Here is a 55,593-nt window from a genome sequence, read left to right on the forward strand (position 1 = left end):
TTCCTGGTCGCCGATTCTGTGTCTGATTTCGGAGGCGCCGATTTCGCGTCTTCTGGCTCGCCGTCCAACGTCTTTGCGGCGGCCTTCCTGGAAGCGGCCTTCTTCGGGGTGGCTTTCTTAGGGGCCGCCTTTTTTGCGGCGGTCTTCTTGGGGGCCGTCTTCCCGCGGGTACTCGATTTGCTGGTCGGCTTCGCCGTGGACCGCTCCGGCGCGGCATCCGGTTCGGCGCGAACGTCTCCTGACGCCGCGGTGTCCGCTGCGCGGTCTTCGTCCGGTTGCGTGTCGCCCGGATGCCTGTCCAGTGTTTCGGAAGCCATGGCCTCGTCTTAGCGGATTCTTGGAACGGGGTGCTATGTCCCGACCGAACGAGGCCTAACTATGACAAAATATTTAATTATTTGGCTTACCGCACCAGTTCCCGCATGGCCTCGTCGAGCCCTTCGAGGGTCAGCGGGTACATGCGGTCGGAGAACAGCTGCTTCATCATCGCGATCGAGGGCGTGTAGTCCCAGTGCTGCTCGGGCACCGGATTGAGCCAGACCGCGTGCTCGTAGATGCCGAGCAGGCGCTGCATCCAGACGGCGCCGGCCTCCTCGTTGAAATGCTCGACCGAGCCGCCCGGCTGCGCGATCTCGTAGGGGCTCATCGAGGCGTCGCCGACGAAGATCACCTTGTAGTCGGCAGGGAACTTGTGGAGCACGTCCCAGGTGGGCGTGCGCTCCTGCCAGCGCCGGCGGTTGTCCTTCCACACCGATTCATAGAGGCAGTTGTGGAAGTAGAAATACTCCATGACCTTGAACTCGGTGCGGGCCGCCGAGAACAGCTCCTGCGAGGTCTTGATGTGCCAGTCCATGGAGCCGCCGATATCGAAAAAGGCGAGCACCTTCACCGCGTTGCGGCGTTCGGGACGGAACTTCAGGTCGAGCCAGCCCTTGTCGGCGGTCTGGCGGATGGTGCCGCCGAGATCGAGCTCGTCGGCCGCGCCCGTGCGGGCGAACTTGCGCAGGCGGCGCAGCGCCACCTTGATGTTGCGGGTGCCGAGCTCGACGGAATCGTCGAGGTCCTTGAACTCTCGCTTGTCCCACACCTTCACCGCGCGGCGGTGGCGGCTCTCGTCCTGGCCGATGCGGATGCCTTCGGGATTGTAGCCGTAGGCGCCGAACGGCGAGGTGCCGGCTGTGCCGATCCACTTGTTGCCGCCCTGGTGGCGGCCCTGCTGTTCCCTGAGGCGCTCCTTCAGCGTCTCCATCAGCTTGTCCCAGCCGCCGAGCGCCTCGATCTCGGCCTTCTCCTCCTCGGTGAGGTACTTCTCGGCGAGTTTCCGGAGCCATTCCTCCGGGATCTCGGCCTCGATGCCGTCCGACATCAGCTCCAGGCCCTTGAAGACGTGGCCGAAGACCTGGTCGAACTTGTCGAGGTTGCGCTCGTCCTTCACCAGGCAGGCGCGGGACAGGTAGTAGAAGTCCTCGACCCGCTTTTGGGCGAGGTCGCGTTCCAGCGCTTCCATCAGGGTCAGATACTCGCGCAGGGTCACGGGCACGCCGGCCTGCTTGAGCTCGTGGAAGAAGGTAACGAACATGGCGCTCCGTCGGTGCGAAAACGATCGGTGCGGACCATAAGCCCGATCGCGCCGTCGTCCAAGCGCCCGCCGCCATGCTGCAAGACGTGCGGCAAGAAATGCCGGAGCGGCGGTGCCGCCCCGGCCGGTTGACCGGCTCAGGCGCCGCCGATCAGGGCTCGACGACGTCGAAGACGACGCGCAGCACGGCGCCGTCGCGGTGGCGCTTGCGCTTGGGCTCGAGGATCATCATGACGTCGAACTGTCCGGGCCCGAAATCCGTGGCCATGTAGGACTGCTGACCGCGGGTGCGCGGATCGGCGTCGATGTACTCCTCGTAGAACGCCAGGTTCTGCGAGTTCTGGCTGACCTGCGAGGTTCCCTCGTCATCGCTGATCTCGACCGTGGACTTGGTCACCCAGCCATAGCCGTTCCTCTGGCCCGTCGGGCTGTTGGTGAGTTTCTTCAGCTGCAGCCAGAGATACCGGGTCTTTTCTGACGGATCGGTGTCGATCAGCAGCCAGCCCCGATAGTCCTCGAGGTCCGGGTTGCCGCCGTTCAGCGCCGCATCGTAGGAATAGGCGAAATTCCAGCGCGCCCGTCCGGTGTGGGTCGAGGGGACGCCATTGGCGGGATCGGCGACCTGATGGCCGGCGGGAACCACGATGTGCACGATGCCCTTGCCGTCCACGTATGTCGGCGGGATGTCGTAGCCCTGACGGTAGTGCGCCTTGATCGCCAGCTCGATCCCGGCCCTGTCGAACCGGCGGATGACGAAGTTCGTGGCCGGGATGCCGGTGCCGGCGTACATGGTGCCGACGGCGCCCGGATCCTGGGCGGTGATGTCCAGGTCCTCGGTCAGATACGTGTCGACCGCCTTCGAGTATTGCGCGTAATAAGGATGGGATTTACGCCGACCGGCCTCGGACTCGGCTGTAATCAATACAAAAGACGCAGCGATTCCGAGGGACAACGCGAGCTTGAGCGCAGTCTTCATCTATTGCCTCCTCAAACGTTTGCCGGGAGACAATGGCATGATTCCCTTGCGTCAGGCCACCTGGGGTGGCAGGGCGCGCGATACTCTAGTTAGTCGCGAGGAAGGTCAGGTCGGCGGAGACGAAGTCGTCGCTGCCGGCTTCGGGCATGGTGCGGCCGACGATGCGGAAGCGGGCGTCCTCCGGATCGATGACGAGGGTGGACACCGCGCGGCCGTTGGTCTCGAAATCGTTGTGGCGCACCTTGAAGACCAGCCGCCTGCCATTGCGCAGTCCGGTCAGCGGCGGGCTCTTCGAGCCGAGCGAGTCCTGCCACACCGCCGAGTAGTAGCCCTTCGTGGTGTTGTAGGTCAGCGCGATCTTGAAGGTGCCGGTGAAGCGGTCGCCGCCGCAGCGTCCGCTCAACTCCAGCTGGTCGCTGCCGCGCAGCGTGCCGTCGACGCGGCAGACGAGCTTTTCCTGCGGTGCGTCGCCGGCGGTGCGGACCGCTCCGGTGCCGCGCCATTGCCCGGTGAAGCCCTTGAGAAAGCCGTTCTCTCCGGCATGCGCGCCGGGGGCGGCGAGCGCAAAGAGGACTGCGGCGGCGGCCGTAAGGCGTGACATGGAGCGGATCATACGAATCTTCTCATCCAAACTCGCGGCGCTTTTGTGACGGCGGCGAATCGATAGGCGGCGAAATGCGCGCGCCAAGTCCCTAAATGACCCATCGGCGGGGGAATCGTCAATCGGCCTTCGCGGCGGCCTTGCCCTTGTCTCCGGTGCCGGCCACCAGCGTCGACATGACGTCGGAGATGCCGGGCGGGCTATTGGCAAGCCAGGGCAGGGGGCGGCAGACGTCGAGCGCGGCCAGGCCGACCCGGGCCGTCATCATGCCGTTGACGACACCTTCGCCGAGACGGGCCGACAGGCGCGCGGCCACGCCGTGGCCGACGAGCTGCTGGATCAGGCTGTCGGTCATGGCGATGCCCCCGGTGACCGCGAGATGGGCGATCGACAGCTTCAGCAGCCGGTAGAGGGCAAGCCCCGACGGACGCCCGCCATAGAGCACGCCGATGCGGCGCACGAGGCGGACCGTCTCGATCAGCACATAGGCGATGTCGACGAGCGCGCGCGGACTGATCGCCGTCACCACCGACACCCGGCCGGCCGCGCCGGTGATCAGCGCCCGGGCCTCCGCGTCCATGCGGGTCATCAGCTCCTTCTCGGCCAGGCGCAGGAGGTCGCGTCCGTCGATGATATCGTCGGCATGCTCGCTGACGGCGGCCCGCGCCCGCGCCGTCTCCGGCCGGCGGGCATAAAGCGCGACCGTCTCGCGGACGATGCGCCGTGCGGCGTCGCGGTCGTCGTCGGCGGCGGCCGCGTCGGCATCGGCCCGCAGATGGGTGACGCGGGACAGGCGCATCAGGCCGGCGATCTCGCGGCCCACCACCACCAGCAGGGCGAGGGCGGTGAGGCCGGCGAGGCCGAGCGCGATCCAGCCCAGCACGTCGTTGCGGGCGAACAGGCCGGCGACGAAATCGGTGATCCAGATGCCGACGGCGAACGAGAGGAAGGCGCCGAACGCACCGAAGAACAGCTTGCCCCAGGCGAAGCCGCGCCGCGGCGCGGGCGGCACTTCGACAAGCGCGCCGCCGGACTCCGCCGCGAAGGCGTCCTCGGCGTCCGGCGTGAGGACGGCCTTGGGCTTCGACTTCGCCCGCGCGCGTGCCGCCGTGCCGGGGGGCTCGTGCGGGCCGCCGGGGTCCTCGACCAGGACGGCGGCGTCGGACAGCCGGAACGCGGCGGGGCGGCGGATCTTCTTGTCGTTCATTCGAGCCGGTCTCCGATCAGGAACTGCAGCGTCCGGTCGAGCCGGATGTGGGGCAGCGACAGCGACAGGCCTTCGGCGGTGCGCTGCAGCGCCGGCGGGCGGAAGCGCACGAAGCGATAGGCCTCGGCTTCGTCCTCGGAAACCGATTCAGGAACTTCGAAGATTGATTCAGGGTGTTCGAAAACCGATTCCGGATCGGCGGGCAAGTCCCCGGGAAATATAGCGATTTCCTCCTTGCCGTCGAACGTCTCGCCGTCGACGCGCTGGCCCTTCTCGGGCGTGCCGACGATGCAGTCGAGGCTCTCGCGCCCGCGCCTGACGGTCGCCTCGCGGGTCGCGCGGACGGAGGCCAGGGCGACCACGTCGACCTCGGCGCCGGCGAAGGCGGCACGCACGGCGGCGGTCTGGACGAGGCGCGACAGGATCGCCTCGAGCCGGTCGTGGCTGCGGTGGTGCAGGTGGTCGGCCTTGGTGGCGGCGAAGACGATCCGGTCGATGCGGCGGGTGAGGATGCGCGACAGCCAGCTCGCGCGTCCGGGCCGGAAGCAGGCGAGGATCTCCGACAGGGCGGTTTCCAGGTCGGCGATCGCCGAGGGGCCGGCATTCAGGGCCTGCAGCGCGTCGACCAGCACGATCTGCCGGTCCAGGCGGGCGAAATGGTCGCGGAAGAACGGCTTCACCACCACCGACTTGTAGGCCTCGTAGCGGCGCTCCATCATCGCGGCGAGCGTGTGCCGGCCGGCCCGGGCGCCCGGGCCCATGTCGAGGGGCGCGAAGGTGAACGCCGGCGAGCCCTCGAGGTCACCGGGCATCAGGAACCGGCCGGGCGGCAGGGCGGAGAGCGAGAAGCGCTCGTCGCGGCAGGCGCGCAGATAGGTGGTTAAGAGCTCGGCGGCCATGCGGGCGGCGGTCTCGTCCTCGGGACCGTCGGGATCGAGCGTCTGAAGATGGGCGTGCCAGTCGGCCGCCAGCCGCGATCGCGGCGCCACGCGCGACTGCGCGATCGTGCGGGCCGACCAGTCGGCGTAGCTCTGGTTCAGGAGCGGCAGGTCGAGCAGCCACTCGCCGGGGTAGTCGACGATATCCAGATGCAGCTTGCCGGGACCGATCCGGCTGCCCCAGAAGGTGGCCGACTCGTATTCGATCGTGACCCTGAGCTCGCTGACCCGGCGCGTCGACTCCGGCCAGTGGCGATCCTTTCCGGTGAGCGCCTCGACATGGGCCTCGTAGTCGAAGCGCGGCACGTCGTCGTCTGGCTGCGGATCGAGATGGGCGCGGGAGAGGCGCCCCTCGGCCATGGCGTCGAACACCGGCAGGCGGCCGCCATGGACGAGATTGTGGACGAGGGCGGTGATGAACACCGTCTTGCCGGAGCGCGACAGGCCCGTGACCCCGAGCCTGAGCGAGGGGGCGACGAGGCCGCCTGCGAAATCGATGAGATTGCCGACCGCGAGCCGGGCCTCGTCGGCGATGGACGTTCTGGTCACGCTGCGCTCACTGCCGGTCATTCCCGTCAGCAATGTAGGAGCGATGGCCCGCTTTCGGAATAGCGGACCGGAAAACGCTTCTATCTCAATCTTCTAGATCGAGCATCTTGGGCGTGCAGAAGGCGGTCAGGCGGCCGGCGCCGGGGCCGATCTCGTCCCAGCGCGGGCCGTCGAAATCGATGATGGCGAGTGCGCCGGTCGGGTATTTCTCGCGCATCAGCGTCAGCGCCCGGGCGTCGCCGGCCGGCGCCAGCACCATCGCCACCTCTTCCATCGCGGGGTTGTGGCCGACCAGCATCAGCGTGTTGGCGGTGCCGCCGGCCATCCGTGCGGCCGTCAGATAGCCCTCGGCATCGGCCTCGTAGAGGCGGCGGGTAAACGCCACTTCCATGTCGGAGGCCATATGCGGCAGCATCAGCGCCAGGGTCTCGCGGGCCCGCTGGGCGGTGGAGCAGACGATGCGCTGCGGCAACAGGCCCTGCTGCACCATGAACTTCGCGATCGCGGGTGCCGCGGACCGCCCGCGGCTGTTGAGTGGACGGTCGAAATCGGCGCGGCCGGGATCGGACCAGGACGACTTGGCGTGGCGGAGCAAAAGCAGGCGGGGCATGGGATCGGGCTCCGGGTTCAGGCGATCTTGGAGAAATCGGGCTTGCGCTTTTCCATGAAGGCGGTGAACGCCTCGCGCGCCTCGGGCGAGGACAGCTGTGCGGTGAAGATGCGCACTTCCTCCAGAATTCGCGCCTCCAGGGCGGCAACGTCGCCCTTCAGGAGCCGCTTGGACTCGCGCATGGCCGAGGGCGGCTGCGCGGCGATGCGGGCGGCGACGTCCATGACGTCGGCCTCCAGCGCCTCCGGTGCAACGACATGGTTGGCGATGCCGAGCTCGACGGCGCGGGCCCCGTCGAAGGGATCGCCCAGCATGATCAGCTCGGCGGCGCGCACGTGGCCCAGCACCCGCGGCAGCAGCAGCGTCGAGCCGGCTTCCGGCACCAGACCGAGATTGACGAAGGGCAGGCGCAGCTTCGCCCGTGCCGTCACGAACACCAAGTCGCAGTGCAGCAGGGTGGTGGTGCCGATGCCGACCGCATCGCCGTCGACGCCCGCGACGAGCGGAACCGTCGAGCGGGCGAGCGCCCGCAGGTAGCGCACCACCGGTGCGTCTTCGTCGTGCGGGGGACGCGACAGGAAGTCGCCGATGTCGTTGCCGGCGCAGAAGGAGCCCTCGCTGCCGAGCAGGACGATGGCGCGCACATCGCGGTCCGCCTCGGCGCCGGCGATCGCGTCGGCCAGCGCGGCGTACATGTCGACGGTCAGCGCGTTCTTCTTGTCCGGCCGCGCGATACGGATGACGAGGACATGGCCTTCGCGGCGGCTCTGGATGTGGTCGCTCATTTCGATTTCCCGGTTGTATCGTTCCGGCGGCTTGCCGACGGGCGCTGCATACCATAACCAGCCGTCCCAGTGACGTCAGCCAGCGTAGCCGCGCGAGACCGCAGATGACCGATCCAGCCCACATAGACAGCTTTTATGCCGCGACCATGACGGAGGCGCCCGCCCGGCCGCCGCTGGAGGGAAAGGCGGAGGCCGAGGTCTGCGTCATCGGCGGGGGGCTCGCCGGGCTCACCACCGCGCGGGAGCTCGCCGCCGCCGGGCGCTCGGTTGTGCTGGTGGAAGGCGCGCGCGTCGGCTGGGCGGCGTCGGGCCGCAACGGCGGTTTCGTCTCGCCGGGCTATGCCGAAGGCATCGACGCGATCGAGGACAAGCTCGGCTACGAGCATGCAAGGGCGCTTTGGGACCTGTCCGTCGAGGGCGTGGACTATGTGCGCGGGGCGATCGACGAACTGAAGCCGGCGGGCGTGGACCCGGTGCCGGGCTGGCTGAAGGTGATCCGCTACGACGATGCGGATGGGCTGAAGCGCCGCGCGGAGACCATGGCGACCCGCTACGGGCATCCGCGGGACTTCTGGCCGACCGAACATGTGCGCGAGACGCTGAGGACGAACACCTACTTCCAGGGGCTGCACGACACGACGGCGTTCCATATCCATCCACTCAACTACGCGCTGGCGCTGGCCGCCGACGCCGAGGCGAAGGGCGCGCGGATCTGCGAGGGGACGCCGGCGCAGCGGCTCGATCGCGGGCGTGCCGGCTGGATCGTCGAGACGCCGCAAGGCACCGTGTCGGCGCGCGACGTGGTGCTTTCGGGCAGCGCCTATCCGCCGAATTTGTGGCGGCAGATCGACCGGGCGGTGCTGCCGATCGCGACCTACGTGATCGTCACCGAGCCGATGGCCGACCGGCTGGCCGAGTCGATCCGGTTCGGCGGCTGCATCGGCGATACCCGCCGCGCCTCCGACTACTACCGGATCGTCGAAGACGGCCGGCTGCTGTGGGGCGGGCGCATCACCACGCGCCGCTCCGAACCGGCGCATCTGGCGCAGATGCTGAAGCGCGACATCCTGGCGATCTATCCGCAGCTCGGCGATTTCCGGGTCGAATTCGCGTGGGGCGGCCTGATGGGCTACGCGGTGCACAAGATGCCGCTAATCGGGCGCATTGGCGAGGGGCTGTGGGCCTGCACGGCGTTCGGTGGGCACGGGCTCAACACCACGGCGATCGGCGGCAGCCTGATCGCGCGGGCTATTGCCGGCGGCGACGATACCTGGAAACGGTTCAGGCCGTATCGCCCGCTCTGGGGCGGCGGATCGCTGGGCCGTGCGGCAACCCAGCTCATATACTGGAAGTTGCAATTCCTCGACGCTCTGGAAGAGCGCAGGGCGCGTCGCGGCGACGATTCCGCGTGAGTTCGGCCCGGGGGCGGGGGGGCGTCAGGATCTCGTCGTTTTGCCGTCTAAAATGCGCAATCGATACAATTCTAGTTTTATCAACACGAACTTTTTCAGTTTCTGACGCTACGTAGCTGACTCCGGGGCGAGGACCACCAGACGATCGGCACGGGAGCAATATAAACGTGGCGTCACTTGGATCTGCGGCGGGACAACCGGAAATCGAAATTTACTTTGATGGAATTGAAAGGCGAACCGTCTTCGCCGAGGTTCGGGACCTGCTCGACGACTGGCGTCATGCCGCCCGCGAGGACGGGGGGCTGCCGCGTCGGGACCGGTTTGCCAGGCACATCGCCGGGCCCGGTGGCGTCAACCTGATGCTGCTGAACGCCGAGAACGGCGACTTCCGTTTCGACGTCGTCGGCGATCAGGTTTCCGCGCTCTTCGGCCACGACCCCACAGGCCGCCTGCTCGGCGATATGCCCTATCCCTCAGCGCACGCCTACATGCCGCGCTACAAGTACTGCATCGAGACGGGCGCGCCGACGTTCACCGTCCAGCGCAAGGTGAGTTTCGGCGTTCCCGGCGCCAGCGAACGGCTGCTGTTGCCGCTGCGCCAGGAAAACGGCAACGCCGGGATGCTCGTCTACGTGCGGTCGCGGGCCGACAACTACGACCTGATCCGCGCGGTCTTCAACGCCAGCCAGCACGGCATCCTGGTGGTTTCGGCGATGCGCGACCGCCTGGGCGCGGTCGCCGATTTCGAGATCACGGCGGTCAACAGTTCGGCAGCGGCGCTGTTCGGCGGCGACCCGGGCGATCTGGTTGGCAAAGGGCTGAAGTCGCTGTTGCCGCTCGCGGATCTCGAGCGCGTGTGGCCGGATCTTCACGCGAGCCTGGAGACCGGCGTCACCCGCGTCTACGAAGCGCTGGAGGCATCGGGCGCGCGGGGTGGCGTCTACCGGATCAGCAGCGCCAGGGTCGGCGACGGGCTGGCGATCACCATCTCGGACCTGACGCAGCTGCAGAAGACGATGCAGACGCTGGAGACCCAGCACGCGAGCCTGGTCAAGGTGAACGCCGAGCTGCGCTCGGAAGTGGCCCGGCGCCGGCGTCTGGAGGCCGAGCTCAAGCAACTCGCGGAAACCGATCCTCTGACGGGGATCGCCAACCGCCGCCGCTTCATCCAATCCATGACCGATTGCCTGGACGGGGCCGACGAAACGGCGGCGCAATCGGCGCTGATCCTGTTCGATATCGACGACTTCAAGGCGGTGAACGATCGCTACGGCCACCCGGCGGGTGACAGCGTTTTGCGTGAAATCGCCCGGATCGTCTCCGGGCATTTCGGCGACGATGCCGTGTTCGGTCGCCTCGGCGGCGAGGAGTTCGGCGTATTCCTGCCCGAGGCGCCCGGCGAACACGGGTGCCGGATCGCGGAAACGCTTCGCCGGATCATCGCCGGGACGGTGCACGGCGATCCCGGTCGACCAATCAAGGTAACGGCGAGTTTCGGGGTGACGACGATACAGCCGCCCTGCGAGGTCGAGACCCTGGTGGCCTTAGCCGACGAGGCGCTCTACGCCGCCAAATGGCAAGGTCGCAATCGGGTCGAATACAACTGCGCCGTCGCGCATGCGCACGGCACGGAAGCCGGCTGATCGGTAACATAAAAACGCCGGGCCCTGAGGCCCGGCGTCCGGTCTCGCCGGCCTACTGGCAGAACCGCTTCTGGCCGCTGTAGGTCGTGTAGTAGCCCGTATTCGGGTCGAACGAGCGAAACTTTGACGAACAGTACTGGTACCAGGCCGGCGTCCAGGGCTGCAGGCCGCCGGCGGGCTGGGCCGCGCGCTGGTTCATGCAGTTGTAGTAGGCCGTGTCATAGGCATTCTGGTAGCGCTGGGCGTGGGTCGCCGCGCCGCCCACGGCGCCGGTGCCGCCGCCGATCAGCGCGCCCGTGCCGGCGCCCCTGCTGCCGCCGATGATGCCGCCGATGATCGCGCCGCCCACCGCGCCCACGGCCGCGCCGCCAAGCACCTCGGTGCCGGAGGAGACGCGCTTCGCGTAGTCGCGCGCATAGGCGTCGCAGCTCGCGTGCGACTGGGCGGCGGCATTGCCCGCCATGCCCAGCGAAACGAGTGCGGCGCATGCAATCGTTGCAAGTCTGGTTTTCATCTGCTGGTTCCTGTCGTTCTTCCGCCAATGCGATCGAAAGGGCTTCCGCCAAAGCGATCCAACGGGCTCGCGTTTTTCGCCAAGGCGTCGCGTTTCCATGCGCGCCGCCCTGACCGGGACGCGTTTTCTGGTCCCGGCGAGACCGTGGCTATCGTACCGGAAGACAGGTGTCTATCCAAACGATTCGGCGCCGATACGGGCGTCCTGTGCAGCCGGCCCATGCCCGATGTTGCGCCGAAAACGGAAAGGGCCGCGGTCGAACCGACCGCGGCCCCGCTTCGGCCGGTTGGCCGACAAATCAGGGAAGCAGAACCGTATCGATGACGTGGATGACGCCGTTGGACTGATCGACGTCGGCGACGGTGACGGTTGCCGTGTTGCCCTTGGCGTCCGTGATCTTGACGGCGTCGCCGTCGAGCATGGCGGTCAGGGTGGCGCCCTGCACGGTCGTCAGTTCCGCCTTGCCGCCCATGGCCGAGATCTTTTCGACGAGGGCCGATGCGGTCACGTCACCGGAAACCACGTGGTAGGTGAGAACGGCAACGAGTTGATCCTTGTTTTCGGGCTTGAGCAGCGTTTCCACGGTGCCGGCGGGCAACTTCTGGAAAGCGGCGTCGACCGGAGCGAAGACGGTGAAGGGGCCCTTGCCCTGGAGCGTCTCGACCAGGCCGGCGGCCTGGACGGCGGCGACAAGGGTCTTGTGGTCCTGGGAGGCTGAGGCGTTCTCGACGATGTTTTTCGACGCATGCATCTCGGCGCCACCGACCATCTTGGCGATCGAGGGCGTCGATACGGCGGCGAGCGCCAGGCCGGCAATTCCGAAGACAGCATACTTGAACGGTTTCATGTCGTTCTCCCGTAACGAAGGTTGACCTCTCTTGGAGGATTGGCGGGAGCTACGCAGTCGATCGGCCGGCGGCCTTGCCGCCGCCGTTCAAGTTCGTGTGAGGCGGACGTGATTCAGGGGCTTCCCCGGCCGGATGGCCGCCGTCCGACGTGGCAAGGGGGCTAGTTGCCGCCGCGCCGCGTCATGAAGGCGAGGCGCTCGAACAGATGGACGTCCTGCTCGTTCTTGAGCAGCGCGCCATGCAGCGGCGGGATCAGCTTCTTGGGATCGCGCTCGCGCAGCGCGGTCTCGTCGATGTCCTCGGACAGCAGGAGCTTGATCCAGTCGAGCAGTTCGGAGGTAGACGGCTTCTTCTTGAGGCCCGGCACGTCGCGGATGTCGTAGAAGACCGACAGCGCTTCCTGGAGAAGCCGCTTCTTGAGGCCGGGGAAGTGGACGTCGACGATCGCGGACATGGTGTCGGGATCGGGGAAGCGGATGTAGTGGAAGAAGCACCGGCGCAGGAAGGCGTCGGGCAGCTCCTTCTCGTTGTTGGAGGTGATGACGACGATCGGGCGGACGCGCGCATGGACCATCTCGCCGGTCTCGTAGACGTAGAACTCCATGCGGTCGAGTTCCTGCAGCAGGTCGTTGGGGAACTCGATATCGGCCTTGTCGATCTCGTCGATGAGAAGGACCGGGCGCTGCTCCGCGGTGAAGGCGTCCCAGAGCCGGCCGCGGCGGATGTAGTTGCGGATGTCGTGGACCCGCTCGTCGCCGAGCTGGCTGTCGCGCAGGCGGCTGACGGCGTCGTACTCGTACAGGCCCTGCTGCGCCTTGGTAGTCGACTTGATGTGCCATTCCAGCAGCGGCACGCCGAGGCTGTTGGCCATCTCGTGGGCCAGGACCGTCTTGCCCGTCCCGGGCTCGCCCTTGACCAGCAGCGGGCGCTCCAGCGTGATCGCGGCATTGACGGCGATCCGCAGATCCTCGGTGGCGACGTAGCTTCCAGTACCCTCGAAACGCATTCCGGCGGCTCCCAAATCCATTGCGCGGCAACTGGTAGCGCAGTTCCGACAAAGGGGCTACCGGCGCGCGGCATTTTTTGCCGCGACGGGGAATTTCTTCCGCGTCGGATACGGGTTCGCTGACCGGGGTTCTCGATAAGTCTTTGAATTTATTGATGTCGTCATGCTGGCACGGCGATTGCTGCCCGTGCCTACGAATGGGTGCGGCCGGTTGGGCCGAACTCCGCGTATTCCATCGGAGGGATGAGCTATGGGTATCTATGGGGCGCTGGCGACGGCGGTGTCGGGGCTGAAGGCGCAGTCGTTCGCGCTCGAGCACGTGTCCGGCAACATCGCCAATTCTCAGACGGTCGGCTTCAAGCGGACGGAGACGACGTTCGCCGACCTGGTGCCGGATTCCCCGTACTACAAGCAGCTCGCCGGCGGCGTTCAGGTGTTCACCCGGGCGACCAACAACGTGCAGGGCGATATCCGTGCCGCCGAAGTGCCGACCTTCATGGGGATCAACGGCGACGGCTTCTTCATCGTTGAGCAGCGTGCCGACATGGCCGACGGCAACCCGGTGTTCGGCGGCGTCGACTACTACACGCGCCGGGGCGACTTCGAGTTCGACCGCAGCGGCTACCTGGTCAACGGCGCGGGCAACTACCTGAAGGCAATCCGCGTCGACCCGCAGACCGGCAACCTCGTCGGCAGCCTGCCGGAACCGGTGCGCATCACCAACGACTTCCTGCCGGCTCAGGCCACGTCGCAGATCGACCTGCGCGCCAACCTCTCGTCCTATCCGATGACGACCGCCGCGGATCCGGACATCCCGGACAGCGAGCTGCTGAATCCGGCCGACTACAACAACAACCCGACCGCGGGCGCCGACGGGCTCATCCAGGGCCAGGACGTCTCGACCTTCCTGGACCAGTCGATCTCGGGCAGCGCGATCACCGTCTACGACTCCGCCGGCGCGCCGGTGAACATCCAGATGCGCTGGGCGAAGACCGACAATACCAACGGCGGCGGCTCGGATACCTGGAACCTGTTCTATCAGGTGGATTCCAACGCGACCGGCACCGACACCGCCTGGCTCAATGTCGGGCAGGACTACGTCTTCAACTCCTCCGGCCAGCTCACGCCCGATATCGCGCAGGTGAACCTGACCGGCGTGACGGTGAACGGCGTGAACGTGGGCGACATCACCCTCAAGCACGGCGTCAACGGCATCACCCAGTTTGCCGACTCCAACGGCAACGCGCAGGTTACGGAGCTCAGGCAGAACGGCTATGCCGCCGGCGAGCTGGTCGGCGTGTCGATCTCGGAAGCCGGGCGTATCGTGGCGAGCTACACCAACGGCCGCACCGTCGATCTCTACGAAGTGCGGCTGGCGTCCTTCAATGCCGAGAACCGGCTGCAGAAGATGGACGGCGGCACCTATGCGGTGACCCAGGACTCGGGCCCGGCGATCCTCGGGGCGCAGGGCTCCATCATCGGCGCCTCGGTGGAAAGCTCGAATACCGACATCGCCGACGAATTCACCAAGCTGATCGTCACGCAGCAGGCCTACGCCGCCGGCACCCGCATCGTCACGACCAGCAACGAGATGCTCCAGGAAGTGCTCAACATGATCCGCTGACGCGGATCGTCAGTGCGGGCCCGGCACCGGCCGGGTCCGACCGTTCCCCCCGATCGCTCCCCAGGAGGCGGCAGGCACAATGGGACTCTACGGCGTACTCGGATCGGCGCTTTCGGGCCTGCGGGTGACGCAGGCCGGGCTCGACGTCGTCTCGCGCAACGTCTCCAACGCCGATACCCCCGGCTATACCCGCAAGACGCTCGAACGCTCGACGATGGTCGTCGGCAGCAACGTCACGGGCATCCGCATCGGCGACATCGTGCGCGACGTGGATTCGCTGGTGCAGCGGCAGCTGCGGCTGGAGAACAGCGGCGCCGGGTATGTCCGCATCCTCAAACAGTACTACGACCAGCTCGACCTGATGCTGGGCGAACCCGGCTCGGCGAACGGGGTCGACACGCTGTTCAACACCTTCCGTTCGTCGATGGAGGCGCTGGCGACCAGTCCGGACTCCTTCATCGCGCGCGAGCAGGCGCTGCGCGACGCGCAGGTTCTCGCCGGCAACCTGAACCAGCTGTCGTCCGACATCCAGGCGATGCGGCTGGAGGCCGAGCGCGGCATCGGCGACGCGGTGCAGCGGGCCAACGAGCTGCTGGGCAAGATCGCCAAGATCAACATGGACATCGGCAGCCGCGACCAGCTCGAGTCGCCGCCGGCAGACCTGCTCGACATCCGCGACGGCTATATCTCCGAGCTCAGCGAACTGATGGACATCCAGGTGATGGAGCGCGAGCGCGGCACCGTCAGCATCATGACGAAGTCGGGGACGATGCTGCTCGACCTGTTGCCGGTGGAGCTGCAATTCGATCAGCGCGGCTCCATGACGCCGCAGTCGCTCTACTCCGACGACCCGGCCGAGCGCGGCGTCGGCACGATCCGGATCGTGTCGCAGAACGGCGCGGTGCTCGATCTCATCGAGAACAATCAGATCCGCTCAGGCAAGATCTCGGCCCTGCTGGAGCTGCGCGACGAGTTCCTGGTCGACGCCCAGGCCCAGCTCGACGTCCTGGCCGAAGCGCTGGCGCGCTCTCTGTCGGGACGCACCGTCGACGGCACCGCGACCACGGTCGGCACCCAGGACGGCTTCGATGTCGACCTGACCGGGATCCAGTCCGGCGACCGGGTCAACCTGACGCTGGCGACGCAGCCCGGCGGGGCCGAGCAGACCTACACGATCATCCGGGTCGACGACCCGGCGAGCCTGCCGCTCGACAACAGCGTCACGGCCGATCCCAACGACATCGTCATCGGCGTCGACTTCTCGGGCGGCTACGCGTCCGTCGCGGCGCAGCTCAACGCCGCGCTGGGCCCGCAGGTCGACGTCTCGGCGCCGGGCGGCAACGTGCTGCGGTTCCTGGACGACGGCGACGCGACCGCGAACTCGACCGGCTCGCTCTACGGCGCCGACGGCTCGACGCTGAACCTGGCCGGCCTCAACGGCGAAGCCCTGACGATCAACGTCAACGGCGTCGACAACGTCTTCAACTTCGGCCCGGCGACGACGGGGCAGGACCTGCAGTCGTGGCTGGACGGTCTGCCCGGCATCGGCGCGACGATCGCCGCGGGCGATCTCGTCATCACCGGAGATACGCCGGCCGACGGCTTCTCCATCACCTTCTCCAATCCGTCCGTCGGGACGGCGACGGGGTTGTCCGAGGGGTCGTTCAACACCTCCGCGATCACGTCCGTGGACGCGTCGATCACCAACACGGCACTGGACGGCAACGGGCTCGCGATCCCGCTCTTCGTCGATGGCGGCAGCCCCTATACCGGGCGCCTGGAGGGTATGCCCCAGCGCATCGGCTTCGCCGGCCGCATCTCCGTCAACGCGGCGCTGCTGGCCGACAACACGAAGCTGGTCCAGTACGGCGCCGGGATCGAGATCGGCGATCCCGCGCGTCCCCTCGACATGCTGCGGCGCCTCACGCAGATGCAGATCACCTTCCCGGCGGAGACCAAGGTGGCGGGGTCGACGCCGTATACCGGCACGGTCTCCGGCTTCGTCCAGCGCATCATCTCCTATCAGGGGGCGATCGCGCAGGACGTGAGCCAGGCGACCGAAGCCCAGGAGACGGTGGTCGCCCAGCTCGAGGAGCGGTTCACGTCGCGGTCGGGCGTCAATATCGACCAGGAAATGGCCCACCTGATCGAGCTGCAGACGGCGTATCAGGCCAACACCCGTCTGATCACGGCGTTCCGTGAGATGATGGACCTACTGATGAGGATGTAGACGGCATGAGCGTTCCTCCCCTGTCGAAGTCTCTCGGCTGGACGCGCGGCATCATCGAGTCGCGCGAGAAACTGTTCGATCTGCAGCGCCAGCTCGCCACCGGAAAGAAGGCGGCGACCTACGGCACGCTCGGGCCGGATCGGACGCTCAGCATCGCGATGCGGTCAAGGACCTCCATCACCGACGCCTACAAGTCGACGATCCAGACGATCTCCCTGCGCATGAACGTGATGACCCAGGCGATCGACCGCTTCAGCAATATCGGCCGTGAGATCCGTACCGACGCGATGGTGCCGGACTATGTCCTGACGGACGGCAACCGCTCGTCGACCCAGCTGCGGGCCGAGGCGGCGCTGGACGAGGCGCTGTCGCTGCTGCGTTCCGAGGTCGGCGGCCGCTACCTGTTCGCGGGGCGCAGGACCGATGCGGAACCGGTCGAGCCGACGCCGGCGATCATGGACGGCGCCGGCGCGCGCGCCGGCTTCAAGCAGCATCTGTCGGAGCGGATGCAGGCCGATATGGGCGCCGACGGGCTCGGCCGTCTCGTCGTGCCGGTTCCGGCGGCCGCGGACGTCGCCATTTCCGAGGACGTCGACGGCAGTCCGTTCGGCTTCAAGATCGTTCAGCTCGCCACGACCCTGACCGGGACGACGGCGACGGGGCCGGCCGGCGTGCCGCCGCAGGCGACGCTGTCCTTCTCCGCGACGCTGCCCGAAGCCGGCGAGACCGTGCGCCTGACGCTGTCCATGCCGGATGGCACGGAGACGGTCGTCGAGCTTACCGCCGTCGCGGCGGGCGAGGGCGGGGACCCCGGCACGTTCGAAATCGGCGCCGACGAGACCACCACGGCCGCGAACTTCCAGGCCGCGCTCGTTACCAGCCTGGAGACGGAGGCGGCCACGGAGCTGCGGGCCGCGTCCGGCTACGCGGCGGCCGACGATTTCTTCAACATGGACGATGCCAACCCGCCGCAGCGCGTCGACGGCCCGCCGTTCGACACCGCCACGGCCCTGCGCGACGGGACGCCCGCCGACACCGTGTTCTGGTATCTGGGCGACGGCGACCTGACGACCGACTCGCGCTCGACGGCGATCGCGCGGATCGACGAATCCATCTCGGTCGCCTACGGCGCGCGCGGCAACGAGGAGGCGTTCCGCTGGACGATCCAGAATCTCGCGGTCCTCGCGGCGCAAACCTTCGATCCGAACAATCCCGACGTCGAGCGGGAGCGCTACTCGGCGATGACCAGCCGGGTGGTGAGCAACCTGTCGTTCCCGGACAAGCGACAGACAGTCGAAGCCATCTATGCCGAGATCACGACGGCGCAGTACGTCTCCGGACAGGCCGATGAGCGCCATACGGCGACCAAGGCCACGGCCGTGCAGCTGTTGTCGGAGGTGGAGGTCGCCGACCGCGACGAGGTGGCGGTGAAGATCCTGCAGCTACAGACGCGGCTGGAGGCGAGCTACCAGACGACCGCGGTGCTGTCGCAGCTCAGCCTCGTCAACTTCCTCTGACGCCCGGGTCTCAGCGGCGGGTCCTGCCGCGTTTGCAGCGCTGACGTCGTCTGCCTTCTGAAACGAAAAAGGCGGCCACCAGGGCCGCCTTGCGATAGATCTTCGGAGAAGGAAAGCGTCGATTTTCCCGACTTCGGCGCATTCTGCAGCTCCCCTATGGCTGGGACCGTATCAGCTCGTGGCGCGCAGTCCGGCGGCCAGCTCGCGGTTGATCGAGATCAGCGAGGGCACCTTTTCCGGGCGTGGGTTGGTCTGAAGATCGATGGTCTGATTGAAGATGAACAGCGACAGATTGGCGATGTTCTGCTTGACCTGATGCGGAAGCGGGTTTTCCGGCTTCGTGGCGGAGGTGGCGAAGATCGTCCAGAGGCGGCGGTTGAACGTCAGTGCCTCGTCCAGCTCGGGCTTCCGGTTCGGCCAATCGTCGCAAACACGCTGGAGCTTTGCCGCGGCTTTTATGAGCAGGTCTGCCTCGAGATCACGCGGGCTGCTCGTTTTCTGGGCTGTGCTGGCGTACAGCTGCGCCGCCGAATTTTGCATGTTCCAGTAGTTCCTCTTCGTACTCGATTAGCGCCTTGGCTTCGCGAAGAGCTTTGTAAAGAAATCCAGTTAAGATCTGATTATTGATCCGGTCCACGTAGGGCAGCGTGCTTGGTGCCGCCCGGACGACATCGTTCACCAGTTCAAAGTAGATGTCGTGGCGTGACTGGGTCTCGCCGTCCAGATACATGACCTGAACGGCAAGGTAGATCCGCTTGGCCGGCGTGTCGGCCGTCTCCGGAGTCAGGATGTCCTTTTCCCGCAGGATGGGAATGTCGCCCTCGATATACAGCCGGGAGCGTTGGCCGCCATTGGTGATCACGGCGGTGCCGAGAATAAACCGTTCGCCGGGCTTCAGCTCGACCTTGAGCGCCATCGTCGTGCCTCGCGCTTTGTTTCGGGTGCGAAGAATCGCTTTTGCAGATTACCCGAAAAGAAAACGGCGGGACCGAGGCCCCGCCGCCGCAACCGTGAAAAGCCGGGCCGGCGTCAGAACAGGCGGAGCACCGCCTGGTCGGCCTCGGAGGCCAGGGACAGCGCGACCGAGGAGAGCTGCTGGCGGGTCTGCAGGGCCAGCATGTTGGCGCCTTCCTCGTTGGTGTCGGCGAGCACCAGGTTGTCGGCGCCGGTCTCCAGCGTGTTCTTCATCGCCTTTGTGAAGTCCTGGCGGTTCTCGACCATCGAAAGGTTGGAACCAAGCGCGGACGACTGCGAGCGGATCGCATCGAGCGCCGCGCCGACATCGGCGATGATGGCGTCGATGGCGGCGTCGCTGTCCAGATCGACGGAATCAAGAGACGTCAGGCCGAGGTTGTAGGAATTGATCGCCTTGCCGTCCTTGGTCTGGATGTTCAGCGTCGACGTGCCGGTCTCGTTGAAGCTGATCTTCAGATTGTCGCCGCGCAGCAGGTTGACGCCGTTGAACGAGGAATCGTCGGCCAGCTTGTCGAGCTGGTCGCGCAGCAGGTTGTACTGCGTGGCGAATTCGGTGCGGACCGCATTGCCGCCGATCGTTCCGGTCCCCGCACCGCCATCAACGATGCCGGCGGGTGTCAGGCCGGCTACGTCGAGTTCCTGCGTCGACTGGTTCTCGATGCGCAGCCTGCCGTTGTCGTTCGACGCGCGGATCTTGCTGTCGAGCGCGCTGTTCATGTTGATCTCGTCCACGAGGGCGTCGACCGATTTGGCGATCGGGGTGCTGGTGGAGCCGGCGCCGCCGGCCAGGCCGGAGTCGCTGGCGCCGGCAAGGGTCTCGGCGACATTCGTCACCGCGACGGCCGCGAGGCCCGTGTCGGCGATGACGTCGGACGTCAGCACCAGTTCGCCGCCGGACGTGCTGGCGGTGATGTCGACGTCATTGGCGGCAAACCCGGCATTGAGGAGATCCTGCAATTCCGTCGCCGAAACGGCCTCGACGTCGGCGACGTCGAGCGTCGTGGCGGCACCGCCGTCGACCGATACGCTGAGTGTGTCGGCATCGACCGCGGTGATCGCGATCGAGCGGGTGCCGCCGCCGTTGATGGCGACGTCGAAGCCGAGCGAGCCGGCGTAGCTGTTGTCGGCGGCGCTGTCGAAGTCGAGGGCGGCGAAACCGGCGCCGGTGAAGATGCCCTGGGCCCCCGTCAGTTCGATATCGACGGCGGTCGCGCCGATCGCGCCGCCGGAGAAGGACATGGTCTCGGTGCCGGCTGGGGTGGCGCCCAGGTCGACGGCGTAGGACATGGTCTTGAACGACTTGTCCTGACGGGCCTGACGCAGGGTTGATTGCATCGATTCCAGGTTCCTGGTGATCGACGTCAGGCCGTTGTCGGCCGCCTCCAGCGTCTTGACGCCGTTCGACATGGAATCGAGCAGCGCCGAGAGTTCGTTGGCGCGGGTCTGCAGCGAGGCCGAGGTAAAGAAGTTGGTCGGGTTGTCGAGGGCCGAGTTGACCTTCTTGCCGGTGGCAAGACGGTGCTGCGTCGTGGCCATCAGATCGGCGGTTTTCTGCAGCGAGAGCAGGTTCTGCCGCACGCCCGTGGACAGGGTAATGTCAGACATCGTTCATTCCTCTTCCCGCAACCGATAGTCAACACTGGGCGCGGCTCCGATCATGTCCTCGGGGCCGGAATCTGCGCGTTAACCTCTTGTAGAGGTTGGTAAAGAATTACGGTTAACAAGTTCTTATCCGGCCGGATACCGGACCGCGCGAGAAGGGAAATCGGGGGAAGGAAAAGCCATAAAAAAAGCGGCGGGGCCGAGGCCCCGCCGCCAGTAACGGTCGTCCCTGAGAAGGGATCAGAACAGGCGGAGCACCGCCTGGTCGGCCTGCGAGGCCAGGGACAGAGCGACCGAGGAGAGCTGCTGGCGCGTCTGCAGGGCCAGCATGTTGGCGCCTTCCTCGTTGGTGTCGGCCAGCACCAGGTTGTCGGCGCCGGTCTGGAGCGTGTTCTTCATCGACTTGGAGAAGTCCTGACGGTTTTCGACCATGGACAGGTTCGAACCGAAGGACGACGACTGCGAACGGATCGTGTTCAGAGCGTCGGACACCGTCGACAGGAGCGAGTCGATGTTGGCGTCACTGTCCAGATCCGCGGCTTCGATCGACATCAGGCCGAGATTGGCGGAGTTGATCGTCTCGCCATCCTTGGACTGGATGTTGAGCGTCGACGTTCCGGTCTCGTTGAAGTTGATCTTCAGGTTGTCGCCGCGCAGCAGGTTGACACCGTTGAACGAGGAGTCGTCCGACAGCTTGTCGAGCTGGTCGCGAAGCAGGTTGAACTGCGTCGCGAGGTCGGACCGGACACCATTGCCGCCGATCGTCGCCGTGCCGGAGCCGCCGTCGACGATGGCACCCGCCGAAGCGCCGGTGATGGTCAGCTCCTGCGTCGACTGGTTCTCGATGCGCAGCTTGCCGTTGTCGTTCGACGCACGGATCTTGTCGGTCAGGCCGGCGTTGCCGTTGATTTCATCGACCAGCAGGTCGACCGACTTGGCGGATACCGTGCCGAGGCTGCCGGCGCCGCCGGCGAGACCGGAATCACTGGCACCGGCCAGGGTCTCGGCGACATTGGTCACCGCGACGGCGGCCGTGCCGGCGTCACTGGCCGTGTTGGACGTGAGCACCAGCTCACCGCCGTCGGTGCTGGCGGTGATGTCGACGTTGTTGGCGGCGAAGCCCGCGTTGAGCACGCTCTCCAGTTCCGTCGAGGTGACGGCCTCGACGTCGGCAACGTCGACGTTGGTCGCCGCGCCGCCGTCGACGGTGATGGCGAGGGTGTCGGCGTCGACCGCGGTGATCGAGATCGACTGGGCCGTGCCGCCATCGACGGCGACGTCGAAGTCGAGCGTGCCGGCGTAGCTGTTGTCAGCCGCGCTGTCGAAGTCGAGGGCGGCGAAGCCGGCGCCGGTGAAGACACCCTGGGCTTCGGTCAGGTCGATATCGACGGCCGTCGCGCCGACGGAACCGCCGGAGAACGACAGGGTCTCGGTGCCGGCCGGGCTGGCGCCCAGGTCGACATTGTAGGACGTGGTCTTGAACGACTTGTCCTGACGCGCCTGACGCAGGGTCGACTGCATCGACTCGAGGTTCTTGGTGATCGAGGTCAGGCCGTTGTCGGCGGCTTCCAGGGTCTTCACGCCGTTCGACATGGAGTCGAGCAGGGACGACAGATCCGACGCGCGGGTCTGCAGCGAGGCCGAGGTGAAGAAGTTGGTCGGGTTGTCGAGGGCCGAGTTGACCTTCTTGCCGGTGGCAAGACGGTTCTGCGTGGAGGCCATCAGGTCGGCGGTTTTCTGCAGCGAGAGAAGATTCTGCCGCACGCCAGCGGACAGGGTAATGTCAGCCATTGTTCAATCCTTTTCTGGATCTGTTACTCAACAAGCGGCCTTTCTGGCCGTATGACGCCGTTCTAACCGGGCGCGTCCTAAGGGTCGGTTAATCGGAATAGGCGAATCGTTCGGGGTCACCCGATTTGCTGGTTCAGACCGATTTCGTGATCCGTGGCGGTTCGTCGTCGCGGCTGGCGTTGGCGCGGCTGGCGTAGGCGCGCTTGCCCAGCAGGCCGCCAAACCGGGGGGCGTCGAACCGGGGAGTGTCGCAGGCGGCAATCGACTCCAGCGAAAGGTGGGCTTCCGGGAAGACAGGTTCGTGCGCGGGACCGGCCGCGGGCGCGATCTCGCGTTGCGGGGCGGACGCGGCGTCCGGTTGTGGGTTCGGGTGAGGGGCGCCGTGATCGCTGTTTGCCTCGTTGCCGGACCGTTCCCGTTTCTTGTCGCGGGCACGTTCGGCATCGTCGGGCGGGCGCACGGACCGGGCCGGCGGCACGAGCGTGGCTTCGCCGGCCGGGGCGGGCCTGGCCCAGCTCTCCGTCGGTGGCAGCGTCTGCGCCCTGCCGGCGATACTCGCGTCCAACGTCGCCTCCAGCCGGCAAACGGCCGGCCTCGCTCATCCCTCGCGGGACAAGCCTATCGGCGCGCGGTGAATCGCGGGTTGCGGGAACCGATCGCGTTTTAACGGATCAGCCCGCAGGGCGTCCGGTCAGAGGGCGACGTTGTAGGACAGGGGGGCGGCGCGCGGTGCCGTTTCGGTCTGCCTGGCGTTGGCGCCATAGGTCTGGGTCTGTCCGCCCTGTCGGGCGGCGGCCAGGCCGGCGACGTCGCGGATCAGCGTTTCCGACACGGTGCGGGCCGTCGCGAGAACGGCCAGGTTGAGGGAGATCGCCGACTCCAGCGCCTGATGGCGTTCGCGGAGATGGCCGACCTCGTCCGGCACGAGCTGGTTCAGCTCGGCGCCGGCGGACGACAGGACGCCATGAGCCTTCATATAGCGCTCGGCGACCACGGACTTGCGGGCGGAAACCTCGGCCGCCGCGGTCAGGCGTGCGGCCCGGATCAGGCTGGTTTCCTCGTTCAGCACCGCGATCAGCGAGTCGACCGTCTGCGCCAGATCGACGCAGAAATCGCGCGCCGCGGCCGGGTCCGACACGGGCGTCGGGCTGCTATTGCTGGCCGGACTGCTATTGCTGAATGTCATTGTTAGCCTCCTGAAGGGACAAGAGCTCGCGGGCGACATCGTCGGCAATGCCGATGCCGCCGGCGGCCGCGATGTTGGCGCCGTATTGCTCGATCAGCAGGGACCGGAACATTTCCTCGCCATGGCCGCCGCCGAACGGACCGTCGGTGCTGACGCCGGCGAACATCTGCGACAGCATGGTGTTGAGGAACACCGACTCGAATTCCTGCGCCGATTGGCGAATGCTGTCGGGCGTGCCCTTGGCGCCCGTCGACAGTGCTGGACCGAGGGCGGGCGAGGACAGGGCGAGATCCGCGGGGATAGCCATCGTCACATCACCTCGATGTCGGCCTGCAGCGAGCCGGACGTCTTGATCGCCTGAAGGATCGAGATCAGGTCGCGCGGCCCGACACCGAGCGCGTTCAGCCCGTCGACCAGTTGCTGCAGGCTGACGCCGCCGTCGACGATCGCCATGCGGTTGCCGGACTGGTCGTCTACCGTGATCTGGGTGCGCGGAACCTCGACGGTCTCCGCCCCGAACGGCGCGAACGCGCCCGGCTGGCTGACTTCCGGCGTCTCGGTGATGGTGACCGTGAGGTTGCCCTGGGCGACGGCGACGGTGGAGACGCGCACGTCCTTGCCCATGACGATGATCCCGGAATTCTCGTCGATGACCACGCGGGCGGGCTGATCGGGATCGACGCGGAGTTGCTCGATATCGGTCAGAAGCGAGACGATGTCGCTGGAATACTTGCCCGACATGCGGATCTGGACGGTCGCCGGGTCGGTCGCCTCGGCTGTGCCGGGGCCGATATAGTCGTTGATGCTCTGGGCGATCCGCGTGGCCGTCGTCAGATCCGGATTGCGCAGGGCCAGGCGCAGGCTGGCGAGCTGGGAAAGCTCGAAGTCGATTTCGCGCTCGATCAGGGCGCCGTTGGCGATGCGCCCGCTGGTCGGGACGCCCCGTGTGACCTGGGCGGCCTCGCCCTCGACGTTGAAGCCGGCGACGGCGACCGGTCCCTGGGCGACCGCGTAGACCTCGCCGTCGGCGCCCAGCAGCGGCGTCACCAGCAGGGTGCCGCCCTGCAGGTTGGTCGAATCGCCGAGCGTGGAGACGGTGACGTCGATGCGGCTGCCGTGGGTAGAAAACGCCGGCAGATTGGCCGTGACCATGACCGCCGCGACGTTTTTCGTGCGGAGCTGCGCGTCGCGGGTGTTCATGCCCAGCCGTTCCAGCATCGCCTGCAGGCTTTGCAGGGTGAAGGGCGAGTTGTTCAGCGTGTCGCCGGTGCCGTTCAGGCCGACGACAAGGCCGTACCCGATCAACTGGTTCTCGCGAACGCCTTCGATGTCGACCAGGTCCTTGATCCGCGAGGATGCCAGAGCCGGCGGCGGCGCACAGAGCGCCGCGGCGACCGCGACGGCCGTCGCCAGGCGAAGGCCGCGTGAGAAAACTGACCGTAAATTCTTAACGCGCGGGATCACCACACTTGCTCCCCTTCAGCAATCCTCCAACTAGAAAGCCAGATCCGTGCCAAGCAATCGCGGTTCGGGAAAACGCTGTAAAGGTATGGAATCTCGAGGGTTTTGAGTTCGTGTCGCAGGCGTTCGCCGTTAAGGTTCCGGCAAGAACTTGCCGCCGCCCGGCAAATTCTGCCCATGCGTTAAGGTGCCGTTAACCATGGCTGGTGAGATTTGGCCGTGGCTGGAGCAAAGGGGGGAGGCTTCGATTCATGCGTATCGACGGACCCGGAGGGGCGGGCCAGATCAAGCGTCCGCGGGGCGGTGCGAAGAGCGATCGGTCAACGAACGTCTTTTCGTTCTCCCAATCGGAGCGTTCGGAAACCGCGACCGGAGCCGCCGCATCGGGACCGATCGGCGGCATCGACGCGTTGCTGGCGCTTCAGTCGGTGGAGGAGCCGGGGGGGCGCGGACCGCGGCTCAAGCACGGCCACGACATGCTCGACCTGCTCGACGACATCAAGATCGCCTTGCTCGCGGGTGACGTACCGGCCGCCAAGCTGCAGAGCCTGGTCGATACCGTGGGGCGCCGGCCCGACCGGTATGGCGACGAGCGCATCGAGTCGGTGCTCGACGAAATAGAGCTTCGCGCCCGCGTCGAGCTTGCGAAATTGGGGCGTGAAGCGGCCTGATATCCGGCGATTGCCCCTAACCCGCTGAAACCACGGCCGAAAGCAGGGCGGATCGTACTACCGCGCGAATTAAGTCACATTACAATCTTGTCATCGACGACTTGTTGTAAGCGGCCCTGTCAGCGGTTATAAGGGCGCCCGTTATCGACGGACCCTAAAGGGAATCGCCGATGGTTGGCGTAAGAGACTACCGCCCTACTACCAAAGAGCCTTTCATGAACGAGAGGCAGCGCGAGTACTTCCGTGCAAAACTGCTTGCATGGAAGGAAGAGATTCTGCGTGAAAGCCGCGAGACGCTGAACCAGCTCCAGGTCGACAGCCAGAATCACCCTGATTTGGCCGACCGTGCGTCTTCGGAGACGGATCGGGCCATCGAGCTGCGGGCTCGCGACCGCCAGCGTAAGCTGATCGCCAAGATCGATGCCGCGCTCAAGCGGATCGATGAGGGGACCTACGGCTATTGCGAGGAAACCGGCGAGCCGATCAGCCTCAAGCGGCTTGATGCAAGGCCGATCGCGACCTTGTCGATCGAGGCGCAGGAGCGTCACGAACGGCGCGAGCGTGTCTATCGCGACGACTGATTAAACTCAGTCTCCAAAGAAACTGAAAAACGCCTCCGGCCACTGGTCGGGGGCGTTTTTTGTGCGTGGAAAAGAAAGGGCGCGGTCCCGGGGGAGCTGGGACCGCGCCGATTGGCCGTTCTGTCAGATGGGGGAGCGTCAGAACGGCAGGATGATGTCCAGGAACTGTTGCCCGTAGGGAGGCTGCTGGACATCGGTAATCTGGCCGCGTCCGCCGTAGGAGATGCGGGCCTCGGCGATCTTGGTCGAATCGACCGTGTTGTTGGCGGTGATGTCTTCGGGACGGATCACGCCGGCCACGATCAGTTCCCGCATCTCGAAGTTGACGCGGACCTCCTGGCGTCCCTCGATCACCATGTTGCCGTTGGGCAGGACCTGGGTGACGACGGCGGCCAGGTTCGTGCGCAGCTCTTCCTTGCGGTTAACCGAGCCTTCACCGGTGGTGGCGGTGTCGCCGTTGAGGTCGATGACGGCGCTGCCGGTCTTGTAGTCGTCGGGGATCAGGTCGAGGAACGCGTTGCCCGCCGCGCCCGAAATGTCGCGCCCCCCCGAGGCGATGCGGCTGCGCTCGGTCTTGTTGTCGAAGATGGCCTTGTCGGAGAAGATGACCTCGACCGTGAGAATGTCTCCGACCCCCTTGGCGCGCTGATCCTTGAAGAAGGCGCGGGCGCCGGACCGCCACAGGGAGTTGGAGCTGAACACCGGCGGCTCGGGGTCGGGCATCGGCATCGACACGGGACGATAGCCGGCCACCGCCGTCGGGTTCTCGATCGCCGACAGGTAGGGCGGCTTGTTGATCTGGGCGATCTTGTCGGCGGTGCTGGAGCAGCCCGCGGCGGCGGCGCCGAGGATGCCGATCGCGGCGAGGCGTCCGATGTCTCGGAATGTCCGGTTCGTTACGCGCGTCATGAAACTCTCCCTCAGGACCGGCATGTCAGCGGACGGTGGTCGGCAGCGACGCCACCGGAACCCGCTGCGGCAGGACGGTGACGAAGCCGGGACCGCTGATCTCGGCCTCGACGGTCCGCTTCGACTGAATGTTGAAAACCTGGATGACCTCGCCGCGCGCGCCGGCCGACAGGGCCCGTCCGCGGGTGGTCAGCGTCAGCCCGGGCGTGCGGTAGATGATCGTCACCAGGTCGCCGCGATGGACCAGAATCGGCTCCATCAGCAGGTCGGCGGTCAGCGGCACGCCGTCGCGAAGGTGCCGGCGGGCGGACATCCCGGTGAGCCGGTCGGCGTCGACGATCATCTCCGAGCGCACGGCGCTGCGGGGCAGGCGGTCGATGACGATGTCGCGCGGGCTGATCACCTCGCCGCGCTCCAGGGCGCGCGCCAGGACCGGGACCTCGATGATCTCGACCGCGCGGCCGGAGAACCGCAGGCCGGTGCCCGCGGCGCGGCTGTCGGCGACCGCCAGAAGGGCGGCGAAACGGCCGGTCGCCGGATCGTATTCGAGCTTGTCCACGCTCAGCGGCGCCATGGCGGACTGCTCGACGACGATCGGCTGCTCGAACCGGTCGAGGGTCACGTCGATGTCCTCGGGCCGGTCGCCGCGTCCCGTCTCGACGATATGGCGCGTGATCGCCTGCACGATCTCGTCGCTGGCGATCGCGCGGCCGAGCCGGCTGACCGACACCGAATCGAGGCCGCCGGTATCCAGGCCGGCCAGACCCTGGGCCTGGGCCGCCGTGAGGATCCGATCGACGCGGACGGTGCCGGCGGTGCCAAGGTCCGGCGCCCGGAAGACCGCGATGCCGGAGGCCGCGCCGGCGCCGTCGATCAGGTCGCCGAGTGTCACGAGCGGACCGTGCACGGTCACCTGAGCCTTCAACCGGGGCTGTTCGGCCCCCATCGCCGGCAGGGCGAACACGGCGACCGCAAGCGCGGCGCCGACGACGAGCGTGCGTATGATCATGATCCGTCCCCTTCGCGTTAGCGCATGCTCGCCGTCGACGACATCATTTCGTCGGCGGCGGTGATGACGCGGGAGTTCATCTCGTAGGCGCGCTGGGCGGCGATCAGATCGGAGATCTCGGAGACCGGATTGACGTTGGCCTGCTCGAGATAGCCTTGCTGCAGCATGCCGTAGCCGTCGAGGCCGGGCGTGCCGACCTGTTCGGGACCGCTCGACGGCGTCTCCAGGAAGAGGTTGTCGCCCATGGCTTCCAGGCCCGCCGGATTGACGAAGCGGACCAGGTCGATGTTGCCGAGGTCGACGGGATCGGTGTCCGTCGAGACGAAGGCCTGGATCAGCCCCTCGGAGTTGATCGAGACACCGCGGGCGTCGTCGGGGATGGTGATGCCGGGCTCGATGACATAGCCGTCGACGGTGACCAGCTGGCCGAGCGAGTCGCGTTCGAACGAGCCGTCGCGCGAATAGGCGGTGCGGCCGTCGGGCAGGCGGACGCGGAAGAAGCCTTCGCCGCGGATGGCGACGTCCAGTTCCTTCTCCGTCATGGTGATGTTGCCCTGGCTCATCACCCGCGGCGTGGCGGCCGTCTTGACGCCGCCGCCGATCTCGATGCCGGTGGGGACGATGGTTCCGGTATCCGACGTCGAGGCGCCGGGCCGGCGCAGGTTCTCGTAGAGGAGATCCTGGAAATCGGCCCGCTGGCGCTTGAAGCCGGTGGTGCGCATGTTGGCGATGTTGTTGGAGATCACTTCGACGTTGAGCTCCTGGGCCATCATGCCGGAAGCCGCGATATGAAGTGCTTTCATGGCGTGTTCCTTTTCAAGTCCAGTGGCGGTGGCCGGTCATTACTGAATGACGGCCAGCACGCTGATGGCGTTGCGGCGCATGTCGTCCATGCGTTCGAGCATGGAGGACAGCGAGGTATAGGCGCGGGTTACCTCGATCATCCGGGTCATCTCGACGATCGGCTGGACGTTCGAGCCTTCGACCATGCCCTGGCGCACGGTGGCGTCGTTGGCGGTCTGCGGCTGGACCGGTGCGGAGAACAGGCTGGAGCCCTCCGGCTGCAGAATGGCGTCGTCGTCGAAGACGGCGACCCGCAGGCGGCCTTTCTCGCCGGCCTTCGTGGAGACCGTTCCGTCGGCGGCGATGGCCACGGCACCGTCGCGCTCGTCGAAGGTGATCACGCCGCCGTCGCCCATCACCCGGTGACCTTCGGCGGTGACCAGCGCGCCTTCGTTGTCGAGCAGGAACGCGCCGTTGCGCGTGTAGCGCTCGCCGGCCGGCGTCTGGACCACGAACCAGCCTTCGCCGTCGATGGCGACGTCGAGCGGATTGCCGGTCTGCTGTATCGGTCCGGGCGCGAAGTCCTGCAGCGTGCCGCGGTCGATGACATAGGAGATGTCCCGATCGCCGGGCAGGGCGTCGGACGCCTCCGCCTTGGGCATCAGGTATTCCTCGAAAAGCACGTCGGACGATTTGAATCCGCCGGTTTCGAGATTCGCCAGATTGTTGGCGATGACGTCCATCTGACGCCGCAGGGCGACCTGCCGCGACAGGGATACGAGTAGGGTATTGTCTTGCATCGTTGCACCATTGGTTGCTCCCCCGAGCGAACGCCGCACGGTGCCGTGGGTGTTCACCGGTCATTAAGCATACGGTGTGCCAACTCCGGAAAGTGAATGAAAACAATGGGATGAGAATTTTCGTCGGCGCCAGAGCCCGGCAATTTTGGGGCCGGCCGGCAACGACGGGCGGCAATAATTTCCCACCCCGGCCGGGTTTGGAAACTTTTCGTTAACCATGCGCTTCATACGGTGAACATCAAGGCAGCGGGGGCTGGCGCACGGGGCTTTTTCGGACGTGCGCGCCCCGGAACAAACGGAACCGGTCAGGCATGTCCACCGAGGTCGCTCAACCCGATTTCGACAATATCGAGGCCACGCCCGATAGCGCTTCGCAGGACGGCGCGCCGAAGGGCCGGCGCAAGCTCGTCATCATCGGCGCGGCGGCCGTACTCGGCGTCGCCCTGCTGGGCGGCGGCGGCTACCTGTTTCTCGGCTCGGGTGGCGGGTCCGGGACGGTCCAGCAAGAACCGCCGGTCTTCTTCGAACTTCCGGAAATGACCGTGAACCTGAGCTCGGTGGATCAGCGGCCGCAGTTCCTGCGCGTCCAGATCGCGCTGGAAATGAAGGACAGGGAGACGAAAGAGGCCGTGGAGCAGGTGCTGCCGAGGGTGCTCGACGCCTTCCAGGTCTATCTGCGCGAGCTGCGCTCGACCGACCTGCAGGGCTCCGCCGGCATCTACCGGCTCAAGGAAGAACTCGTGCGGCGCGTCAATCTGGCGATTCATCCCGCCGAGATCGACAACGTCGTTTTCAAAGAAATCATCGTCCAGTAGGCGCAGACATGGCAGACGAAGAGGAAGACGTCGATCAGGACGCCCTGGCGGCCCAGTGGGGCGCCGAGCTGACCGATGAGGACGACGACGCCTCCGACGACGACATCGCCGCCAAATGGGCGTCGATGGTCGAGGACGAGGAGCCCGACACCGGCACCGGCGGGGGAACCGAGCGGGTCCTCAACCAGGACGAAATCGACAGCCTGCTCGGCTTCAACGGCGACGCGGCGAACCGCGACGAGAAGAGCGGCATCCGCTCGATCATCAATTCGACGATCGTCTCCTACGAACGCCTGCCGATGCTGGAGATCATCTTCGATCGGCTGGTGCGGCTGCTGACCACGAGCCTGCGCAACTTCACCTCCGACAATGTCGAGGTCGCGCTGGACAGCCTGTCCTCCGTGCGCTTCGGCGACTACCTGAACTCGATCCCGCTGCCGGCGATCCTCGCCGTGTTCAAGGCCGAGGAATGGGACAATTACGGCCTCGTGACGGTCGGTTCGAACCTGATCTATTCGATGGTCGACGTGCTGCTGGGCGGCGGGCGCGGCTCGATGCGGCTCCGGATCGAGGGGCGTCCGTACACGACCATCGAGATGAACCTGATCCGGCGCATGATCGAGCTGGTTCTGGCCGATGCCGACCAGGCCTTCGCGCCGCTGTCTCCGGTCCACTTCAACGTCGAGCGGCTCGAGACCAATCCGCGCTTCGCCGCGATCGCACGGCCGGCCAACGCGGCGATCCTGGTCAAGCTCAGGATCGACATGGAAGACCGCGGCGGCAATATCGAGGTGCTGCTGCCCTACGCGACGATCGAGCCGATCCGCGACATGCTCCTGCAGATGTTCATGGGCGAGAAGTTCGGCCGTGATCCGATCTGGGAGGGGCACCTGGCCAGCGAGATGTGGAATTCGACCGTCGAGATCGACGCGGTGCTGTTCGAGCAGTCGATGCCGCTCGACCGCGTCATGAACTTCAAGGTCGGGGACACGCTGGTGCTCGACCGTCGCACGACCGACCCGGTCACGCTGCGTTGCGGCGAAACGATCCTGACCGACGGCAAGGCCGGTCGCGTCGGCGATCGGGTCGCCGTGCGGATCGCCAACCGGCTGCGCCGGCCGAAAATGACCTATGCCGCCTTCGAGAAGGCCGACAGACTTGCCGTGGAGGGAACGTGAGCGGATCGTCGCTGGGATTGCTGATCGAAAGCCTGGTCGCGGTGCTTCTGCTCGTGACCATCGGCTACTGCGTGGTGCTCAACCGGCGCCTGAAACGCCTGCGCGCGGATGAATCGTCGCTGCGCGAGACGATCGCCGAACTGGTGCGGGCGACCTCGATCGCCGAACAGGCGATCGAGGGGCTCAAGGGCACCGTGGTCGAGTGTGACCGCGACCTGACCAACAAGCTGCGGCAGGCCGACCGGTTCAGCCGCTCCATCGAGAAGCAGGTGGAACTCGGTGGCAAGGTGCTGAGCCGCCTGTCGCGGATCACCGAGCTGGCGCGCGGTCACGGCCTGGTCGAGCCCGCCAGGACGCCGGCGACGGCGCGGGCCACGGCACGCGAAGGCGCGCCGGCCGGCCAGACAGTGGCGAAAGCCGCTGGCAGGGCGGCATGAAAGATCTCCGGCTGCTGCCGCTGGTCATCATCGCCGTCGGCGCGCTGCTCGTCCTCAAGGGCGTCGGGCTGATCGTCGGCGAACCCAACCTGGTTGGCGGAAGCCGTCCGGCGCTGGCCCAGGACAGCGCCGCACCGCAGGACGGGGGGGCGCAGGAGACAGCCGGGCAGGGCGAGGCGCCGCAGCCGGACGGGCAGGATCAGACTTCGGCGCAGGCGGGAGCCGACGGACAGAAAGCCGCCGCGACCACCGAGAGAAAGACGCCCGAAGCGGCGAAGGCCGACGAACCGTCCTTCCTGGAGCGGGTCCTGGGCAGCGAGAGCCGGTCGCGCGAGGCGATCCTCGACAGCCTGGGAGAGCGGCGCCAGGAGCTGGAAGCGCGCGAGAAGGAACTGGACCTGCGCGAGAACCTGCTGAAGGCGGCCGAGCAGCGGCTGGAACAGCGGATCGCCGAGCTGAAGGACCTGGAAGCGCGCATCACCGCGGTCGAAGCCGAACGCAAGGGCGAGGACGACGAGCGGATGAAGAACGTCGTCACGATGTACGAGAGCATGAAGCCGAAGGACGCGGCGCGCATCTTCAACCGGCTCGACATGTCGGTCGTCTCCAAGGTCGCGAGCCTGATGAGCGCGAGGCAGATGGCGCTTGTGCTGGCGGAAATGGACTCCGAGGTGGCGCAGCGGCTGACGCTGGAACTGTCCGCAAAAAGCGCGGATCCCATTGCCGACACCGGTGGCGCCGGCGGCGAACTGCCCAAGATCGTCGGAACCCGACCGGTCAATTAGGCCCAATCCGGGATCCGGACTTAAGCCGCTATTTACTTGCCCGATCTAGTCTTTCTCCGGGATCGACAGGACGTCGATCGCGTCGCGCACATCGTGGCGTTCGACCGGAGAGAACATGAAAGCCGGCCCAGGCAGAATTGCCGCCCCTGGACTCGTATCGCGCTGCCTTGCCGGGCTGACGCGCGCGGCCGCGTGCCTGCTTGCCCTGTCGGCGCTGACGGCAGCCGGCGGCGCCCGGGCGCAGGTGCCGGCAACCATCGAGGCCAGCGACACCGGAACCTACGCGCGGATGATCATCACGTTCGACAAGGACGTGCCGGCGTTCGACGTCACCGCGACGACAGGCGTCCTGGTTCTCGAATTCGATGAGCCCACCGCGCCGGACGTCGCGCGCCTCAGCGATGTCATCGGCCGCTTCATCACCGCCGCGCGGCGCGACCCCGACGGCGGCGCGATCCGCCTGGCGCTCGCCCAGCCGGTGACGGTGAACACGATGGAGGCCGGCGAAAAGCTGTTCGTCGATCTGATGCCGGGCGATTGGGTGGGGCTGCCGCCGGGGCTGCCGCAGGATGTGGTCGCCGAACTGGCGCGGCGCGCCGAGGAGACGGAGAAGCGCCAGCGCGAGCGCGAACTGCTCGAGAAATTCCGCAACTCAAAGCCCGTCGACGTCCGCGTTTCGAGCCTGCCGACCTTCACGCGCCTCGTGTTCGTCTTCGAAAGCGAGACGGATGGCCGCATCGAGCGGGACGTCGACAAGGCGAATGTCTATTTCGACAAGGCCGCACGTATCGATCTGTCCGGGCTGAAGCCGCGTCTGCCGTCCTATATCTCCGGCATCGAGTCGCGGCTCGGAGAGGGCGGTCTTGAGCTGTCGCTGACGGTCGATCCGGTGTCCCCGGTTCGCGGCTTCAGGGAAGGCAACACCTATGTCGTCGACGTGACGGCTCCGGGCAGCGCCGATGCCGGCGCGGCCGTTCTGGCGCCGCGCGCCGATGCCGATGTCGTCGACCTGCTGTCCGGCGACGTGCCGGGACGGCGCAGCCTGGCCGAGGAACACGAAGCCCTGGCCGCGGCGTTCGGGGCGGATGCGCAGGTCACGATCGCCGGGCAGGAGGCGCCCGCCGAGGCGCCGGATGCGGTTGCCGATCCCGAGCCCGCCGCTGATCCTGTCGCCGAGCCTCCCGCCACAGCTGAAACGGTAGCCGAACCCGAAATTGCCGAAGAGCCTGTCCTGGCCGAACAGCCCGTCCTGGCCGACCAGCCCCGCGGTGACGTGGACTATGTGCAGCCGGAGGCGCGCCGGTTCGCTTCCACCGTCAAGCTGACGCTCCCTTTCGACGCGCCGACCTCGGCGGCCGTGTTCGAGCAGGCGGGGGCGCTGTGGGCGGTGTTCGATTCACCGCAGCCGATCGACACCCGTATCCTGCGCAAGGACTTGAGCGGATATGCCTCCGCCGTCGACAGCTGGCGCAGCGGCAATACCTCCGTGCTGCGGCTGACGCTCGCCAAGCCGCTTCTGACGACGGTCTCGGGAGAGCCGGCGACCTGGGTGATCACGCTGGGCGACGTCATGCTGGAGCCGGGCTCTCCGCTCACCCTCCTTCGCGCGGTCAACGAGGATGGGCAGCCGGAAGCCATCGTGCAGTTTCCCAGCGCCGAAGCCGTCCACGAGATCCGGAATCCGGATGGCAGTGACCGGCTGTTCGTGACGACGGCCATGCCGCCCTCGCGCTCGATCCCCAAGCCGTTCAATTTCGTCGAGTTCCAGGCGCCGACCACGATCCACGGGCTGGTGGTCCGACCGCTCGTCGACGACCTGAGCGTCAGGATCGACGGCGGCGATGTCCGTATCGGGCGTGGCAACGGCCTCGTCATGTCCGAGGTGAACGGACAGTACGCGCCCGGGCGCACCGCCGGCTTCGACGCGAGCCGTCCCGGCTTCGTCGACAGTATCGACGACAGCAGCCTGGATCCGGGCGCCGCCTACAAGCTGCTGTCGAAACACATCCGCGAGACGGCGGTCGCCGGGGACGTATCCCGTACCGGCTCGCGCGTGCAGATGGCGCGGGCGCTGCTGGGAACCGATCTCGGCGCGGAGGCGCTGGCGCAGCTCAGGCTGATCGAGCAGGAAGACCCCGCCGCGATGCGGGAGCCGGAGATCCGGGCGTTGCGCGGAATCGCCATGGCGATGATGCGCCGGCCCGACGAGGCGATCCGTGAGTTCGATACGTTCGGCCTCAACAGAAGCTCGGACGTCGCGCTGTGGCGCGGCGTCGCCGAGACCCAGAGGGGCAACTGGCGCGCCGCCGTCGCCGCCTTCGAGCAGGGCGCCCCGGCCTTGTCGAGCTACTCGGCGCGGCGTCAGAAGGATTTCCGGCTTGCGTCCGCGGAAGCCGCCCTCGAGGCCCGGGACTACGCCGAGGCGGCGGTGCGCATGGCCGAGCTGGAGGAGAACCAGGATTCCTCCGTGCCCGACCCGCACGTGGCGTTGCTGAGCGCGCGCCTGCAGATGGCGCTCGGCCGGACCGACGACGCGATCCGGGTTCTGGACAAGGTAATCGGCTCCGGAGACCGGCTGCTGGCCGCGCGGGCGCAGTTGCGCCGGGCCGAAGCGCTTCACAACGCCTACGGGTCGGCGCGATCCGACGAGATCATCTCGGATCTCGAACGGCTTGCGCTGTCGTGGCGAGGCGATGAGATCGAGCTCGGGGCCATGCGGCTTCTCGCCAATCTCCAGGTCGAGGCGTTCGACTACTACCGTGCCTTCGAGATCATGAAATCGGCAACGGTCGCGAACTCGGCTTCGCCGACGACGCGGGCGCTGCAGGACGACATGAACCGTGCCTTCCAGGAACTCTTCCTGGGCGGCCGGGCCGAGGAGATCCCGGCGGTCGATGCCCTGGCGCTGTACTACGATTTCCGCGAGCTCACCCCGATCGGCCGCAAGGGCGACCAGATCATCCGCGGGCTCGCCGACCGGATGGTCGAAGTCGACCTGCTGGAGCAGGCCGCCGAACTGCTGCGCCATCAGGTCGACAATCGCCTGAAGGGGGCCGAGCGCGCCGAGGTCGCCGCGAAGCTGGCCTGGATCTACCTGATGAATCGCAAGCCGGCCGACGCCATCGTCGTGCTGTCGCGAACCCGGCAAGCGGTTCTTCCGCGCGAGGTCGCCTACCAGCGCCTATTGCTGGAATCCCGGGCGCTGGCCGAAACCGGCCGGCTCGAGCTCGCCCTCGACCTGCTGTCGTCCGCGGAAGGCGTGGAGGTCGACCAGATCCGCGCCGAAGCGCTCTGGAACGGCGAGCGCTGGCAGGACGCCGGGGAGGCCTTCGAGCGGGGGCTCGGCGAAGCCTGGGAGCGTGTCGATCCGCTGACGGACGGGCAGCGGACGCTGGTGCTGCGCGCGGCGATCTCCTACGCGCTCGCCAGGGATCAGCTCGGCCTGCAGCGGCTGCGCACGAAGTTCCTGGCGAAGATGGCCGCGAGCGCGGACGCGCACGCCTTCGAAGTGGTCACGATGCCGGTGCCGGAAAATGCCGGGGAGTTCGGCAAGCTGGTCTCGCGCGTCGCCGGCGTCGACACGCTGGACGCGTTCCTGGAGGAATACAAGGCGCGCTACGTGCTGCCGAAGAGGGGCAACGACAAGGTGGCGTCGGCCGGCTAGCCGCTAGCCGCCGCCCGCAAACCACCGGCCGCGTCCACGACGGATCTCGTTGCCGCGAACGCCCACAACACTACTCAAGTCCGGGCCACGAACGCCCGGACCACGGGGAACACCCGGATGACGGCCCGCTTAGCTGGCCGCGTTGTCCTGGGTGGGGATGCCGCGCTCGGCCATGAGCTGCTGAAGCTCGCCGGCCTGGAACATCTCGCGGATGATGTCGCACCCGCCGACGAACTCGCCCTTGACGTAGAGCTGCGGAATGGTCGGCCAGTTCGTGTATTCCTTCACGCCCTGCCGGATTTCCGCGTCGTCGAGCACGTTGACGCCCTTGTAGGGCACGCCGAGATAATCGAGGATCTGTACAACCTGGCCGGAGAACCCGCACTGCGGGAAGGCCGGGGTGCCCTTCATGAACAGCAGGACGTCATTGCCCTTCACTTCGGCCTCGATCCTGTCGTGGGCAGTGGTCATTTCGGTCCGTCCTTTCGATGTGCTGCGGCGCCGGGCCGCCGCTGCCGATTGAGCCTGTGTGTCTGATATAGGTCGCGCGATGTCAGTTGTCCGGCGCGCTGGTCTGCAAGGCCAGGGCGTGCAGGGCACCGCCCATCGAGCCGCGCAGCGCCTCGTAGACCATCTGGTGCTGCTGAACCCGTGACTTGCCGCGAAACTGCTCCGATACCACCGAAGCGGCGTAGTGATCGCCGTCGCCGGCCAGGTCCCGGATCGTCACGATCGCGTCGGGAATGTGGGTCTTGATCAGTTTCTCGATTTCTCGAGCGTCCATCGCCATGTTGGCGCCTCGTCGTTGTTGCCTCGTCCGGGTCAGTTCTCGATGCCGCCCGCCATATAGTCCGGCATCCAGTCCTCATGGCAAGAGCGCAGCGCTGCCAGATAGATTGGGTCGTGGCCGGCAATCGTCAATGCGCCGCCGCCGGTGGTGCCCAGCGCCATCGCCGGCACGCCGGCCGTTCCGGCATCGGCGATGAGGGCGTCGGCCGCATCGGCGGGGCAGGTGACGACGTAGCGCGCCTGGTCCTCGCCGAACAGGGCGGCGTGGGCCGGCAGGCCCGCGGGAAGCGCGGAAACCGTCGCGCCGCGGTCGCCCGACAGCGCCATCTCGGCGAGCGCCACCAGGAGGCCGCCGTCGGCGCAATCGTGCACGGCGCTGACGCGGCCGGCCTTGATCAGGTCGCGGACGAAGTCGCCGTTGCGCTTCTCCTCCGCCAGATCGACGGGCGGGGGCGGGCCGTCCTCGCGGCCCTCGATCTCGCGCAGGTAGAGCGACTGGCCGAGATGGCCACCGGTATCGCCCAGCAGCACGATCGCCTCGCCGTCGGCCTTGAAACCGATAGAGGCGGAGCGGGTGAAGTCGTCCAGCAGGCCGACGCCGCCGACGGCGGGGGTCGGCAGGATCGCCTGGCCCGAGGTCTCGTTGTAGAGCGACACGTTGCCGGAGACGACGGGGAAGGACAGCGCCGTGCAGGCTTCGGCCATGCCGGTGATGCAGCCGACGAGCTGGCCCATGATCTCGGGCCGTTCCGGGCTGCCGAAGTTCAGGCAGTCGGTGATGGCCAGCGGGGTGGCGCCGACGGCGGTCAGGTTGCGCCAGGCCTCGGCGACGGCCTGCTTGCCGCCCTCGACCGGATCGGCCTCGCAATAGCGCGGCGTGACGTCGAGGGTGATGGCGAGGCCCTTCGGTCCGTCCTCGACACGCACGACGGCGGCGTCGCCGCCGGGGCGCTGGTAGGTGTTGCCGAGGATCAGGTGGTCGTACTGCTCCCAGATCCAGCGGCGCGAGGCCAGGTCGGGCGAGGCCATCAGCGTCATCAGCGCCTCGCCGATCGAGGCCGGCGGAGGCACGTCGTCCGGCGCCACGGGCGCCGCGGGTGCGGTGGGTTCCCACGGGCGGTCGTACATCGGCGCTTCGTCGCCCAGCTCCATGATCGGCAGGTCGGCCATCACGTCGCCGTGGCGCTTCACGACGAAGCGCTTGGGCTCTATCGTCTTGCCGATGATCGCGAAATCGAGATCCCACTTCTCGAAGATCTCGCGGGCGATGTCCTCCTTGCCCGGGCGCAGCACCATCAGCATGCGCTCCTGGCTTTCCGACAGCATCATTTCGTAGGCGGTCATGCCGTCCTCGCGGCAGGGCACGTTGTCGAGATCGAGCTCGACGCCGAGGCCGCCCTTGGCGCCCATTTCCACCGCCGAGCAGGTGAGGCCGGCCGCGCCCATGTCCTGGATGGCGATGACGGCGTCGGTCTGCATCAGCTCCAGGCAGGCTTCCAGCAGCAGCTTCTCGGAGAAGGGGTCGCCGACCTGCACGGTCGGGCGCTTTTCCTCGGCGTCGTCGCCGAACTCGGCCGAGGCCATGGTGGCGCCGTGGATGCCGTCGCGGCCGGTCTTGGAGCCGAGATAGACGATCGGATTGCCGATGCCGGTGGCCGCCGCATAGAAGATCGAATCCGTGCGCGCGATGCCGGCGGCGAAGGCGTTGACCAGGATGTTGCCGTTGTAGCGGGGGTGGAAGTTCACCTCACCGCCCACCGTCGGCACGCCGAAGGAGTTGCCGTAGCCGCCGATGCCGGCGACGACGCCCGAGACCAGGTGGCGGGTCTTGGGGTGTTCCGGATCGCCGAAGCGCAGGGCGTTGAGCGCGGCGATCGGCCGCGCGCCCATGGTGAAGACGTCGCGCAGGATGCCGCCGACCCCGGTCGCCGCGCCCTGATAGGGCTCGATGAAGGAGGGGTGGTTGTGGCTCTCCATCTTGAACACCACGGCGAGCCCGTCGCCGATGTCGACGACGCCGGCGTTCTCGCCCGGGCCCTGGATCACCTGCGGGCCCTCGGTCGGCAGCGTCTTCAGCCACAGCCGCGAGGACTTGTAGGAGCAATGCTCGTTCCACATCGCCGAGAAGATGCCGAGCTCGGTGAAGGTCGGCTCGCGGCCGATCAGGTCGAGGATGCGCTGGTACTCGTCGGGCTTGAGCCCGTGGTCGGCGACCAGTTCCGGCGTGATGGGGAGTTCGTTCGGGATCATGTCGTGAAAGCCGTAAGGTCCTGGTTCGCCCTTAATCCGTATCGCCGGCCGACGCCACGCGCCAACTGTCGCGGGCGCTGATGGTCGCCCACCAGTCCTGCAGGCCGGAGAAACGGTCAAGAAGCTGTTGAGCCTCGGGAACGGTGCGGAAATAGCCGAAGACCGGGGCCGCATGCAAATCGGCGAGGTTCGGCCGGTCGCCGCCGAAACAGGGCCGGCCGTCGAGAAGCCGGTCGAACTCGGCAAGGCAGGTGGTCGCCAGCGGAATCGCGGCGGATATCCGGGCGTCGTGCTCGGCGCCCTCGCCCTTGGACCGGGCGGTATGGGCGACATAGACGTCCCAGACGAGGGTGCGATAGGCGACGGAATCGACGATGCCGATCACCTGGGCCATGCGCGCGCGCGCCGTCGGCGCCTGCGGCTGCAGGGCGGGCCCCTCGAAGGCCTCGTCGATGTAGCGGGTGATGGCCTGGGTCTCGTAGAGCACGAAGTCGCCGTGTTGCAGCGCCGGGATCCTGCCGAAGGGATTGAGCGCCAGGTAGGCCTCGGTCTCCGCGCCCGCGGCGAAGATATCGACCGGCTCCTGGTCGTAGGCCACGCCCTTCTCGTGAAGCGCCATCCTGGCGATCCGGACATAGACGGAGTAGGGGGCACCGTAGAGGGTGACGCCCGCGCCGGCTTCACCGGCCATTACCGGGCCTCCGTGGCGGTGCGCATCAGGCGGTCTCCAGCGCCGCGACCATGCTCCGGAAAATGCCGAGGCCGTCGGTCGAGCCCTGGACCGCTTCCACATGGTCCTCGGGGTGCGGCATCAGGCCGAGCACGTTGCCGCGGTCGTTGCGCACGCCGGCGATGTTGCCGATCGAGCCGTTCGGGTTGGCCTCGCCGGTCACGGCGCCGTCGGCGTCGCAGTAGCGGAACACCACGCGCCCGTCGTCCTCGAGCCGCTTCAGCGTCTCGGCGTCGGCGAAATAGTTGCCGTCGCCGTGGGCGACGGGAACGCGGATCACCTGGCCCTGTTCATAGGCGCTGGTGAAGCGGGTGCCGGTGGTCTCAACGCGCAGGTGCACGTCCCTGCAGACGAACTTCAGATCGGCGTTGCGCATCAGCGCGCCGGGCAGCAGGCCCGTCTCGGTCAACACCTGGAAGCCGTTGCAGACACCGAGCACGGTGACGCCGGCCTCGGCCCTGGCGATGACGTCGCGCATGATCGGCGAGCGCGCGGCGATCGCGCCGCAGCGCAGATAGTCGCCGTAGGAGAAGCCGCCGGGAATGACGACCAGGTCGACGTCCGGCAGCTCGGTTTCCTTGTGCCAGACGATGGCCGGCTTGCGGCCGCCGGCGATTTCCAGCGCGCGCGCCATGTCGCGTTCGCGGTTGATGCCGGGGAAGAGGACAATGGCGGATTTCAAGGCACGGCCTCTGGAGCGCAGGAGTCGATGTGGGAGAGCACTTGTTTGTAGGGCTCTATATCAGAACACAACGAAGGAGAAAGCTACTTTCCCGCGTTGTGTTATTTATTTCTACTCAGGCAGTATTCTATATACAATCCCACCATATTCCAGGTTAAGCTAAATAATCTTAGCCTATCATCAGATGTTGTTATTAAGTAGTGCCCGTGTCATATATTGTCTGAGAATGATTTTACTTCCATTATATCGTCCTTTTTCAATTTTATTTTATCTCTAAATATCTTCCATTGATCGTATTCTTTTAAATTTTCGATATTGTTTTCATAAACAAAGTGATTTTTTAAAGATTCTATTGATCTGTAGCAATAAAATCCAGTGTCGTCGGCGTTTTTCATTGCGGATGTTAAGTCTCTAAGGCTCCTTCTTAAAATTATTCCACTTTTTCCTATGCATAGATTCCTTATTTCATTAAATTCTATTTTAGTATTTCTTTTAGCATTTATTTCTTTTATGCAGGGAATATCTATTCCGAATACTATATCAATTTTATTATCTCTGTTAATTGCTCTGAATATGTCGACGCTGTAGTAATGCCCCTCTAGGTATCCTATTATTGCGAGATCATTTAGAATTATATTGTATAATGTATTTATTAGATCATATACATTCCAATCATCTTCCATATCGGCCCAAATTGAAATTTTATTTAAAATTATGTTTATGTGGGCGGTTCCACTTTGTCCTGTGGATAGGTGTGTAAAGCTTGTTTTATATTCTATGCTTATCTGCGCCCGCTCTGGTGTTACAATCCCTTCGAAAAGATATGTTTTTAAATTTTTCATGGATACACCAGGTTTTGTGCCATGTATTTATTTCTGGTTCTGAGCAGCGCTCGCGAGCGCTCTCGCTAGCTGCAAGCTAGGCCTCCCGCCGGAACAACAGCCCGTCGAACTGGTCCATGGGCCCGAGCTTCTGCTTGCTCTGGACCGGCAGGGTGAAGGCGAGGTGGAAGCCGCGGGATTCGAGATCGCTCAGGATCTCCAGATAGTCCGGCTCGTCTTCGTAGAGCGGATCGAGCGACAACTCGATCTGAATGCCGACGCAGCGCGCCAGCGTTTCCTCAGCGCCGGCGAGCACCGGTTTCTCGAAACCCTGCACGTCGATCTTGAGAAACGGGCGTTCGGCCTTCGACAGCGCCTCGGCGGCCGCCTCGTCGAGGCTGCGGCACTCGACCGTCTCGATGCGCTCCACCGCCAGGCCCTCGGGGCCGGCGCCGTCGAGCGGTCTTTGCAGCGAGGTGAGTGAGGTGTCGCGGCAGACGTTCAGCGCCGCCGTGCCGCCTTCGGCGGCCAGCGCCATCGGCGGCGCCATGTCCCAGAGCGGATCCTGGGCGGCCTGGGCCGCGGCCTGGGTCCAGGCTTCCATCAGCGGCTCGAACGACAGGATGCGGCCCTTGTAGCCCGACGCCCGCAGGCGACGGGCGTACTGGCCGGTATTGGCGCCGACGTCGAGCACCAGATCGATCCGGTGCCGGTTGATCAGATGGGCGACGTTGCGGTCATGGAACGGCGGAAACCACAGTTTCAGCGTCTTCTGCTTCGGGAACGGGACGAAGGGCCGGAGGTGCTTCTTCCAGATCCGGCCGAGCGAACTTGCCATCTTGTGCCCGAAACGTTTGCGCGTGCGGCCCGGCCCTACACCAGCTCGATCGAGTAGTTCTCGATGACGGTGTTGGCGAGCAGCTTCTCGCACATGGCTTCCAGCTCGGTCCTGGCCTTCTCCCGGTCGCTGCCCGACAGCTCGAGCTCGATCAGTTTGCCCTGGCGAACGTCCTCGACGCCCGAGAAGCCGAGGGAGGAGAGGGCGTGCTGGATGGCCTTGCCCTGCGGATCGAGGACGCCGTTCTTCAGGGTGACGGTGACGCGTGCCTTCATGATGGCGGGTATTTTCCTGTTGTCGGGGCCGTTACTGCACCAGAACCGGGCCGCGCGGCACGTTCGGCTCGTTGCCGACCATGATGCCCAGCCGGCGGGCGACTTCCTGGTAGGCCTCGACGAGGCCGCCCATATCGCGGCGGAACCGGTCCTTGTCGAGCTTGTCGCCCGACTGGATGTCCCACAGACGGCAGGAATCCGGGCTGATCTCGTCGGCGAGCACGATGCGCATCATGTCGCCCTCGTACAGGCGGCCGAACTCGATCTTGAAGTCGACGAGACGGATGCCGGCGCCGAGGAACAGGCCGGTGAGGAAGTCGTTGACGCGCAGGGCCAGCGACATGATGTCGTCGATCTCCTGCGGGCTGGCCCAGCCGAACGCGGTGATGTGCTCCTCGGCGACCATCGGGTCGTCGAGCTCGTCGTTCTTGTAATAGAACTCGATGATCGAGCGGGGCAGCTGCGTGCCCTCGTCGATGCCCAGGCGCTGCGACAGCGAGCCGGCGGCGACGTTGCGGACCACGACCTCGAGCGGGATGATCTCGACCTCGCGGATCAACTGCTCGCGCATGTTGAGCCGCCGGATGAAGTGGGTCGGTACGCCGATCTCGTTCAGGTGCTGGAAGATGTGCTCGGAAATCCGGTTGTTGAGCACACCCTTGCCCTCGATCTGGGCGTGTTTCTTCTTGTTGAAGGCCGTGGCGTCGTCCTTGAAGTGTTGGACGAGCGTTCCCGGTTCGGGTCCCTCATAGAGGATCTTGGCCTTGCCTTCGTAGACTCTGCGGCGGCGGTTCATTCGTATCAGACCTGTCATAGGAAACGTGGCACCCTCGACTTGGGCGGCACCGAGCCCATACATGTTACCGAAGAAACGGACGCGCCATCATGGCGGATTCGTCCGGAAAGTCGCGCGCACCCTATCCGATCCGACCCGGCGATACAACGCGCGCGAGACGGCGGATGATCGCGGGTCGAAAACCGTACCGATAGGGTCACCGGTGCTGTTGATTTGGGGGGGGCGGGCGAGTATGCAAGGCCCGATTTGGGCTGTCGGGCTTGGCCCGCCGGGCGCTGGTTCAGCGCTTTTCAATTGGAGGCATGAATGTCGGAATTCGAGAGGCGCAAGAAGGGTTTCGAGGAGAAATTCGCGCACGACGAGGAAATGCGCTTCAAGGCCGAAGCGCGGCGCAACAAGCTGCTCGGCCTGTGGGCCGCGGAAAAGCTCGGCAAGACCGGCGATGCCGCCGAGGCCTATGCCAAGGAAGTGGTGGTCGCCGATTTCGAGGAAGCCGGTGACGAGGACGTGTTCCGCAAAGTCCGCGGCGACTTCGACGCGGCCGGCGTCGAGCAGTCCGACCACCAGATCCGCCGCACCATGGACGAGCTGCTGGTGACGGCGATGGATCAGCTCCAGAACGAAGGCTGAGCGCCGGTTTCTGAGCGACGTAAGCGGATTTCGAGCGGCCCGGGACTTCCCGGGCCGTTTTTGTTTGGATTCCGCCCGCTTTCGCGGGAATGAGCAGGGTAGGGAAAGCCCGGCCTGCGGGAAGCCCTACCCGCCGGAAGCGGCGTCAGCTCTTGCCGAAGACCCGGGCGAAGATCGTGTCGACGTTCTTGAAGTGGTAGCCGAGGTCGAACAAGGCCTCGAGATCGGATTCCGGAATCCGCTGAGTCACTTCCGGGTCGGACTTCAGAAAGTCCAGGAACTGGCCTTCGCCGTTCCAGACCCGCATGGCGTGGCGCTGGACCGTGCGGTAGGCGTCCTCGCGGCTCATGCCGGCCTGGGCCAGCGCGATCAGCACCCGCTGCGAGTTCACCAGGCCGCCGAGGCGGTCGAGATTGGCCTGCATGCGCTCGGGGTAGACGACCAGCTTGTCGACGACGCCGGTGAGGCGGACCAGCGCGAAATCGAGCGTCACCGTGGCGTCGGGACCGATCATGCGCTCGACGGAGGAGTGCGAGATGTCGCGCTCGTGCCAGAGCGCCACGTTCTCCAGCGCCGGGGTGACGTAGGCGCGAACCATGCGGGCAAGCCCGGTCAGGTTCTCCGTCAGCACCGGATTGCGCTTGTGCGGCATCGCCGAGGAGCCCTTCTGGCCGGGCGAGAAATATTCCTCGGCCTCCAGCACCTCGGTGCGCTGCAGGTGGCGGATCTCGGTGGCCAGCCGTTCCACCGACGAGGCGACGACGCCCAGGGTGGCGAAGAAGGCGGCGTGGCGGTCGCGCGGGATCACCTGGGTGGAGACTGGCTCGGGCTGAAGCCCCAGCTTCTCGGCGACGCGGGCCTCGATGCGCGGATCGATGTTTGCGAAGGTGCCGACCGCGCCGGACAGCGCGCAGGTGGCGATTTCCGCGCGGGCGTCGGCCAGGCGCGCGAGATTGCGCGAGAATTCGGCGTAGAACCCGGCCAGCTTGACGCCGAACGTGGTCGGTTCGGCATGGATGCCGTGGCTGCGGCCCACCGTCGGCGTCATCTTGTGCTCGACGGCGCGCTTCTCGATGGCCGCCAGCAGGGCCTCGACATCGGCGATCAGCAGGTCGGCGGCGCGGGTGAGCTGGACCGCGAGGCAGGTGTCGAGCACGTCCGACGACGTCATGCCCATGTGGACGAAACGGGAATCCGGGCCGACGAACTCGGCCAGATGGGTCAGGAAGGCGATGACGTCGTGCTTCACCTCGCGCTCGATCTCGTCGATGCGGGCGACGTCGAATTCGGCGGCGTCGCCCTTCGCGCGGATCGTCGCGGCCGCGTCGACGGGGATCAGGCCGATCTCGGCCATTGCCTCGGCGGCGGCGGCCTCGATCTCGAACCAGATGCGGAATCTCGTCTCGGGCGCCCAGATGGATGCCATTTCTGGGCGGGAATAGCGCGGAATCATCGGCTCTTTTTCGTATGGTGACAGGGAAGCGCGGTCTTTAGCAGGAATGTCCGGCGGTCTCAACGACCAGGGGCGGCGATCGGGGCGGGACAGCCCCATTGTAGGCGCGGTGACGCCGCGTTAGAGGTGTTGGCTGCCCGTTTCAAGGGAACCGGGCCAGCCTGAGGATACATGTCATGGCCGATCGGGACATCGTGGTCATCGGCGCGGGCGTCGTCGGCGTTTCGGCGGCCCTGCACCTGCAAAGGCGCGGCCGCGCGGTCACGTTGATCGACCGGCGCGACCCGGGCGAGGAAACCTCCTACGGCAATACCGGCGTGATCGAGGGCGGCACCTACGTCCCGATCGCCATGCCGCGCAACCCGCTGGCGCTGTTGCGATACGGCCTCAACGACCGGCCAGAGATGCATTTCCACTGGCGCGCCATGCCGAAGCTCGCGCCCTGGCTGTTGCAGCTCTACGCCAATTCGACCGAGGCCAGGCTGCGCAGCAACGGGGCCGCCGTGATGGCGCTGCTCGCCCATGCCATCCCCGAGCACAAGGCGTTCATTCGCGAGGCCGGCGTCGACAGCCTGTTGCGCGAGAACGGCTGGCTGCAGATCTATCGCACCGAGGCGCAGTTCGACGCCGCCGCGCTGGAGCGCCAGGTCGCAAGCGAGACCGGGTGCGGCTTCACCGTGCTCGACGTCAACGAGGCGCGCGAGCTGGAGCCGCACCTGAAGCCCGTCTTCCGGAAGGCCGAGCTGTGGCACGACATCGCCTCGCTGACCGATCCGGGCGCCACCGTGAAGGCCTATGCGCGGCTGTTTGCGACGGGCGGGGGCGAGATCCTGCAGCACAGGGTCGACCGGCTGGTGCCCGACGCCGACGGCTGGACGGTCGAGACCGACAACGGCGCCATTGCCGCCGGCGAGGTCGTCGTGGCGCTCGGGCCGTGGTCGACGGACCTGCTCCATCCGCTCGGCTACCGGCTGCCGTTCGCGGTCAAGCGCGGCTACCACATGCATTTCAGTCCCGCCGGCGACGGCGGTCTCAACCGCCCGGTCGTGGATCTCGCCTATGGCTACGCCGCCTCGTCGATGGCCGCCGGCCTGCGCGTGACCACCGGTATCGAGTTCGCCGATCGCGACGCGCCGCCGACCCCGGTGCAGCTCGCCCGCGTCGAGCCCCGTGCCCGCGAACTGTTGCCGATCGAGGCGCCGCTGGAGCACGATCCCTGGATGGGGCGGCGGCCGTCGTTTCCCGATTCCGTCCCCGTCATCGGCCCGGCGCCGCGGCATCCGGGCCTCTGGCTCGATTTCGGCCACGCCCATCTCGGCCTGACGCTCGGACCGATCAGCGGGCGGCTTTTGGCGGATATGATCTGCGGGCAGACGCCGGTGGTCGATCCCGCGCCCTATTCGATTCAGCGGTTCGGCTGAACTGACCGATTCCCCTGTCTTTTCAAGGCCTTTTCGGTGCCATGTCGGGGCCTGTTTCGGGCGCGCGCGGGCCCCGGTTCACGCCGGTGTGCTCGCTGTTCGGTATGGCGCCGGCTAATTATGTGCTATGATCCAACGAACGGGGACCGGAATTGCATTAGTAAAGGAGGCCCGCGATGACGGACGCCGTTAGGGCCGAAATACAGGCCTTTTATGACCGCTACATTGCCGCCTGGAATGCCCGGGATTTCGGCGCCATGGCCGACTTCCACACAGAGCCGGCCCTTTTCATGCACTCGGAGAAGTCGTTCAACCTGCCGGACCGCGCGGCCAAGATCGCGATGCTTGAGGATCTGTTCGCGCGCCTGATAGACGAAGGTTTCAGCCATTCGGTCTACGATACGCTGACGGTGCGGCCGAGCGGCGAGGGCATGGCGATCGCCGATGCCCGCAACATCAGGCGCCTTCGCAGCGACGGCTCGTCGATCGAGGTCGTCGATGCGCACTACGTGCTGCGCAAGGAAGGCGGATCGTGGCGGTTCATCGTCACGGTCATCTGCTCGCCCGGTTGGCGAAAGCAGCGGCAACCCACCCTGTACGTGGCCTAGGTCGGTCACCCGGTTCGGCTCGCGGTGCGCGATCATACGACCGCTGCGCGGCCGGCGCCTTCATTCGGATGTCGAGTCCTTCGACGCGCCGATCCGCAGGAACTCTCCCGGCGGGCCCATCCGGATATCGAAGACGATGGCCGCCGCGCGGAGCGAAAAGGCGGCCAGAAATGCAGCGGTTTCGGCCATCAATCCGGGAACTGCGAGATAGGCGAGGGTGGCGTAGGTCAGGGAGCCGACCAGAGCGGTGGTGGCATAGAGCTGCCCGCACAGGATCATCGGTTGCGTGTTGGTGATCACGTCGCGAAGGAGGCCGCCGCCGGTGGCCGTGATCATGCCCATGAAGACGGCGACCACGAAGGGCGCGCCGAACGCCAGTGCGATGTGGCAACCGACCACCGCGAAGGCTGCCAGGCCCAGGGCGTCGGCCCAGACCATACCCCGGCGGCGGTTATTTTCGCCGGGAGAGACGAAGAAGGTGATCAGCGCCGCGGCCACGCACAGGATCAGCTCGGTGGGGTCCTGCGTCCACCACACCGGACGGCCGAGAAGCAGGTCCCTGATGGTGCCGCCACCAATGCCGGTGATGGTGCCGATCAGCACGAAGCCCAGGACATCCATGCGGTAGCGTGCCGCCGTCAGGGCGCCGCTGACGGCGAAGACGACATCGCCGAAATACATGATCACCAGAATGCCGATGCTGAGCGGATCGTTCGCGGCCATCCTTGCCCTCCTGGCGCTCCGTGTCGAAAAGCTTCGCGTCGCCCAATTCCCGGATGAGATTGAAATCGTTCGACGTCCTGGCCATGGTCACGCCCCCTTGCCAGAAAACAGTCGTCCAAACTTGTAGGCCAACACAGCTCGAATGTCGCTCCCCGGGCCCGTTCGGACGCCGCGGGCCGCCACGCCGGACGACAGGCCGGGGCGGCAGCCGGTGTCTATCCTTGAGGGCGTTTGGGGAAAGCGTCCGGGGGGCGTCGGCGTTCGTGCTGGCGCGATCCCGAAAGTCCGACGCTAGCCTTCGTTCGGCAGCGGCAGTTCGGTCGAATCCTTCGTGGTCGCCACGACGATGCGCGACTGGACATCGGTGACGAGCTCGGAGTCCAGCAGGCGGAACCGCAGGAACTCGTCATAGGCGCGCATGTCCTCCACGACGACCTTGATCATGTAGTCGACGGCGCCAGTCACGCGCTCGCAGAACACCACCTCGGGCCAGGCCCGCATCATGCGGTCGAAGGTCTCCATGTTCTCCCGGCTCGGCATGGCCAGCTTGACGAAAGCGTAGGAGACGAAGTCGAGGCCCAGCGCCTCGCGGTCGAGGATCGCCACCGTCGCCTTGATGACCCCGGTCTCCTTCAGCCGCTTGATCCGCCGCCAGCACGGCGTCTGCGACATGTTCACCGCCTTGGCGATCTCGGCCACCGGCCGGGAGGCGTCGCGCTGCAATTCCCGCAGAATTCGGACGTCGCCGGCATCGAGTGAAATTTTTTCGCGTGTCGACATTCAGCGGAACATCCTTGCGAGTATCTGATTGGAACGCGCAAGGATAGCACAGTTTTTTCGTCGGAACGCGAGATAATAAGCCATACAGCGAACAAGCCCGGTTCGCCTGCCGCTACGGAAAGGCCGGTGCCGGACAGGCAAGAGGCTGCCGATGAACGCGATTGCCCGCGAAGTCACGCTCGACGACAAATACGTACTGGACCGCGGCCAGGTCTACATGACCGGCATCCAGGCGCTGGTGCGCCTCCCGCTCGACCAGATCCGGCGCGACCGCGCCACGGGGCTGAAGACCGCGGGCTACATCTCCGGCTATCGCGGCTCGCCGCTGGCCGGCTACGACCAGCAGCTGGAACGCGCGAAACGCTTCCTCGACAGCCATGACCTGGTTTTCCATCCGGGACTCAACGAGGAGCTGGCGGCAACCGCCGTCTGGGGCACGCAGAAGGTCGGCCTTGCCGGCGAGAGCGACCACGACGGCGTGTTCGGCATCTGGTACGGCAAGGCACCCGGCGTCGACCGGGCCGGCGACGTTCTGCGCCACGCCAACGCCAGCGGCACGGCGGCGGCCGGCGGCGTGCTGGCGATCGCCGGCGACGACCATCTGGCCAAGTCCTCCTCGCTTCCCGTCCAGAGCGAGCACGCCTTCATCCATTCCGAGATCCCGATCCTCAACCCCTCCGACCTGCAGGACGTGCTCGACTACGGCCTGCACGGCATCGCGATGTCGCGCTATTCGGGCCTGTGGGTGGCGCTGATCGCGCTCGCCGACACGATGGATTCCTCCGGGATCGTCAATGTCGATCCGAACCGGATTTCGATCCGCCGCCCGCTCGACCACGCCGATCCGCGCCAGGCGGCCGAGCTGAACACCAATCTCCAGCTCAAGACGCGTCTCGACACCGAGGTCCTGAACCGCACCCTGCGGCTGCCTGCCGCCAAGGCCTATGTCCGGGCCAACCGGCTCGACCGCAAGGTGTTTGGCTCGGACAATCCGCGCTTCGGCATCGTCACGACGGGCAAGGCCTATCGTGACGTGCGCCAGACGCTCGACCTTCTCGGCATCACCGAGGCGGTTGCGCAGGAGATCGGTCTTGCCGTCTTCAAGGTGGCGATGCCGTGGCCGCTGGAGCCGGAGGCGATTTCCGGCTTCGCCAGGGGGCTCGATCGCGTCATGGTGGTCGAGCACAAGCGCGCGGTCATCGAGCCGCAGCTCAAGGACCTGATGTTCCACTGGGCCGCCGACCAGCGGCCCCAGGTGTACGGCAAGACGCGTCCCGACGGCCGTGCCTTCCTGCCGGATATCCGCGAATGTGGCCCGGGCGAGGTCGCCCCGGCGCTGATCGCGTTCCTGCCGAAGACCGCCCGCAAGGGCGCGATGGAGGAGGGCGCCCGGCGCCTCGCCGCCCGCCAGACCTGGAGCGACGAGCACGCCACCGACGCCGTGCGGTCGGCCTATTTCTGCTCGGGCTGCCCGCACTCGACCTCGACCGTGACGCCCGAAGGCAGCCGCGCCATGCCGGGAATCGGCTGCCACGCGATGACCGAGATCAACGGCCGCACCACCGAAGGCCTGATCGCCATGGGCGGCGAGGGCGCGTCGTGGCTTGGCCAGTTCCCGTTCTCGAAGACGAAGCACATGTTCGTCAATCTCGGCGACGGCACCTATTATCATTCCGGCATCCTGGCGATCCGCGCCGCGGTGGCGGCGCGCGCGCCGATTACCTACAAGATCCTGTTCAACGACGCCGTCGCCATGACCGGCGGACAGACCCATGACGGCCCGCTCGACGTGCGCCAGCTCGTCGCCCAGGTGCAGGCGGAGGGCGTCGAGCGCATCGCGCTCTTGTCGGAGCGTCCGCATCTCTATTCCCCGGCCGATCTGCCGGCCGGCGTGCCGCTGAAGCACCGCGACGACCTGAACGCGATCCAGGAGGAGTTCGCGGCGTTCCCCGGCGTCTCCGTCATCGTCTTCGATCAGACCTGCGCGGCGGAGAAGCGCCGCCGCCGCAAGAAGGGGCAGTACGAAAACCCGGACAAGCGGGTGTTCATCAATCCGCGAGTCTGCGAGGCCTGCGGCGACTGCTCGGTGCAGTCGAACTGCATCTCGGTCGAGCCGCTGATGACCGAGTTCGGCGAGAAGCGCCGCATCAACCAGTCGAGCTGCAACAAGGACTATTCCTGCGTGAAGGGCTTCTGCCCGAGCTTCGTCGAGGTGACGGGCGCGGGCCCGCGCAAGGTGGCGGGAGCCGACTTCGACATCGCCGCGCTGGCGGCCAAGCTGGCCGAACCGCAGGCGGATATCGGCGCCGCCCCGGTCAACCTGCTGCTCACCGGTATCGGCGGCATGGGCGTCACCACCACATCGGCGGTGCTGGCGACGGCGGCCCATCTCGACGGCCTCAACGCCTCGACCCTCGACATGACCGGACTTGCCCAGAAGAACGGGCCGGTCACTTCGCATGTGCGCTTTGCCGCCCCGGACGTTGCCATCGAGGGGCCGCGCATTCCGGTCGGGTCGCTCGACGTGCTGCTCGCCGCCGACCTGGTGGTCGCCGGCGGCGCCGAGGCGCTCAGCTTGTGCGCGCCGGACCGCACTCGCGCGGTGCTGAACACCGACGTCGCGCCGACCGCGGAATTCGTCATGCACCAGGTGCAGAGCTTCAACGCCCAGCGCATCGCCCGCACCGTGGGCGAGGCGGTGAAGGGCGTCGACGCGGCGGCGATCGCCCGGTTCGCCGAAACCGCGCTCGGCGACACGATCTTCGCCAACATGATGCTGGTCGGCTTCGCCTGGCAGACGGGGCTGCTGCCCTTGCGCCGCAAGGCGGTCGAGCAGGCGATCCGGCTGAACGGCGCCGCCGTCGACGCCAACCTGCTGGCGTTCGCCGCCGGCCGGCTGCTTGCCGCGCAGCCCGAGCTGTTCCAGGGGCTTGTCGAGGACACGACGAAGCCGGCCGACATGCCGCTCGACGAGCGCATCGTCTTCCTCGCCAAGGAGCTGATCGCCTATCAGGACGAGGCCTATGCCGAACGCTTCCTGAGGTCCGTCTCGACGGTCCGCGCGGCCGAGGAAAAGCTGAAGGGCGCGAACCTGAAGCTCACCCGGCAGGCGGCGGAATCGCTGTTCAAGCTGATGGCCTACAAGGACGAGTACGAGGTGGCCCGGCTCTACACCGCGCCGGAGTTCCGCGCCGCGCTGGACAAGCAGTTCGAGGGCGGTGGCAGGATCTCGGTCCAGCTCGCTCCGCCGCTTCTGTCGCGCATGGATCCGCGCACCGGCCGGCCGGCGAAGCGGAGCTTCGGTCCGTGGATCTTCCCGGTGTTCGGGATGCTCACCCGGCTGAAGGGCCTGCGTGGCACGCGCTTCGATCCGTTCGGTTACACGGCGGAGCGGCGCGAGGAGCGGGCGCTGATCGCCGAGTTCGAGGCAACGCTTGCGAAGCTCGCCGCCGGACTGGACGCGAAGAAGCTGGGTCTGGCCATCGAGATCGCCAGGGTGCCGGAGCTGATCCGCGGCTTCGGCCCGGTGAAGGCCGCCAATGTCGCCAAGGCGCGGCAGCGCTTCGATGGGCTGAACCGGCGCTGGGACGTGCCGACCGTGGCGACGGGCCCGGTGCTGGAAGCGGCAGAATAGGGATTAGCATAGGGATCAGCGCGGGAATTCGTCCCGGTAGGCCGGCCATTTCGCCGGACCGCGGCCGTCCTGTCCCGCCTCAAAGACCGCCCGTGCGATCGCGCGGGCGAGGCAGCGGGCGGCGGCGGCGCCGATGCGCAGCATATCGAGCGTCGGATCCTTCATCGCCGTCCTGCCGGTCGCCAGCGCGAACACCGTATCGCCGTCGAGCGGGGTGTGCACCGGATGGATGGCCCGCGCCATGCCGTCCTGCGCCATGACCGCCAGCCGCTTCGCCTCGGCCTTGGTGAGGATCGCGTCGGTGGCGACCAGCGCCGGCGTGGTGGCGGACAGCGCGTCCAGCTTGGAATAGGGCTTCAGCGCCTCCTCCTCGACACGCGATGGCAGGCCGCGACCGCCGAACTCGTCGCCCACCTCCCAGCCGCCGGCCCAGAAGTGCGGTCCGTCGCCGATCGTCACCCGGCCGACGCAGTTGACCGCGACAATGGCGCCGACCGTGAATCCGTCCTCGGTAACGAGCGACGCCGATCCCAGTCCGCCGCGGTGGCGCGCCGTCGTGCATCCCAACCCCGCGCCGACCGAACCGACGGCGAAGTCGACGCCGGCCCGATCGCAAGCCGACCATCCGAGGTCGCGATAGGGCGGGAACCGGCCCCAATCCTTGTCGCCGCCGTTGATGAGGTCGAACAGGATCGCCTGCGGTACGATCGGCACCGTCACTGGGCCGACCGGATAGCCGCGGCCCTTGTCGCGCAGCCAGGCCTGGACCCCGGAGGCGGCGTCGAGGCCGTAGGCCGATCCGCCCGAGATCACCACGGCATCGACGCCGGGCACGGTCATCTCGGGGCTGAGCAGTTCGGTGTCGCGTGTGCCGGGCCCGCCGCCGCGCACGTCGACGGACGCGGTGGTCGCCTCGTCGCAAAGGACGACGGTCGTTCCGGACAGGAGGCCGTCGTCGTCGGCATGGCCGACCAGAAGGCCGGGAACGTCGGTCAGGAGATTGCGGGGGCCGGGAATCATCGAGTCTCGTCCGATGCTTGAGTCAGGAACTTCCAGCGGAATCGCAGCCGAGGATACCGGCGCTCAGAGCACCTTGTACATGATCGTTGTCGGGTGGAGGCGCTCTTCGACGGGGTCGCGGCAGAAGTCGGGGATCGTGCCGACGGTGTGGTAGCCGAGCGAGGCATAGAGCGGCTCGGCCATGTCGCCGGTGCGGGTATCGAGCGTGATCAGGGTCCGGCCGAGACCGGCGGCGTGCCGATGAAGCGCGGCCATCAGCGCCTGCGCGATGCCGCGCCGCCGGTGATCGGGATGGACCAGCAGCTTGGTCACTTCGGCGCGGTGGGGCTGGTTCGGCGGGGTATCGGTATCGAGCTGCACCGAACCCGCGATCGTGTCGCCAGCACCGGCGATCCAGACGATGCGGGTGCCCGCGCGGACCGGCGGCAGCACCTTGCCACGCCAGTACGCTTCGGCATCGTCCCGTGAAAACGGCAGCACGAAATTGATGTTGGCGCCGGCATGGACGCAGGCATGGAGAAGGCCGGCGAATTCGCCGACGCGCGCCTCCAGATCGGTTTCGGATGCCACCGAGATGGCAGGGGCGTGGTTCATGTCCGCACCGTGAAGAGGATATATCGCGCGCCTGTATGACAGGGCGTGACGAATTCGCTGGGTCCGTAGAGCTGGTAGCGCAGGCAGTCGCCGGGTCTCAGGTCGTGCGCGTGGCCGTCGACGGTCATCCGGAGTTCTCCCTCGATCATTATCAGATGGTGTTCGAGACCCGGTCGCGGCGGGGCGTCGTAGGTGATCCGCGCGCCGGGCTCCAGGCCGCATTCCAGGCCCTCGCCGGCGAGTGCACCGGCGGGCGGGGAGACGATGCGACGGGTGAAGCCGGTGGTGGTGTCCGTCCAGACGGTCTGGGCGCCGCGGCGTACCAGGGGGGCGAAATCGTCCTCGACCATCAGCATCAGCCGCGACAGCGTCAGGCCGAAGGCGGTGCAGAGCTTGCCGAGGACGGCCGCCGTCGGGCTCACCTCGGCGTTCTCCAGCCGGGAGAGCGTGGCGCGGCTCACGCGGCTGCGGGCCGCGAGGCCGTCGAGCGACCAGCCACGTTCGCCGCGCAGTTCCTTGAGGCGCCGCGCGATACAGGTGTCGATTGACGACGCCGGTTCGGGAGCATCCATATTCGGGAATATCTCCCGAATATGGGAAAATCTCAAGAGAGCGGCTCCGGCCCCCGCACCGGCGGCTCTCGCAAGGGATTTGGTCGGCAGAATCCAACCGCCATCGTCGTTGATACAGTCGGTCTTGGTGATCGCGCGCTATGGTCGGCCGGGATCGGCTTCCTAGTTCTATGGAGATCACGACATCGAGGAGGGGCGGATGGTCGGCATTCGTGCGTGGGTTCTCCTGATCGCGATATCGGCCGCGTCCGTTGCGCTGGCCCGGCAGGAGGTCGATCTCGAACTCGTCCT

Annotated in this window: 55 protein-coding genes (2 of these 55 cut by a window edge); 17 read left to right on the plus strand and 38 right to left on the minus strand. The window is 66.5% G+C overall.

Annotation, left to right across the window (positions count from 1 at the left end; genetic code table 11):
- The 8 genes from MUB46_RS13125 to MUB46_RS13160 all read right to left on the minus strand — a co-directional run.
- Positions 1-68: the beginning of a hypothetical protein gene (locus MUB46_RS13125; protein WP_261616372.1), read on the minus strand. Its footprint begins 1,123 nt before the window's first position; the window shows 68 of its 1,191 coding nt (coding positions 1-68); its start codon is at positions 66-68; its stop codon lies off the left edge, out of view.
- A 335-nt stretch (positions 69-403) separates the two neighbouring features.
- Positions 404-1,579 carry a vWA domain-containing protein gene (locus tag MUB46_RS13130; RefSeq protein ID WP_261616373.1) on the minus strand — a complete coding sequence of 392 codons (1,176 nt, stop codon included), beginning with the start codon at positions 1,577-1,579 and terminating at the stop codon, positions 404-406.
- A 151-nt stretch (positions 1,580-1,730) separates the two neighbouring features.
- Complete coding sequence (locus MUB46_RS13135; protein ID WP_261616374.1) at positions 1,731-2,555, minus strand: hypothetical protein; 825 nt, start codon at positions 2,553-2,555, stop codon at positions 1,731-1,733.
- An 85-nt stretch (positions 2,556-2,640) separates the two neighbouring features.
- Positions 2,641-3,156, minus strand: a complete 516-nt coding sequence (locus tag MUB46_RS13140; protein WP_261616375.1) for a hypothetical protein — start codon at positions 3,154-3,156, stop codon at positions 2,641-2,643.
- 118 nt (positions 3,157-3,274) lie between these two features.
- Positions 3,275-4,363, minus strand: a complete 1,089-nt coding sequence (locus tag MUB46_RS13145; protein WP_261616376.1) for a YcjF family protein — start codon at positions 4,361-4,363, stop codon at positions 3,275-3,277.
- The gene (locus tag MUB46_RS13150; protein WP_425256261.1) at positions 4,360-5,850 is read right to left on the minus strand and encodes a YcjX family GTP-binding protein; all 1,491 of its coding nucleotides are present in this window, start codon (positions 5,848-5,850) and stop codon (positions 4,360-4,362) included. The genes MUB46_RS13145 and MUB46_RS13150 overlap by 4 nt, the downstream gene beginning before the upstream one ends.
- Before the next feature lie 85 nt (positions 5,851-5,935).
- Positions 5,936-6,460: a SixA phosphatase family protein gene (locus tag MUB46_RS13155; RefSeq protein ID WP_261616378.1), complete on the minus strand. Its 525-nt coding sequence runs from the start codon at positions 6,458-6,460 to the stop codon at positions 5,936-5,938.
- 17 nt (positions 6,461-6,477) lie between these two features.
- Entirely contained in the window at positions 6,478-7,245 is a 768-nt protein-coding gene (locus MUB46_RS13160; protein WP_261616379.1) for a crotonase/enoyl-CoA hydratase family protein, read from the minus strand.
- A gap of 104 nt (positions 7,246-7,349) precedes the next feature.
- Between MUB46_RS13160 and MUB46_RS13165 the strand changes: the two genes are divergently transcribed.
- Positions 7,350-8,657, plus strand: coding sequence for an NAD(P)/FAD-dependent oxidoreductase (locus tag MUB46_RS13165; protein ID WP_261616380.1), 1,308 nt, complete (start codon positions 7,350-7,352; stop codon positions 8,655-8,657).
- A gap of 167 nt (positions 8,658-8,824) precedes the next feature.
- Positions 8,825-10,300: a diguanylate cyclase gene (locus MUB46_RS13170; RefSeq protein WP_261616381.1), complete on the plus strand. Its 1,476-nt coding sequence runs from the start codon at positions 8,825-8,827 to the stop codon at positions 10,298-10,300.
- 52 nt (positions 10,301-10,352) lie between these two features.
- Here MUB46_RS13170 and MUB46_RS13175 read toward each other — a convergent pair whose 3' ends face one another.
- The 3 genes from MUB46_RS13175 to MUB46_RS13185 all read right to left on the minus strand — a co-directional run bounded on the left by MUB46_RS13175 (position 10,353) and on the right by MUB46_RS13185 (position 12,668).
- The gene (locus tag MUB46_RS13175) at positions 10,353-10,814 is read right to left on the minus strand and encodes a BA14K family protein (RefSeq protein ID WP_261616382.1); all 462 of its coding nucleotides are present in this window, start codon (positions 10,812-10,814) and stop codon (positions 10,353-10,355) included.
- Positions 10,815-11,112: 298 nt separating this feature from the next.
- A complete protein-coding gene (locus MUB46_RS13180) occupies positions 11,113-11,661 on the minus strand; it encodes a fasciclin domain-containing protein (RefSeq protein ID WP_261616383.1) in 549 nt (182 codons plus the stop codon).
- A gap of 161 nt (positions 11,662-11,822) precedes the next feature.
- The gene (locus MUB46_RS13185; RefSeq protein ID WP_261616384.1) at positions 11,823-12,668 is read right to left on the minus strand and encodes an AAA family ATPase; all 846 of its coding nucleotides are present in this window, start codon (positions 12,666-12,668) and stop codon (positions 11,823-11,825) included.
- A gap of 250 nt (positions 12,669-12,918) precedes the next feature.
- Here MUB46_RS13185 and MUB46_RS13190 point away from each other — a divergent pair, with 250 nt between their 5' ends.
- From MUB46_RS13190 to MUB46_RS13200, 3 genes are all read left to right on the plus strand, one after another.
- Positions 12,919-14,292 (plus strand): flagellar hook protein FlgE, encoded by a 1,374-nt coding sequence (locus MUB46_RS13190; protein ID WP_261616385.1) that lies wholly within the window; start codon positions 12,919-12,921, stop codon positions 14,290-14,292.
- A 79-nt stretch (positions 14,293-14,371) separates the two neighbouring features.
- A complete protein-coding gene (flgK, locus tag MUB46_RS13195; RefSeq protein WP_261616386.1) occupies positions 14,372-16,522 on the plus strand; it encodes a flagellar hook-associated protein FlgK in 2,151 nt (716 codons plus the stop codon).
- Positions 16,523-16,527: 5 nt separating this feature from the next.
- Positions 16,528-18,039 (plus strand): flagellar biosynthesis protein FlgL, encoded by a 1,512-nt coding sequence (locus tag MUB46_RS13200; RefSeq protein WP_261616387.1) that lies wholly within the window; start codon positions 16,528-16,530, stop codon positions 18,037-18,039.
- A gap of 171 nt (positions 18,040-18,210) precedes the next feature.
- On the opposite strand, the gene flaF is transcribed toward MUB46_RS13200, so the two are convergent.
- The 8 genes from flaF to MUB46_RS13240 all read right to left on the minus strand — a co-directional run bounded on the left by flaF (position 18,211) and on the right by MUB46_RS13240 (position 25,060).
- Positions 18,211-18,579, minus strand: coding sequence for a flagellar biosynthesis regulator FlaF (flaF, locus tag MUB46_RS13205; protein ID WP_261616388.1), 369 nt, complete (start codon positions 18,577-18,579; stop codon positions 18,211-18,213).
- Positions 18,518-18,955, minus strand: a complete 438-nt coding sequence (gene flbT / locus MUB46_RS13210; protein WP_261616389.1) for a flagellar biosynthesis repressor FlbT — start codon at positions 18,953-18,955, stop codon at positions 18,518-18,520. The genes flaF and flbT overlap by 62 nt, the downstream gene beginning before the upstream one ends.
- Before the next feature lie 113 nt (positions 18,956-19,068).
- The gene (locus MUB46_RS13215; protein ID WP_261616390.1) at positions 19,069-20,619 is read right to left on the minus strand and encodes a flagellin N-terminal helical domain-containing protein; all 1,551 of its coding nucleotides are present in this window, start codon (positions 20,617-20,619) and stop codon (positions 19,069-19,071) included.
- Positions 20,620-20,856: 237 nt separating this feature from the next.
- Complete coding sequence (locus tag MUB46_RS13220) at positions 20,857-22,407, minus strand: flagellin N-terminal helical domain-containing protein (protein ID WP_261616391.1); 1,551 nt, start codon at positions 22,405-22,407, stop codon at positions 20,857-20,859.
- 133 nt (positions 22,408-22,540) lie between these two features.
- Entirely contained in the window at positions 22,541-22,972 is a 432-nt protein-coding gene (locus tag MUB46_RS13225) for a hypothetical protein (RefSeq protein ID WP_261616392.1), read from the minus strand.
- 126 nt (positions 22,973-23,098) lie between these two features.
- Positions 23,099-23,593, minus strand: coding sequence for a hypothetical protein (locus MUB46_RS13230; protein WP_261616393.1), 495 nt, complete (start codon positions 23,591-23,593; stop codon positions 23,099-23,101).
- Positions 23,577-23,900, minus strand: a complete 324-nt coding sequence (locus tag MUB46_RS13235; RefSeq protein WP_261616394.1) for a rod-binding protein — start codon at positions 23,898-23,900, stop codon at positions 23,577-23,579. Before MUB46_RS13235 ends, MUB46_RS13230 begins: the two co-directional genes overlap by 17 nt.
- Before the next feature lie 2 nt (positions 23,901-23,902).
- Positions 23,903-25,060, minus strand: coding sequence for a flagellar basal body P-ring protein FlgI (locus tag MUB46_RS13240; RefSeq protein ID WP_425256262.1), 1,158 nt, complete (start codon positions 25,058-25,060; stop codon positions 23,903-23,905).
- Between the two features lie 245 nt (positions 25,061-25,305).
- On the opposite strand from MUB46_RS13240, the gene MUB46_RS13245 reads away from it, so the two are divergent.
- Both MUB46_RS13245 and dksA read left to right on the plus strand, forming a co-directional pair.
- Positions 25,306-25,725 carry a flagellar assembly protein FliX gene (locus MUB46_RS13245; RefSeq protein ID WP_261616395.1) on the plus strand — a complete coding sequence of 140 codons (420 nt, stop codon included), beginning with the start codon at positions 25,306-25,308 and terminating at the stop codon, positions 25,723-25,725.
- 170 nt (positions 25,726-25,895) lie between these two features.
- Entirely contained in the window at positions 25,896-26,306 is a 411-nt protein-coding gene (gene dksA / locus MUB46_RS13250; RefSeq protein ID WP_261616396.1) for an RNA polymerase-binding protein DksA, read from the plus strand.
- A gap of 138 nt (positions 26,307-26,444) precedes the next feature.
- Here dksA and flgH read toward each other — a convergent pair whose 3' ends face one another.
- The 4 genes from flgH to flgF are packed head-to-tail and all read right to left on the minus strand — an operon-like array spanning position 26,445 to position 29,807.
- Positions 26,445-27,215, minus strand: a complete 771-nt coding sequence (flgH, locus tag MUB46_RS13255; RefSeq protein WP_261616397.1) for a flagellar basal body L-ring protein FlgH — start codon at positions 27,213-27,215, stop codon at positions 26,445-26,447.
- 25 nt (positions 27,216-27,240) lie between these two features.
- The gene (flgA, locus tag MUB46_RS13260) at positions 27,241-28,224 is read right to left on the minus strand and encodes a flagellar basal body P-ring formation chaperone FlgA (RefSeq protein ID WP_261616398.1); all 984 of its coding nucleotides are present in this window, start codon (positions 28,222-28,224) and stop codon (positions 27,241-27,243) included.
- 17 nt (positions 28,225-28,241) lie between these two features.
- Positions 28,242-29,027: a flagellar basal-body rod protein FlgG gene (gene flgG / locus MUB46_RS13265; protein ID WP_261616399.1), complete on the minus strand. Its 786-nt coding sequence runs from the start codon at positions 29,025-29,027 to the stop codon at positions 28,242-28,244.
- A gap of 39 nt (positions 29,028-29,066) precedes the next feature.
- A complete protein-coding gene (gene flgF, locus MUB46_RS13270) occupies positions 29,067-29,807 on the minus strand; it encodes a flagellar basal-body rod protein FlgF (protein ID WP_261616400.1) in 741 nt (246 codons plus the stop codon).
- A gap of 311 nt (positions 29,808-30,118) precedes the next feature.
- Between flgF and MUB46_RS13275 the strand changes: the two genes are divergently transcribed.
- The 5 genes from MUB46_RS13275 to MUB46_RS13295 all read left to right on the plus strand — a co-directional run bounded on the left by MUB46_RS13275 (position 30,119) and on the right by MUB46_RS13295 (position 36,686).
- Entirely contained in the window at positions 30,119-30,622 is a 504-nt protein-coding gene (locus MUB46_RS13275; RefSeq protein WP_261616401.1) for a flagellar basal body-associated FliL family protein, read from the plus strand.
- Between the two features lie 8 nt (positions 30,623-30,630).
- Complete coding sequence (gene fliM / locus MUB46_RS13280; RefSeq protein ID WP_261616402.1) at positions 30,631-31,800, plus strand: flagellar motor switch protein FliM; 1,170 nt, start codon at positions 30,631-30,633, stop codon at positions 31,798-31,800.
- Positions 31,797-32,237 (plus strand): DUF6468 domain-containing protein, encoded by a 441-nt coding sequence (locus MUB46_RS13285; RefSeq protein WP_261616403.1) that lies wholly within the window; start codon positions 31,797-31,799, stop codon positions 32,235-32,237. Before fliM ends, MUB46_RS13285 begins: the two co-directional genes overlap by 4 nt.
- On the plus strand, positions 32,234-33,022 hold the full coding sequence (locus tag MUB46_RS13290; RefSeq protein ID WP_261616404.1) for a MotE family protein: 789 nt from the start codon (positions 32,234-32,236) through the stop codon (positions 33,020-33,022). The genes MUB46_RS13285 and MUB46_RS13290 overlap by 4 nt, the downstream gene beginning before the upstream one ends.
- Before the next feature lie 115 nt (positions 33,023-33,137).
- Complete coding sequence (locus tag MUB46_RS13295; RefSeq protein WP_261616405.1) at positions 33,138-36,686, plus strand: tetratricopeptide repeat protein; 3,549 nt, start codon at positions 33,138-33,140, stop codon at positions 36,684-36,686.
- A gap of 129 nt (positions 36,687-36,815) precedes the next feature.
- Here the strand turns inward: MUB46_RS13295 and grxD are convergent, their stop codons facing one another.
- The 9 genes from grxD to purC form a co-directional block, all read right to left on the minus strand.
- A complete protein-coding gene (gene grxD / locus MUB46_RS13300) occupies positions 36,816-37,157 on the minus strand; it encodes a Grx4 family monothiol glutaredoxin (protein ID WP_261616406.1) in 342 nt (113 codons plus the stop codon).
- A gap of 82 nt (positions 37,158-37,239) precedes the next feature.
- Positions 37,240-37,476 carry a BolA family transcriptional regulator gene (locus tag MUB46_RS13305; protein ID WP_261616407.1) on the minus strand — a complete coding sequence of 79 codons (237 nt, stop codon included), beginning with the start codon at positions 37,474-37,476 and terminating at the stop codon, positions 37,240-37,242.
- 32 nt (positions 37,477-37,508) lie between these two features.
- Entirely contained in the window at positions 37,509-39,725 is a 2,217-nt protein-coding gene (gene purL / locus MUB46_RS13310; protein ID WP_261616408.1) for a phosphoribosylformylglycinamidine synthase subunit PurL, read from the minus strand.
- A gap of 31 nt (positions 39,726-39,756) precedes the next feature.
- Positions 39,757-40,416 (minus strand): glutathione S-transferase family protein, encoded by a 660-nt coding sequence (locus tag MUB46_RS13315; RefSeq protein ID WP_261616409.1) that lies wholly within the window; start codon positions 40,414-40,416, stop codon positions 39,757-39,759.
- Between the two features lie 25 nt (positions 40,417-40,441).
- Positions 40,442-41,137 carry a phosphoribosylformylglycinamidine synthase subunit PurQ gene (gene purQ / locus MUB46_RS13320; protein WP_261616410.1) on the minus strand — a complete coding sequence of 232 codons (696 nt, stop codon included), beginning with the start codon at positions 41,135-41,137 and terminating at the stop codon, positions 40,442-40,444.
- Between the two features lie 209 nt (positions 41,138-41,346).
- Positions 41,347-41,979: a DUF8168 domain-containing protein gene (locus MUB46_RS13325; RefSeq protein ID WP_261616411.1), complete on the minus strand. Its 633-nt coding sequence runs from the start codon at positions 41,977-41,979 to the stop codon at positions 41,347-41,349.
- Between the two features lie 76 nt (positions 41,980-42,055).
- Positions 42,056-42,796 carry an FkbM family methyltransferase gene (locus MUB46_RS13330; RefSeq protein WP_261616412.1) on the minus strand — a complete coding sequence of 247 codons (741 nt, stop codon included), beginning with the start codon at positions 42,794-42,796 and terminating at the stop codon, positions 42,056-42,058.
- Positions 42,797-42,831: 35 nt separating this feature from the next.
- Complete coding sequence (purS, locus tag MUB46_RS13335) at positions 42,832-43,074, minus strand: phosphoribosylformylglycinamidine synthase subunit PurS (protein WP_261616502.1); 243 nt, start codon at positions 43,072-43,074, stop codon at positions 42,832-42,834.
- A gap of 28 nt (positions 43,075-43,102) precedes the next feature.
- A complete protein-coding gene (purC, locus tag MUB46_RS13340) occupies positions 43,103-43,867 on the minus strand; it encodes a phosphoribosylaminoimidazolesuccinocarboxamide synthase (protein ID WP_261616413.1) in 765 nt (254 codons plus the stop codon).
- 306 nt (positions 43,868-44,173) lie between these two features.
- Between purC and MUB46_RS13345 the strand changes: the two genes are divergently transcribed.
- On the plus strand, positions 44,174-44,497 hold the full coding sequence (locus MUB46_RS13345; RefSeq protein ID WP_261616414.1) for a DUF1476 domain-containing protein: 324 nt from the start codon (positions 44,174-44,176) through the stop codon (positions 44,495-44,497).
- A gap of 145 nt (positions 44,498-44,642) precedes the next feature.
- Here MUB46_RS13345 and purB read toward each other — a convergent pair whose 3' ends face one another.
- Positions 44,643-45,950 (minus strand): adenylosuccinate lyase, encoded by a 1,308-nt coding sequence (purB, locus tag MUB46_RS13350; protein ID WP_261616415.1) that lies wholly within the window; start codon positions 45,948-45,950, stop codon positions 44,643-44,645.
- Between the two features lie 176 nt (positions 45,951-46,126).
- Here purB and MUB46_RS13355 point away from each other — a divergent pair, with 176 nt between their 5' ends.
- Positions 46,127-47,371 carry an NAD(P)/FAD-dependent oxidoreductase gene (locus tag MUB46_RS13355; RefSeq protein ID WP_261616416.1) on the plus strand — a complete coding sequence of 415 codons (1,245 nt, stop codon included), beginning with the start codon at positions 46,127-46,129 and terminating at the stop codon, positions 47,369-47,371.
- A gap of 176 nt (positions 47,372-47,547) precedes the next feature.
- Positions 47,548-47,979, plus strand: coding sequence for a YybH family protein (locus MUB46_RS13360; RefSeq protein ID WP_261616417.1), 432 nt, complete (start codon positions 47,548-47,550; stop codon positions 47,977-47,979).
- 60 nt (positions 47,980-48,039) lie between these two features.
- Here MUB46_RS13360 and MUB46_RS13365 read toward each other — a convergent pair whose 3' ends face one another.
- Both MUB46_RS13365 and MUB46_RS13370 read right to left on the minus strand, forming a co-directional pair.
- A complete protein-coding gene (locus MUB46_RS13365) occupies positions 48,040-48,702 on the minus strand; it encodes a trimeric intracellular cation channel family protein (protein WP_261616418.1) in 663 nt (220 codons plus the stop codon).
- A gap of 291 nt (positions 48,703-48,993) precedes the next feature.
- Positions 48,994-49,482 (minus strand): Lrp/AsnC family transcriptional regulator, encoded by a 489-nt coding sequence (locus tag MUB46_RS13370; protein ID WP_261616419.1) that lies wholly within the window; start codon positions 49,480-49,482, stop codon positions 48,994-48,996.
- 151 nt (positions 49,483-49,633) lie between these two features.
- Between MUB46_RS13370 and MUB46_RS13375 the strand changes: the two genes are divergently transcribed.
- Positions 49,634-53,116, plus strand: a complete 3,483-nt coding sequence (locus MUB46_RS13375) for an indolepyruvate ferredoxin oxidoreductase family protein (protein WP_261616420.1) — start codon at positions 49,634-49,636, stop codon at positions 53,114-53,116.
- Between the two features lie 15 nt (positions 53,117-53,131).
- Here MUB46_RS13375 and MUB46_RS13380 read toward each other — a convergent pair whose 3' ends face one another.
- The 3 genes from MUB46_RS13380 to MUB46_RS13390 form a co-directional block, all read right to left on the minus strand.
- Positions 53,132-54,136 (minus strand): P1 family peptidase, encoded by a 1,005-nt coding sequence (locus MUB46_RS13380; RefSeq protein WP_261616421.1) that lies wholly within the window; start codon positions 54,134-54,136, stop codon positions 53,132-53,134.
- 63 nt (positions 54,137-54,199) lie between these two features.
- The gene (locus MUB46_RS13385; RefSeq protein ID WP_261616422.1) at positions 54,200-54,730 is read right to left on the minus strand and encodes a GNAT family N-acetyltransferase; all 531 of its coding nucleotides are present in this window, start codon (positions 54,728-54,730) and stop codon (positions 54,200-54,202) included.
- A complete protein-coding gene (locus MUB46_RS13390; protein WP_261616423.1) occupies positions 54,727-55,302 on the minus strand; it encodes a helix-turn-helix domain-containing protein in 576 nt (191 codons plus the stop codon). Before MUB46_RS13390 ends, MUB46_RS13385 begins: the two co-directional genes overlap by 4 nt.
- Positions 55,303-55,501: 199 nt before the next feature.
- Here MUB46_RS13390 and MUB46_RS13395 point away from each other — a divergent pair, with 199 nt between their 5' ends.
- Positions 55,502-55,593 carry the 5' end (the start) of a DUF1194 domain-containing protein gene (locus MUB46_RS13395; RefSeq protein WP_261616424.1) on the plus strand. The gene runs 640 nt beyond the window's last position, so 92 of the gene's 732 nt are visible here — the first part of the coding sequence; the start codon lies at positions 55,502-55,504; its stop codon lies beyond the right edge, outside the window.

Source organism: Microbaculum marinisediminis (assembly GCF_025397915.1).
GTDB lineage: Bacteria > Pseudomonadota > Alphaproteobacteria > Rhizobiales > Tepidamorphaceae > Microbaculum > Microbaculum marinisediminis.

What these genes read in the sequence shown, in the direction of transcription:
- MUB46_RS13130 (WP_261616373.1), bottom strand. Translation starts at nt 1,579, where the DNA reads ATGTTCGTTACCTTCTTCCACGAGCTCAAGCAGGCCGGCGTGCCCGTG.
- MUB46_RS13135 (WP_261616374.1), bottom strand. Translation starts at nt 2,555, where the DNA reads ATGAAGACTGCGCTCAAGCTCGCGTTGTCCCTCGGAATCGCTGCGTCT.
- MUB46_RS13140 (WP_261616375.1), bottom strand. Translation starts at nt 3,156, where the DNA reads ATGTCACGCCTTACGGCCGCCGCCGCAGTCCTCTTTGCGCTCGCCGCC.
- MUB46_RS13145 (WP_261616376.1), bottom strand. Translation starts at nt 4,363, where the DNA reads ATGAACGACAAGAAGATCCGCCGCCCCGCCGCGTTCCGGCTGTCCGAC.
- MUB46_RS13155 (WP_261616378.1), bottom strand. Translation starts at nt 6,460, where the DNA reads ATGCCCCGCCTGCTTTTGCTCCGCCACGCCAAGTCGTCCTGGTCCGAT.
- MUB46_RS13160 (WP_261616379.1), bottom strand. Translation starts at nt 7,245, where the DNA reads ATGAGCGACCACATCCAGAGCCGCCGCGAAGGCCATGTCCTCGTCATC.
- MUB46_RS13165 (WP_261616380.1), top strand. Translation starts at nt 7,350, where the DNA reads ATGACCGATCCAGCCCACATAGACAGCTTTTATGCCGCGACCATGACG.
- MUB46_RS13175 (WP_261616382.1), bottom strand. Translation starts at nt 10,814, where the DNA reads ATGAAAACCAGACTTGCAACGATTGCATGCGCCGCACTCGTTTCGCTG.
- MUB46_RS13180 (WP_261616383.1), bottom strand. Translation starts at nt 11,661, where the DNA reads ATGAAACCGTTCAAGTATGCTGTCTTCGGAATTGCCGGCCTGGCGCTC.
- MUB46_RS13185 (WP_261616384.1), bottom strand. Translation starts at nt 12,668, where the DNA reads ATGCGTTTCGAGGGTACTGGAAGCTACGTCGCCACCGAGGATCTGCGG.
- MUB46_RS13190 (WP_261616385.1), top strand. Translation starts at nt 12,919, where the DNA reads ATGGGTATCTATGGGGCGCTGGCGACGGCGGTGTCGGGGCTGAAGGCG.
- flgK (WP_261616386.1), top strand. Translation starts at nt 14,372, where the DNA reads ATGGGACTCTACGGCGTACTCGGATCGGCGCTTTCGGGCCTGCGGGTG.
- MUB46_RS13200 (WP_261616387.1), top strand. Translation starts at nt 16,528, where the DNA reads ATGAGCGTTCCTCCCCTGTCGAAGTCTCTCGGCTGGACGCGCGGCATC.
- flaF (WP_261616388.1), bottom strand. Translation starts at nt 18,579, where the DNA reads ATGCAAAATTCGGCGGCGCAGCTGTACGCCAGCACAGCCCAGAAAACG.
- flbT (WP_261616389.1), bottom strand. Translation starts at nt 18,955, where the DNA reads ATGGCGCTCAAGGTCGAGCTGAAGCCCGGCGAACGGTTTATTCTCGGC.
- MUB46_RS13215 (WP_261616390.1), bottom strand. Translation starts at nt 20,619, where the DNA reads ATGTCTGACATTACCCTGTCCACGGGCGTGCGGCAGAACCTGCTCTCG.
- MUB46_RS13220 (WP_261616391.1), bottom strand. Translation starts at nt 22,407, where the DNA reads ATGGCTGACATTACCCTGTCCGCTGGCGTGCGGCAGAATCTTCTCTCG.
- MUB46_RS13230 (WP_261616393.1), bottom strand. Translation starts at nt 23,593, where the DNA reads ATGACATTCAGCAATAGCAGTCCGGCCAGCAATAGCAGCCCGACGCCC.
- MUB46_RS13235 (WP_261616394.1), bottom strand. Translation starts at nt 23,900, where the DNA reads ATGGCTATCCCCGCGGATCTCGCCCTGTCCTCGCCCGCCCTCGGTCCA.
- MUB46_RS13245 (WP_261616395.1), top strand. Translation starts at nt 25,306, where the DNA reads ATGCGTATCGACGGACCCGGAGGGGCGGGCCAGATCAAGCGTCCGCGG.
- dksA (WP_261616396.1), top strand. Translation starts at nt 25,896, where the DNA reads ATGGTTGGCGTAAGAGACTACCGCCCTACTACCAAAGAGCCTTTCATG.
- flgH (WP_261616397.1), bottom strand. Translation starts at nt 27,215, where the DNA reads ATGACGCGCGTAACGAACCGGACATTCCGAGACATCGGACGCCTCGCC.
- flgA (WP_261616398.1), bottom strand. Translation starts at nt 28,224, where the DNA reads ATGATCATACGCACGCTCGTCGTCGGCGCCGCGCTTGCGGTCGCCGTG.
- flgG (WP_261616399.1), bottom strand. Translation starts at nt 29,027, where the DNA reads ATGAAAGCACTTCATATCGCGGCTTCCGGCATGATGGCCCAGGAGCTC.
- flgF (WP_261616400.1), bottom strand. Translation starts at nt 29,807, where the DNA reads ATGCAAGACAATACCCTACTCGTATCCCTGTCGCGGCAGGTCGCCCTG.
- MUB46_RS13275 (WP_261616401.1), top strand. Translation starts at nt 30,119, where the DNA reads ATGTCCACCGAGGTCGCTCAACCCGATTTCGACAATATCGAGGCCACG.
- fliM (WP_261616402.1), top strand. Translation starts at nt 30,631, where the DNA reads ATGGCAGACGAAGAGGAAGACGTCGATCAGGACGCCCTGGCGGCCCAG.
- MUB46_RS13290 (WP_261616404.1), top strand. Translation starts at nt 32,234, where the DNA reads ATGAAAGATCTCCGGCTGCTGCCGCTGGTCATCATCGCCGTCGGCGCG.
- MUB46_RS13295 (WP_261616405.1), top strand. Translation starts at nt 33,138, where the DNA reads ATGAAAGCCGGCCCAGGCAGAATTGCCGCCCCTGGACTCGTATCGCGC.
- grxD (WP_261616406.1), bottom strand. Translation starts at nt 37,157, where the DNA reads ATGACCACTGCCCACGACAGGATCGAGGCCGAAGTGAAGGGCAATGAC.
- MUB46_RS13305 (WP_261616407.1), bottom strand. Translation starts at nt 37,476, where the DNA reads ATGGCGATGGACGCTCGAGAAATCGAGAAACTGATCAAGACCCACATT.
- purL (WP_261616408.1), bottom strand. Translation starts at nt 39,725, where the DNA reads ATGATCCCGAACGAACTCCCCATCACGCCGGAACTGGTCGCCGACCAC.
- MUB46_RS13315 (WP_261616409.1), bottom strand. Translation starts at nt 40,416, where the DNA reads ATGGCCGGTGAAGCCGGCGCGGGCGTCACCCTCTACGGTGCCCCCTAC.
- MUB46_RS13325 (WP_261616411.1), bottom strand. Translation starts at nt 41,979, where the DNA reads ATGAAAAATTTAAAAACATATCTTTTCGAAGGGATTGTAACACCAGAG.
- MUB46_RS13330 (WP_261616412.1), bottom strand. Translation starts at nt 42,796, where the DNA reads ATGGCAAGTTCGCTCGGCCGGATCTGGAAGAAGCACCTCCGGCCCTTC.
- purC (WP_261616413.1), bottom strand. Translation starts at nt 43,867, where the DNA reads ATGAACCGCCGCCGCAGAGTCTACGAAGGCAAGGCCAAGATCCTCTAT.
- MUB46_RS13345 (WP_261616414.1), top strand. Translation starts at nt 44,174, where the DNA reads ATGTCGGAATTCGAGAGGCGCAAGAAGGGTTTCGAGGAGAAATTCGCG.
- purB (WP_261616415.1), bottom strand. Translation starts at nt 45,950, where the DNA reads ATGATTCCGCGCTATTCCCGCCCAGAAATGGCATCCATCTGGGCGCCC.
- MUB46_RS13355 (WP_261616416.1), top strand. Translation starts at nt 46,127, where the DNA reads ATGGCCGATCGGGACATCGTGGTCATCGGCGCGGGCGTCGTCGGCGTT.
- MUB46_RS13360 (WP_261616417.1), top strand. Translation starts at nt 47,548, where the DNA reads ATGACGGACGCCGTTAGGGCCGAAATACAGGCCTTTTATGACCGCTAC.
- MUB46_RS13365 (WP_261616418.1), bottom strand. Translation starts at nt 48,702, where the DNA reads ATGGCCGCGAACGATCCGCTCAGCATCGGCATTCTGGTGATCATGTAT.
- MUB46_RS13370 (WP_261616419.1), bottom strand. Translation starts at nt 49,482, where the DNA reads ATGTCGACACGCGAAAAAATTTCACTCGATGCCGGCGACGTCCGAATT.
- MUB46_RS13375 (WP_261616420.1), top strand. Translation starts at nt 49,634, where the DNA reads ATGAACGCGATTGCCCGCGAAGTCACGCTCGACGACAAATACGTACTG.
- MUB46_RS13380 (WP_261616421.1), bottom strand. Translation starts at nt 54,136, where the DNA reads ATGATTCCCGGCCCCCGCAATCTCCTGACCGACGTTCCCGGCCTTCTG.
- MUB46_RS13385 (WP_261616422.1), bottom strand. Translation starts at nt 54,730, where the DNA reads ATGAACCACGCCCCTGCCATCTCGGTGGCATCCGAAACCGATCTGGAG.
- MUB46_RS13390 (WP_261616423.1), bottom strand. Translation starts at nt 55,302, where the DNA reads ATGGATGCTCCCGAACCGGCGTCGTCAATCGACACCTGTATCGCGCGG.